Source organism: Pseudoalteromonas sp. MMG007 (assembly GCF_018100985.1).
Classification (GTDB): Bacteria; Pseudomonadota; Gammaproteobacteria; order Enterobacterales; family Alteromonadaceae; genus Pseudoalteromonas.
The window spans coordinates 288,357-345,367 of record NZ_JAGJEI010000001.1 but is presented as its reverse complement, the minus strand read 5'-3'; the positions used below and the strand labels follow the sequence as shown (position 1 = coordinate 345,367).

Annotated in this window: 62 protein-coding genes, 3 tRNA genes and 1 other RNA gene (2 of these 66 cut by a window edge); 29 read left to right on the top strand and 37 right to left on the bottom strand. The window is 39.6% G+C overall.

Annotation, left to right across the window (positions count from 1 at the left end):
• A protein-coding gene (locus tag J8L71_RS01650) for a pirin family protein (protein ID WP_210998977.1) crosses the window boundary here: on the bottom strand, positions 1-515 show its 5' portion. 328 nt of this gene lie to the left of the window's left edge; 515 of the gene's 843 nt are visible here — the first part of the coding sequence; it begins with the start codon at positions 513-515; the stop codon falls past the left edge of the window.
• Positions 516-843: 328 nt separating this feature from the next.
• On the opposite strand from J8L71_RS01650, the gene J8L71_RS01645 reads away from it, so the two are divergent.
• Positions 844-3,894: an EAL domain-containing protein gene (locus tag J8L71_RS01645; protein ID WP_348771782.1), complete on the top strand. Its 3,051-nt coding sequence runs from the start codon at positions 844-846 to the stop codon at positions 3,892-3,894.
• 72 nt (positions 3,895-3,966) lie between these two features.
• The gene (locus tag J8L71_RS01640) at positions 3,967-4,851 is read left to right on the top strand and encodes a LysR family transcriptional regulator (RefSeq protein ID WP_210998976.1); all 885 of its coding nucleotides are present in this window, start codon (positions 3,967-3,969) and stop codon (positions 4,849-4,851) included.
• Between the two features lie 24 nt (positions 4,852-4,875).
• On the opposite strand, the gene J8L71_RS01635 is transcribed toward J8L71_RS01640, so the two are convergent.
• A complete protein-coding gene (locus J8L71_RS01635; RefSeq protein WP_210998975.1) occupies positions 4,876-5,829 on the bottom strand; it encodes a YihY/virulence factor BrkB family protein in 954 nt (317 codons plus the stop codon).
• A gap of 139 nt (positions 5,830-5,968) precedes the next feature.
• Here J8L71_RS01635 and J8L71_RS01630 point away from each other — a divergent pair, with 139 nt between their 5' ends.
• Positions 5,969-7,051 (top strand): mechanosensitive ion channel domain-containing protein, encoded by a 1,083-nt coding sequence (locus tag J8L71_RS01630; protein WP_210998974.1) that lies wholly within the window; start codon positions 5,969-5,971, stop codon positions 7,049-7,051.
• 132 nt (positions 7,052-7,183) lie between these two features.
• Here the strand turns inward: J8L71_RS01630 and J8L71_RS01625 are convergent, their stop codons facing one another.
• The 6 genes from J8L71_RS01625 to rsmI form a co-directional block, all read right to left on the bottom strand.
• Positions 7,184-7,417 (bottom strand): hypothetical protein, encoded by a 234-nt coding sequence (locus J8L71_RS01625; protein ID WP_210998973.1) that lies wholly within the window; start codon positions 7,415-7,417, stop codon positions 7,184-7,186.
• Complete coding sequence (locus tag J8L71_RS01620; RefSeq protein ID WP_210998972.1) at positions 7,414-9,024, bottom strand: PepSY-associated TM helix domain-containing protein; 1,611 nt, start codon at positions 9,022-9,024, stop codon at positions 7,414-7,416. Before J8L71_RS01620 ends, J8L71_RS01625 begins: the two co-directional genes overlap by 4 nt.
• The gene (locus J8L71_RS01615; RefSeq protein ID WP_210998971.1) at positions 9,021-9,308 is read right to left on the bottom strand and encodes a hypothetical protein; all 288 of its coding nucleotides are present in this window, start codon (positions 9,306-9,308) and stop codon (positions 9,021-9,023) included. The genes J8L71_RS01620 and J8L71_RS01615 overlap by 4 nt, the downstream gene beginning before the upstream one ends.
• A 45-nt stretch (positions 9,309-9,353) precedes the next feature.
• A complete protein-coding gene (locus tag J8L71_RS01610; RefSeq protein WP_210998970.1) occupies positions 9,354-11,675 on the bottom strand; it encodes a TonB-dependent receptor in 2,322 nt (773 codons plus the stop codon).
• Between the two features lie 557 nt (positions 11,676-12,232).
• Positions 12,233-12,610: RNase P RNA component class A (gene rnpB, locus J8L71_RS01605), an RNA gene on the bottom strand.
• 41 nt (positions 12,611-12,651) lie between these two features.
• Positions 12,652-13,509: a 16S rRNA (cytidine(1402)-2'-O)-methyltransferase gene (gene rsmI / locus J8L71_RS01600; protein ID WP_210998969.1), complete on the bottom strand. Its 858-nt coding sequence runs from the start codon at positions 13,507-13,509 to the stop codon at positions 12,652-12,654.
• A 62-nt stretch (positions 13,510-13,571) separates the two neighbouring features.
• Here rsmI and J8L71_RS01595 point away from each other — a divergent pair, with 62 nt between their 5' ends.
• Genes J8L71_RS01595 through dolP form a run of 4 tightly spaced genes read left to right on the top strand, consistent with a single transcriptional unit; the run spans position 13,572 to position 17,041 of the window.
• Entirely contained in the window at positions 13,572-15,449 is a 1,878-nt protein-coding gene (locus J8L71_RS01595) for a penicillin-binding protein activator (protein WP_210998968.1), read from the top strand.
• An 18-nt stretch (positions 15,450-15,467) separates the two neighbouring features.
• A complete protein-coding gene (locus tag J8L71_RS01590; RefSeq protein WP_210998967.1) occupies positions 15,468-15,839 on the top strand; it encodes a YraN family protein in 372 nt (123 codons plus the stop codon).
• 49 nt (positions 15,840-15,888) lie between these two features.
• Positions 15,889-16,482, top strand: a complete 594-nt coding sequence (locus J8L71_RS01585) for an SIS domain-containing protein (RefSeq protein WP_058546996.1) — start codon at positions 15,889-15,891, stop codon at positions 16,480-16,482.
• Positions 16,475-17,041 carry a division/outer membrane stress-associated lipid-binding lipoprotein gene (gene dolP / locus J8L71_RS01580; RefSeq protein ID WP_210998966.1) on the top strand — a complete coding sequence of 189 codons (567 nt, stop codon included), beginning with the start codon at positions 16,475-16,477 and terminating at the stop codon, positions 17,039-17,041. Before J8L71_RS01585 ends, dolP begins: the two co-directional genes overlap by 8 nt.
• 57 nt (positions 17,042-17,098) lie before the next feature.
• On the opposite strand, the gene J8L71_RS01575 is transcribed toward dolP, so the two are convergent.
• The 8 genes from J8L71_RS01575 to zapE form a co-directional block, all read right to left on the bottom strand.
• Positions 17,099-17,536 carry a ClpXP protease specificity-enhancing factor gene (locus tag J8L71_RS01575; RefSeq protein ID WP_210998965.1) on the bottom strand — a complete coding sequence of 146 codons (438 nt, stop codon included), beginning with the start codon at positions 17,534-17,536 and terminating at the stop codon, positions 17,099-17,101.
• Positions 17,536-18,162: a stringent starvation protein SspA gene (gene sspA, locus J8L71_RS01570; RefSeq protein ID WP_058546994.1), complete on the bottom strand. Its 627-nt coding sequence runs from the start codon at positions 18,160-18,162 to the stop codon at positions 17,536-17,538. The genes J8L71_RS01575 and sspA overlap by 1 nt, the downstream gene beginning before the upstream one ends.
• 80 nt (positions 18,163-18,242) lie before the next feature.
• Positions 18,243-18,992 (bottom strand): cytochrome c1, encoded by a 750-nt coding sequence (locus J8L71_RS01565; RefSeq protein WP_210998964.1) that lies wholly within the window; start codon positions 18,990-18,992, stop codon positions 18,243-18,245.
• Complete coding sequence (locus J8L71_RS01560) at positions 18,989-20,254, bottom strand: cytochrome b N-terminal domain-containing protein (protein WP_210998963.1); 1,266 nt, start codon at positions 20,252-20,254, stop codon at positions 18,989-18,991. Before J8L71_RS01560 ends, J8L71_RS01565 begins: the two co-directional genes overlap by 4 nt.
• Positions 20,254-20,844 carry a ubiquinol-cytochrome c reductase iron-sulfur subunit gene (gene petA / locus J8L71_RS01555; protein WP_210998962.1) on the bottom strand — a complete coding sequence of 197 codons (591 nt, stop codon included), beginning with the start codon at positions 20,842-20,844 and terminating at the stop codon, positions 20,254-20,256. Before petA ends, J8L71_RS01560 begins: the two co-directional genes overlap by 1 nt.
• Positions 20,845-21,430: 586 nt before the next feature.
• Positions 21,431-21,823 (bottom strand): 30S ribosomal protein S9, encoded by a 393-nt coding sequence (rpsI, locus tag J8L71_RS01550; RefSeq protein ID WP_024600778.1) that lies wholly within the window; start codon positions 21,821-21,823, stop codon positions 21,431-21,433.
• 8 nt (positions 21,824-21,831) lie between these two features.
• Entirely contained in the window at positions 21,832-22,260 is a 429-nt protein-coding gene (gene rplM, locus J8L71_RS01545; protein WP_002957960.1) for a 50S ribosomal protein L13, read from the bottom strand.
• A gap of 251 nt (positions 22,261-22,511) precedes the next feature.
• The gene (gene zapE, locus J8L71_RS01540) at positions 22,512-23,600 is read right to left on the bottom strand and encodes a cell division protein ZapE (protein WP_210998961.1); all 1,089 of its coding nucleotides are present in this window, start codon (positions 23,598-23,600) and stop codon (positions 22,512-22,514) included.
• Between the two features lie 134 nt (positions 23,601-23,734).
• On the opposite strand from zapE, the gene J8L71_RS01535 reads away from it, so the two are divergent.
• From J8L71_RS01535 to J8L71_RS01525, 3 genes are all read left to right on the top strand, one after another.
• Positions 23,735-24,178, top strand: coding sequence for a YhcB family protein (locus J8L71_RS01535; protein WP_210998960.1), 444 nt, complete (start codon positions 23,735-23,737; stop codon positions 24,176-24,178).
• Between the two features lie 131 nt (positions 24,179-24,309).
• Positions 24,310-25,662: a Do family serine endopeptidase gene (locus tag J8L71_RS01530; RefSeq protein WP_210998959.1), complete on the top strand. Its 1,353-nt coding sequence runs from the start codon at positions 24,310-24,312 to the stop codon at positions 25,660-25,662.
• A gap of 100 nt (positions 25,663-25,762) precedes the next feature.
• Entirely contained in the window at positions 25,763-26,845 is a 1,083-nt protein-coding gene (locus J8L71_RS01525; RefSeq protein ID WP_210998958.1) for a trypsin-like peptidase domain-containing protein, read from the top strand.
• A gap of 87 nt (positions 26,846-26,932) precedes the next feature.
• On the opposite strand, the gene murA is transcribed toward J8L71_RS01525, so the two are convergent.
• The 7 genes from murA to J8L71_RS01490 are packed head-to-tail and all read right to left on the bottom strand — an operon-like array spanning position 26,933 to position 31,597.
• Complete coding sequence (murA, locus tag J8L71_RS01520; RefSeq protein WP_210998957.1) at positions 26,933-28,192, bottom strand: UDP-N-acetylglucosamine 1-carboxyvinyltransferase; 1,260 nt, start codon at positions 28,190-28,192, stop codon at positions 26,933-26,935.
• Between the two features lie 13 nt (positions 28,193-28,205).
• Positions 28,206-28,463, bottom strand: coding sequence for a BolA family protein (locus J8L71_RS01515; protein ID WP_058546985.1), 258 nt, complete (start codon positions 28,461-28,463; stop codon positions 28,206-28,208).
• 5 nt (positions 28,464-28,468) lie between these two features.
• Positions 28,469-28,762, bottom strand: coding sequence for an STAS domain-containing protein (locus tag J8L71_RS01510; protein ID WP_058546984.1), 294 nt, complete (start codon positions 28,760-28,762; stop codon positions 28,469-28,471).
• Positions 28,755-29,435, bottom strand: coding sequence for an ABC transporter substrate-binding protein (locus tag J8L71_RS01505; protein WP_210998956.1), 681 nt, complete (start codon positions 29,433-29,435; stop codon positions 28,755-28,757). The genes J8L71_RS01510 and J8L71_RS01505 overlap by 8 nt, the downstream gene beginning before the upstream one ends.
• A 5-nt stretch (positions 29,436-29,440) precedes the next feature.
• Positions 29,441-29,989, bottom strand: coding sequence for an outer membrane lipid asymmetry maintenance protein MlaD (gene mlaD / locus J8L71_RS01500; RefSeq protein ID WP_210998955.1), 549 nt, complete (start codon positions 29,987-29,989; stop codon positions 29,441-29,443).
• Positions 29,990-30,002: 13 nt separating this feature from the next.
• On the bottom strand, positions 30,003-30,782 hold the full coding sequence (gene mlaE, locus J8L71_RS01495) for a lipid asymmetry maintenance ABC transporter permease subunit MlaE (protein WP_058546981.1): 780 nt from the start codon (positions 30,780-30,782) through the stop codon (positions 30,003-30,005).
• The gene (locus tag J8L71_RS01490) at positions 30,782-31,597 is read right to left on the bottom strand and encodes an ATP-binding cassette domain-containing protein (protein WP_210999342.1); all 816 of its coding nucleotides are present in this window, start codon (positions 31,595-31,597) and stop codon (positions 30,782-30,784) included. Before J8L71_RS01490 ends, mlaE begins: the two co-directional genes overlap by 1 nt.
• Positions 31,598-31,851: 254 nt before the next feature.
• Between J8L71_RS01490 and J8L71_RS01485 the strand changes: the two genes are divergently transcribed.
• From J8L71_RS01485 to J8L71_RS01425, 13 genes are all read left to right on the top strand, one after another.
• Positions 31,852-32,820 (top strand): calcium/sodium antiporter, encoded by a 969-nt coding sequence (locus J8L71_RS01485; protein ID WP_210998954.1) that lies wholly within the window; start codon positions 31,852-31,854, stop codon positions 32,818-32,820.
• A gap of 2 nt (positions 32,821-32,822) precedes the next feature.
• Positions 32,823-33,794, top strand: coding sequence for a KpsF/GutQ family sugar-phosphate isomerase (locus tag J8L71_RS01480; RefSeq protein ID WP_210998953.1), 972 nt, complete (start codon positions 32,823-32,825; stop codon positions 33,792-33,794).
• A complete protein-coding gene (gene kdsC / locus J8L71_RS01475; RefSeq protein WP_210998952.1) occupies positions 33,795-34,346 on the top strand; it encodes a 3-deoxy-manno-octulosonate-8-phosphatase KdsC in 552 nt (183 codons plus the stop codon). It abuts the gene before it with no gap.
• Complete coding sequence (gene lptC / locus J8L71_RS01470; protein WP_210998951.1) at positions 34,343-34,897, top strand: LPS export ABC transporter periplasmic protein LptC; 555 nt, start codon at positions 34,343-34,345, stop codon at positions 34,895-34,897. The genes kdsC and lptC overlap by 4 nt, the downstream gene beginning before the upstream one ends.
• Positions 34,887-35,423: a lipopolysaccharide transport periplasmic protein LptA gene (lptA, locus tag J8L71_RS01465; RefSeq protein WP_210998950.1), complete on the top strand. Its 537-nt coding sequence runs from the start codon at positions 34,887-34,889 to the stop codon at positions 35,421-35,423. The genes lptC and lptA overlap by 11 nt, the downstream gene beginning before the upstream one ends.
• Positions 35,420-36,145, top strand: coding sequence for an LPS export ABC transporter ATP-binding protein (lptB, locus tag J8L71_RS01460; protein ID WP_210998949.1), 726 nt, complete (start codon positions 35,420-35,422; stop codon positions 36,143-36,145). Before lptA ends, lptB begins: the two co-directional genes overlap by 4 nt.
• A gap of 69 nt (positions 36,146-36,214) precedes the next feature.
• Positions 36,215-37,714, top strand: coding sequence for an RNA polymerase factor sigma-54 (locus tag J8L71_RS01455; RefSeq protein ID WP_210998948.1), 1,500 nt, complete (start codon positions 36,215-36,217; stop codon positions 37,712-37,714).
• 26 nt (positions 37,715-37,740) lie between these two features.
• Complete coding sequence (gene hpf, locus J8L71_RS01450) at positions 37,741-38,028, top strand: ribosome hibernation promoting factor (protein ID WP_058546974.1); 288 nt, start codon at positions 37,741-37,743, stop codon at positions 38,026-38,028.
• A gap of 4 nt (positions 38,029-38,032) precedes the next feature.
• Positions 38,033-38,485, top strand: coding sequence for a PTS IIA-like nitrogen regulatory protein PtsN (gene ptsN, locus J8L71_RS01445; protein WP_210999341.1), 453 nt, complete (start codon positions 38,033-38,035; stop codon positions 38,483-38,485).
• 16 nt (positions 38,486-38,501) lie between these two features.
• Positions 38,502-39,347, top strand: a complete 846-nt coding sequence (gene rapZ / locus J8L71_RS01440) for an RNase adapter RapZ (protein ID WP_210998947.1) — start codon at positions 38,502-38,504, stop codon at positions 39,345-39,347.
• A gap of 42 nt (positions 39,348-39,389) precedes the next feature.
• Positions 39,390-39,662, top strand: coding sequence for an HPr family phosphocarrier protein (locus J8L71_RS01435; RefSeq protein WP_058546972.1), 273 nt, complete (start codon positions 39,390-39,392; stop codon positions 39,660-39,662).
• 116 nt (positions 39,663-39,778) lie between these two features.
• Positions 39,779-41,137 (top strand): magnesium transporter, encoded by a 1,359-nt coding sequence (mgtE, locus tag J8L71_RS01430; protein WP_210998946.1) that lies wholly within the window; start codon positions 39,779-39,781, stop codon positions 41,135-41,137.
• 41 nt (positions 41,138-41,178) lie between these two features.
• The gene (locus J8L71_RS01425) at positions 41,179-41,715 is read left to right on the top strand and encodes a protein disulfide oxidoreductase (protein WP_210998945.1); all 537 of its coding nucleotides are present in this window, start codon (positions 41,179-41,181) and stop codon (positions 41,713-41,715) included.
• 68 nt (positions 41,716-41,783) lie between these two features.
• On the opposite strand, the gene J8L71_RS01420 is transcribed toward J8L71_RS01425, so the two are convergent.
• Positions 41,784-43,955 carry a YgiQ family radical SAM protein gene (locus J8L71_RS01420; protein WP_210998944.1) on the bottom strand — a complete coding sequence of 724 codons (2,172 nt, stop codon included), beginning with the start codon at positions 43,953-43,955 and terminating at the stop codon, positions 41,784-41,786.
• Between the two features lie 106 nt (positions 43,956-44,061).
• Positions 44,062-46,263 (bottom strand): EAL domain-containing protein, encoded by a 2,202-nt coding sequence (locus J8L71_RS01415; protein WP_210998943.1) that lies wholly within the window; start codon positions 46,261-46,263, stop codon positions 44,062-44,064.
• A gap of 108 nt (positions 46,264-46,371) precedes the next feature.
• On the opposite strand from J8L71_RS01415, the gene J8L71_RS01410 reads away from it, so the two are divergent.
• A complete protein-coding gene (locus tag J8L71_RS01410; RefSeq protein WP_210998942.1) occupies positions 46,372-46,953 on the top strand; it encodes an SRPBCC family protein in 582 nt (193 codons plus the stop codon).
• Entirely contained in the window at positions 46,922-47,809 is an 888-nt protein-coding gene (locus J8L71_RS01405; protein WP_210998941.1) for a TIGR03899 family protein, read from the top strand. The genes J8L71_RS01410 and J8L71_RS01405 overlap by 32 nt, the downstream gene beginning before the upstream one ends.
• 24 nt (positions 47,810-47,833) lie before the next feature.
• On the opposite strand, the gene J8L71_RS01400 is transcribed toward J8L71_RS01405, so the two are convergent.
• The 8 genes from J8L71_RS01400 to J8L71_RS01365 all read right to left on the bottom strand — a co-directional run bounded on the left by J8L71_RS01400 (position 47,834) and on the right by J8L71_RS01365 (position 53,358).
• Entirely contained in the window at positions 47,834-48,604 is a 771-nt protein-coding gene (locus J8L71_RS01400) for a TIGR04219 family outer membrane beta-barrel protein (protein WP_210998940.1), read from the bottom strand.
• A gap of 3 nt (positions 48,605-48,607) precedes the next feature.
• The gene (locus tag J8L71_RS01395) at positions 48,608-49,594 is read right to left on the bottom strand and encodes a DUF2333 family protein (protein ID WP_210998939.1); all 987 of its coding nucleotides are present in this window, start codon (positions 49,592-49,594) and stop codon (positions 48,608-48,610) included.
• An 8-nt stretch (positions 49,595-49,602) separates the two neighbouring features.
• Positions 49,603-50,112 carry a copper chaperone PCu(A)C gene (locus J8L71_RS01390; RefSeq protein WP_210999340.1) on the bottom strand — a complete coding sequence of 170 codons (510 nt, stop codon included), beginning with the start codon at positions 50,110-50,112 and terminating at the stop codon, positions 49,603-49,605.
• Positions 50,113-50,191: 79 nt separating this feature from the next.
• Entirely contained in the window at positions 50,192-50,518 is a 327-nt protein-coding gene (locus J8L71_RS01385) for a hypothetical protein (protein WP_210998938.1), read from the bottom strand.
• An 11-nt stretch (positions 50,519-50,529) separates the two neighbouring features.
• On the bottom strand, positions 50,530-50,736 hold the full coding sequence (locus tag J8L71_RS01380; RefSeq protein WP_210999339.1) for a PspC domain-containing protein: 207 nt from the start codon (positions 50,734-50,736) through the stop codon (positions 50,530-50,532).
• A gap of 10 nt (positions 50,737-50,746) precedes the next feature.
• Positions 50,747-51,427, bottom strand: a complete 681-nt coding sequence (locus J8L71_RS01375; RefSeq protein WP_210998937.1) for a PspA/IM30 family protein — start codon at positions 51,425-51,427, stop codon at positions 50,747-50,749.
• Positions 51,428-51,668: 241 nt separating this feature from the next.
• The gene (gene dusA / locus J8L71_RS01370; protein ID WP_247655180.1) at positions 51,669-52,601 is read right to left on the bottom strand and encodes a tRNA dihydrouridine(20/20a) synthase DusA; all 933 of its coding nucleotides are present in this window, start codon (positions 52,599-52,601) and stop codon (positions 51,669-51,671) included.
• 136 nt (positions 52,602-52,737) lie between these two features.
• The gene (locus tag J8L71_RS01365) at positions 52,738-53,358 is read right to left on the bottom strand and encodes a MarC family protein (protein WP_210998935.1); all 621 of its coding nucleotides are present in this window, start codon (positions 53,356-53,358) and stop codon (positions 52,738-52,740) included.
• 95 nt (positions 53,359-53,453) lie between these two features.
• Between J8L71_RS01365 and J8L71_RS01360 the strand changes: the two genes are divergently transcribed.
• The 3 genes from J8L71_RS01360 (at position 53,454) to J8L71_RS01350 (ending at position 54,858) form a co-directional block, all read left to right on the top strand.
• The gene (locus J8L71_RS01360; RefSeq protein ID WP_210999338.1) at positions 53,454-53,891 is read left to right on the top strand and encodes a transcriptional repressor; all 438 of its coding nucleotides are present in this window, start codon (positions 53,454-53,456) and stop codon (positions 53,889-53,891) included.
• A gap of 74 nt (positions 53,892-53,965) precedes the next feature.
• Positions 53,966-54,433, top strand: coding sequence for a chemotaxis protein CheX (locus tag J8L71_RS01355; RefSeq protein ID WP_210998934.1), 468 nt, complete (start codon positions 53,966-53,968; stop codon positions 54,431-54,433).
• The gene (locus J8L71_RS01350; RefSeq protein ID WP_210998933.1) at positions 54,430-54,858 is read left to right on the top strand and encodes a secondary thiamine-phosphate synthase enzyme YjbQ; all 429 of its coding nucleotides are present in this window, start codon (positions 54,430-54,432) and stop codon (positions 54,856-54,858) included. Before J8L71_RS01355 ends, J8L71_RS01350 begins: the two co-directional genes overlap by 4 nt.
• Before the next feature lie 231 nt (positions 54,859-55,089).
• On the opposite strand, the gene J8L71_RS01345 is transcribed toward J8L71_RS01350, so the two are convergent.
• The 4 genes from J8L71_RS01345 to orn all read right to left on the bottom strand — a co-directional run bounded on the left by J8L71_RS01345 (position 55,090) and on the right by orn (position 56,207).
• Positions 55,090-55,165 (bottom strand) — tRNA-Gly (locus tag J8L71_RS01345).
• A 120-nt stretch (positions 55,166-55,285) separates the two neighbouring features.
• Positions 55,286-55,361, bottom strand: a tRNA-Gly gene (locus J8L71_RS01340).
• Between the two features lie 119 nt (positions 55,362-55,480).
• A tRNA-Gly gene (locus J8L71_RS01335) sits at positions 55,481-55,556 on the bottom strand.
• Positions 55,557-55,661: 105 nt separating this feature from the next.
• Positions 55,662-56,207, bottom strand: coding sequence for an oligoribonuclease (orn, locus tag J8L71_RS01330; protein WP_210998932.1), 546 nt, complete (start codon positions 56,205-56,207; stop codon positions 55,662-55,664).
• 288 nt (positions 56,208-56,495) lie between these two features.
• On the opposite strand from orn, the gene rsgA reads away from it, so the two are divergent.
• Positions 56,496-57,011 carry the start of a small ribosomal subunit biogenesis GTPase RsgA gene (gene rsgA, locus J8L71_RS01325; RefSeq protein ID WP_058546956.1) on the top strand. 543 nt of this gene lie beyond the right edge of the window, so 516 of the gene's 1,059 nt are visible here — the first part of the coding sequence; the start codon lies at positions 56,496-56,498; its stop codon lies off the right edge, out of view.

Genomic DNA, 57,011 nt, shown 5'->3' with positions numbered 1-57,011 from the left:
GCCAAGCTTTGTAAACTGGCATTTAATGATTGATCTGAAAATTGCCAATTCCCTGCAAGTGCTTTTAGCGTGACACCTTGCTCATTTGTAAAACTTGGTACAGGATTTTTGGTGGTATCTTGATAACGTGGTTCACGCATTTTTTCATCGCTTGGCATGTTGATCCATATTTGGAATCCATGTAAGCCATCTATCTCATCAGCTAAAGGCATTTCACTGTGCATTACACCTTTGCCAGTACTCATCCACTGTGCATCTCCAGCTCTTATGGCTTCTTTATTTCCCATTTGATCTTGGTGTTCAAACCCACCTTTTAAAATATAGGTAAATGTTTCAATACCTCTGTGCGGGTGTGCAGGAAAGCCGCCAATATAATCGTTTTTGTCATCCGATTTTAGTTCGTCAATCATCAAAAAAGGATCTAAATATTTGCCATCAAATCCTGGTATTCGACGAATATTCACACCGTCACCATCTTGGGTTGCGTAAGCTGTTAAGACTTTAGATATTTTCATTTCAAGTTCACGATAAACAATATTAAGTGGTTTTTATTAAAGCATTCTATTAATAAAACAACTATGTCTTTAAATAGAGTTAAACATTCTATTTTTTAGAATAAATTCTTAATAACTTTCTTATTTATATATTCGGAACATTTAATTAAACGCTTAATAAATACATACTTATTTATTAAGTACTTAAACTTTAGTTTTATTTGATACAACCCTATATATTGTATGGTTATTTTCAGATTTTATGTCTACAATCATTTTTTAGGAAATTAAGATTTAGGGAAAAACTATTTTTACTTCATCGCTTAAAAGCCAGCTTTACAGACTATTGATCCTACTTAGCATTCCTGGTGCAGCTGTTACTGTATTTACGCTTTGGTTTGAGCGTGATGCTGCTATTGAAAAAAGTGAGGAAAGAATAGTTAGCATAGCTAAGCAATTAACTTTACATCAGAAAAATATGATTGATGATGTAAAACGTTTAACTATATTTTTGGCTGGCAAAACGCCAAGCAATGAAGAACTACCAACCACCTGCCCAGACTATTTTTTTGAAATTAAAGCCCTTTACAGCAATATTGCAAATATAGGTATTGTTAACGCCGATGGTGAGCTGCAATGCGTAACAAATGGCCGCAGTAATAACATTAATATTAGTGATAGAACGTATTTTCAAAATGCGATTAGTAATAGAGACTTTTCTGTTGGATATTTTCAATACGATAGAAGTATTCAAGCTCAAAGCGTGAATTTTGCATACCCGATAATTGATACTAATAATAAATTAAAAGGTACCTTAGTTACTGTAATTGCTTTGAACTGGTGGAATATTGCATTAAATGAAGCTGAATTTCCTAATAACGCTAAAGCTGTTATTGCCGACCCTAATGGCTTAATTATTGCCAATTACCCAAGTCGCCCGAGCAGACTAGGTAAAAAAATTACAGACACAGACTTGCTCCACAATAAAAGCTCTTTAAAAGTGTTTAAAAATGCGCAAGGGGAAAACCAAATATTTCATCGTTCTGTTATTTACGAAGACGCACATAATAACAATTTAGATATATATATAGCCGTATCAGTAGAAGATTTTATAAACGAAGTAAACGCCAATTTTATAAAAACGATTTTCGCTTTTTTAACCGCTATTGCTTTGCTCGTACTGCTTGCTAGGCGCCTTATTAAAATTAGTATATTTAATCCCATTGCCAACTTATCAAATGCCACTGATGAACTTGCAAATGGCACAATGCCTAAATATATAAAAAAACCAAACAGCCCTGAATTACATGCCCTTTATAGTCGTTTTGAGGTAATGGCCCAAACTCGCCTATCTGCAGAAGCCAAGTTAAAAAATAAGCACAATGAATTAATGAGTTTATTAAATGCTTTACCCGATACTTATATGCGTATAAATGAACTTGGCGATGTGTTGTATATAGGTGGGCATGTCAGTTCTCTGCTTAGTGTAAATACACAAGGTTCGCTAAAATTAACTGAAGTATTACCCAAAGAGAGCGCGCAGTTATTGCTTTCACATTTAAATGACTTAGATAACTCGCATGCAATTGAGTTTAAATTAAGAATTAATACCAATGAACACTTTTTTGAAGCCCGTATTAATGCGCTAGAAAGTAATAATGAATTTATTATCGTTTTGAGGGATATTAGTCAAAAAAGAATTAACGAAAAAGCGCTTCATTTAGCCTCTCTTGTGTATAGCAATAGTAGCGAAGGAATGGCTATCACTGATCCAAACGGTATTATTTATGATGTTAACCCTGCATTTTGCAAGACGACTCAATACAGTAAAGAAGAAGTCATAGGCAAAACTAGCCATATTTTATCATCTGGTGAGCACTCTAAAGACTTTTATCAACAAATGTGGGCAGAACTTAGAAGTACAGGCCGGTGGCAAGGCGAAATAATAAACCGTAAAAAGAACGGTGATATTTATACTGAATGGCTAAAAATAGATACTGTTTATGATGATAAAAACATACCCACTCGTCGGGTCGCTATTTTTACTGATCTAACAGATAAAAAACGAGCAGATGAAACTATATGGCGACAAACTCATTTTGATCACCTAACCGACCTGCCTAATCGTTTAGAACTCAAAGAGCGTTTAAACCAGCGCTTTAACGCTATTCAAAACGAAGATAATAACCTTGTTATTATGCTTCTCGACATAGATCGCTTTAAAGATATTAACGACACGCTGGGCCATCATTATGGTGATAACCTGCTTAAATTGGTTTCTCAACGTATTGTGCACTCAGCCAAAAATGCCGAGTTTGTCGCTCGTATTGGCGGTGATGAATTTGTGATTGTTTTTAATCACGTAAAAAGTAATCGCCATATAAACCAAATAGCAAGCAATATATTACAAAGCCTTTCATCTGGCCTTATGCTTGAAAACGAAGAAGTATTTATTAGTGCGAGTATGGGAATAGCCTGCGCACCTAGTGATGGGCAAAGCACTGAGCAGCTTTTAAAAGCCGCTGACCAAGCTATGTATAAAGCTAAAAGCAATGGCCGTAATGGCTTTGAGTTTTTCTCAGAAGACATGCGTATTCGTGCACAAGCCCGTATGCAATTATTAAAAGATTTACGAAGCGCAATAGACCTTCATCAGTTTGAGTTATTTTATCAACCTATCGTAGCCCTAAATGATTTACATATACACAAAGCCGAAGGACTAATACGTTGGCACCACCCTGTAAATGGTTTGGTCTCACCTGATTCTTTTATCCCATTAGCAGAGGAAACAAGGCAAATAAATGTATTAGGCCAATTTGTATTTTCTCAGGCTATTCAAACACTCACAGAAATAAAAACAGCAAGCGGTCAACCGTTCCAAATTAGCGTTAACGTATCTCCAATACAGCTCTCGACTGCCGATAGCGGAATCGATGACTGGTGCGATATGCTGGCCGCTGCAAAACTACCAGCATCGGCTATTGTTGCAGAAATTACCGAAGGCCTAATGGTAAACCCAGAAGCGCTTACGCAGAGCAGGTTAAAAACGTTGGTTCAATCGGGTATGGAACTCGCACTTGATGACTTTGGCACGGGGTATTCATCGCTTGCCTACCTTCAAGAAATGGATACTGATTATCTAAAAATAGATAAACGTTTTGTAGATGACATTAAAGCAGGCAGCCAAGAACTGGCTTTGTGTGAAGCTATTATAGTGATGGCACATCAGCTTGGGCTTAAAGTGATTGCAGAAGGAATTGAAACGCCATTACAAATGGAGCTTTTATTAAAAGCGGGCTGTGACTACGGTCAAGGCTACTTGTTTGCCAAACCAATGCCTAAAAAAGAATTTATGACACTGCTAATTAGCAATAAGGTGGTTATTTCTGACAATAAATAAGCTATTACGCAATAAAAATGTGCTGTGTGCGGTCAAGTTATTCAATCGATAGAGTCGTAATAGGATTTGAATATGGCAAAAGCAACACTAGAGCAATGGCGAATGTTTAAAGCCGTTGTTGAACATGGTGGATTTGCGGGAGCAAGCGTCGCTGTGCACAAGAGCCAATCCACGGTACATCACGCCGTTCAAAAGCTAGAAGCTGCATTGCAAATAAAGCTGCTTGAAGTAAAAGGTCGAAAAGCATTTTTAACCGACAGCGGAAGACTTATATTGCGTCGTGCTGAGTTTTTAATAGAAGAAGCGAGTAAAATAGAATCGGTTGCCAGCACGCTAAGCGAAGGCATAGAAAGCACATTAAAAATAGCCGTTGACGAGGTGTTCCCGAGCGCCACTTTATATCAAGCACTGGCTAAAACCAGCGAGCTATACCCTCTTTTAAAAATAGAGCTAGTGCAAAGTGTATTAACAGGCGCAAATGAGCTACTAAACGATGGTGTTGTTGACTTAGCGATTTCATCAATTCCTATATACGGCATTAGCTGTAGCATGTTGTGCGATGCAGAATTTATTGCTGTTGCCCATAAAGATCATCCACTGCATCAGCAAACAGAGCAGCTTAATTTTCGCGATTTAAAACTACATCGGCAGATAGTAGTACGCGATTCAGCAAATCATAGTAATCAAGATGAAGGCTGGTTAGGCGCGGATATGCGCTGGACTGTGAGCCACTTACAAAACTCTATTGATATGGTAAACCAGAATTTAGGCTATGCATGGCTGCCAAAAACTCAAATAGCAGATTTAATTGAAAGCCAAACCCTCATTACACTCGACTTAGAGCAAGGTACTACCCGTACTTTAAACCTATATTTAATGTGTAACGATACAGACAGGCTAGGCCCTGCCGCACAAGAGTTTAAACAACAGCTTGTCGCGCTTACTTACTATAATTAAATAGGCTTTAAACAACTAAAGCCATTATTCATTTTCTACATCGAGATGATCTGCAACGTAGGCACCTCGTTGGCCGCGCTTTTTGGCAGGCCCTATTGTACTGTCTTTAGCTGTTTGTTGCTCAGTAGCAGCGTTAATTACAGCGCCTAAAGTGATTATATACGCACTGATATATAGCCACATTAGCATGATCACCACACCACCAAGCGATCCATACGTTTCGTTATAGCTAGAAAAACGTGATACATAAAACGAAAAACCGATAGAGGCTAATATCCATAATATCGTAGCAATAGACGATCCCAGCGTGATCCATCTCCATTTAGCGGGTTTTCGGTGCGGTGCATAACGGTACAAAAGAACTAATGCAAAGTTAAAAGTAAACGCAAGTAATGGCCACGATATAAGCTTAATAAGTAAATCTATACTTTCTTTTAATCCCACTAAATTAAGTACAATAGGTAAAATACCAATAATAAGTAGTGCAAAAATGGCGACCACAATAGCGCCAACCGAAAATAAAAAACGCACTATTTGTGCCTGAAAAAAAGAGCGTTTTTCGTATTCTCTATAACTAATATTACACGCTGTGATAAGCGCCTGACTGCCCTTTGAGCTACTCCAAATAGTGAGAATTAAAGTCCCTATTGCACTTAAGCTCAGGCTTGCACTAGATGTTTGAGCAAGGCTTGAGACTTGAGAAAGGATAAGGTCGCTGGTGCTTTGCGGTAGTAAAGTAACAATTTTGCTTAAATGTTCACTAATATCGGTAGGCGATGAAAAATAAGCATAAACAGAGACAATCGCAGCAATAGCGGGAAAAATAGCTAATAATGCATAAAATGCGACGCCTGCAGCCACCAGCGATAAATTATCGTCGCTCATTTGTTTAAAAATACGCTTTGTTATATCCCACCAGCCTCGCATAGGAATATGAACTGGTTGCTCTGCCTGCTGTCCACGTTTTGCTTTGATCATACTAATATCCTTAATTTTTATAATAGATATACAGCAATATGTTTGCCAATACTCAAACATTTGCAAATACATGGTTTGGTTTTTAATTTGGTACTAAGCTTGCTAAATCAAGGGTAATTAAAATTCAAGGACGGTACGCATGCTTAGTCACTTTAACCTGCTAACAACCCTAAATAATGAAGCTGCAAGTAAGATATCAACCAACATAAATATATTTAGCTGGCAGTATTTTTACGATCAAAGCGTGCAATTGCTACATACTACAGCGCAAATATTACCCACCCTTTTATTGGGTTTTATATTACTCGCAGTAAGTTATTTTATAGCCTCTCCACTTTCTAAAATACTCATAAAACCCATTGATTACATGACCGATAGCAAATTAGTGCATTTAGTTGTTAGACGCGGCATAAGTATTTTAATTTTATTATTGGGTATGTATTTATTTTTACGACTTGCCGGGTTAACCGAATTTGCGGTAGCCATAATGAGCGGCACAGGTCTTATTGGCTTAATATTGGGCTTTGCTTTTAGAGATATTGCTGAAAATTTTATAGCGAGTTTATTATTAAGCGTACAACGCCCTTTTAAAATAGACGACGTAATTGAAGTTGATGGGCGTTTAGGGGTTGTTAAAAAAGTAACGGCAAGAGCTACAACGCTTGTTGATTACGATGGAAATCACATACAAATTCCTAATGCGACAGTTTACAAAAATATTATTAAAAACCTCACGGCTAACCCAAAAATGCGTGGCAAGGTCGAAATAGGCATTGGTTATGATAACGATATTCGCAGCGCACAAACTCTCGCACTAAAAATTATCAATCAGCAAGGTGCGGTACTTAGCGATCCCCCTGCTCAGGTACTTATTAAAAACTTAGGGTCCTCTACTATTAATTTCAACCTGTTTTTTTGGGTGAATAGTGAACAACACAGTCCATTAAAAGTGGCCTCTCAGCTAATGCGTGTGCTAGTAAATGAATTTACCACGCAAAATATCAGCATGCCTGATGATGCACGAGAGAGAATTTTATTAAATGACGATAAAGAGAGTACCGACGTTGATAAAAACGTTACTCACCCGTTACCCGCACAAGGTAATAAAAGCGAAACTTTAGAACAAAGTGAAACGCTTGATGATGTAAGCAGTGATACAAATGAAATACGTGAACAAGCAGAACAGTCACGCGATCCAGAGCAAGGTAAAAATATTATTTAATGTCTTTGGGCTAACGTTTAATTAACCCAAAGAGTTTCGGTTAGGCCAATTCGTATCGTCATGCCCTTTAATTGAGGAAAATAACGATTTAGCTTCCACATTATATATATTACGAATTGGCTTTATCTAATTTTAATTACTACTAACAGACTTGCCTAATGCAAAAGCCGTTACTAAACCCATTAATAGTGCAGCAGCAACGCCAATGAATACGCCCCCTATCGCACCATACACTGCAATAAAACACATCACCGCGATGATAAATACACATAGGCTTAAAAAGCGACTTACAGTGTTGGCCTTTCTTAGTAACAGGCTACTAATTAACAATAAAATACATGCAACAGCTAAGTAAAATGTAGTCATACAGGCTCCTGTTTAAGTACTGTTTGTTGTTTTAACTCAAAGCGATTTGCCACAACACGTTGACTGAGATATATAATTCCTGCTCCAAGAATTAAAAAGCTAATATCAACCACCGTCACTAATAAGTTATCAGCCATAAATGCATGACTTTCTGACAACAAAAGGTTTAAAGGTAAAACCGTAATACACGCTAGACCGGTTATAACTAAAGTCATCTGTAAGTAGCGATGATAATTTAGTGGAAAAATAGCGAGTAAACACCAAGCTAACCACGAATAAAAGAATAGAGGCCCAAAGTAGGCATTATGAAATTGCGCCGCAACAAAATGATTTAATAACACTTGAGCCGGGAACAAAATAGCGGTTGCAAGCACTAACCCGCCACAACTTCCAATAATAACCCGATTCCACGCTTGATAAGCGCTTTGTGATAAAGTGGGATTACTGCCACGGCTGCGCTTAGCTAACCACATCATCATGCCCGACAAAGGTAGTAATGCTGTTGTTAATCCAAGTAGAGACCAAATTATTTTCACGAATACACCAGCAAAATTGCCAAAGTGTAAAGGGAACAAAAGTGATAGCACTTTAATCGCAGGGCCAGGAATATCACCAAAACTGCTCATTGTTTTGCTAAACTCACCCGAGCCATGATATTGCAAAAGCTGAGAGGCCACCGCATCGCCACCAATTAAACGTAAATACACCTCTGCGTTTTGGTCATTGTGCGCCATGATAGTTAAATCAACCACCTTTGCTTTAGGGTAACGCGTTTTAGCGTCTACTAAAATAGAATTAATATCAGTCATTTGGTATTGCTCAGAAATAACCGGCTCGGGCATAGCTGTAAATTTTTGAACCAATTTATCTTGGTCGCCACCAAAACTTACAAACGCAGCAGCAGGCAATAGTATAACTGTCGCAAGACCCAAAAATGCGCCCGTAAAACCTATAACACCATGAAACAAACTACCCCAAATACCCATAATTTTATGGGCATCATTAACCACAACATCCAAGTCTTTATTGCGTCTAAACGTAAATAGTTCTTTTATTAATTGGCGATGTATAAAAAGCCCAGTAATAGTAGATACCAGTAATGTAAGACCTAAAAATCCTGTTAAAATCAAGCCAATAGGCCGGCCTAAGTGTAAATCAGCATGAAAATGCCCAATAAACGATGGCGCATCCGTTTTACGATTCTCATAAAAATAATCAGCGGCCCCATAATATTGGTTAACTAGCTTAAAATTACGCGGGTCAAACTGATAAACATACGCAGCCTCCTCATCATAGTTTTCATCACCTTCATGTGATTCAAATAAAATAGTCAATAAATGCGTGTTATGCCCTGAGGGTAAATACACATGTATATTTTTACCAAACGAAGGCGGTACTTGCTGATGATACTGATTAATAAGCGCTGTTACTTTTTCACTAGGCAGTGCACTTAACTGATGTAGCTCAGGGTTCGCCCAAATTTTTAACTCCGGGCGGCTAAGCACAGCAATTGCACCACTAAAACATACAATAAAAAGCAAAATCCCGGTAACAATCCCTACCCAGCTATGCAGTAAAAATAGCTTTTTTAACGAAATAGACTTCATCCCTGCGCTCCTGATAATGCAAAAAAGCTTAAACCCGCATGGCTTGCAATAATTGCCAGCATAAGCACAAAGGGTACCCATGCTTTTTCAGCCATGTAGGCATATATAAATAACCCCGCCCAAATAAGCGGAAATAACATAATGGGTATTAATATTTGCTGCTCCATCGCAAATGGCAAATAAGTAGTCATACCGGGGATCATAACCACTGCGGTTATTAACGCCAGCACACAAGCCGTTAAATGGCGCCGCTTAGTGGCTGAGAAAGTGCGTTTTATATTCATTACAACTCCTAAAATGACTACTTAATGAGCAGCCATTTTTTCATATTAAAACTTAGCTTCAAAGCGAACGCTTGCAGTACGTGGATCACCAAGTGTTTGATTACCAAAACCAGCCGGGGCTAACGCGATATACTCAGCATCTAATACATTATCTACTAACGCGTATACACCATAATTACCCCACTCGTAACCAACACGTGTATTAACTAACCAGTACGCGTCATTTCGAGGGTCATTACTCGTAGCAAGACGCTGCGAGCTGCCAGTGTAACTAGCATTTATATTTGCTATAAACCCAGCGTCATTTGCATAATCAAAACCAAACAAAGCGGTCCATTCTGGCGCGCCTGCAAACGAAAGGCCGCTATAGTCTTGCTCCTCACCATTAAAACTGGCGCTAAACTCATCAAACTCTGTTTTTGAATAACCAATACCACCGTACACATTTATTGTTGGTGATAAATCATAACTAATTTCAGTTTCAAACCCTTGAACATGCGACTCACCAACATTGCGCGTTTCACGGTCATACTGATTCCCTGATAAATAAACGGATACCTGCTGATCGGTCCAATCTAGATAAAATATATTTGTATTTACAACTAATGAATCATCAAGCCAAACAGAGCGTAATGCTAACTCATAGTTCCATGTATATTCAGGGTCAAACGTAAACGCAGTTGCTTGGGCAACATTGGTACCTACGCCACCTGAGCGATACCCTTTTTGAACAGTAAAGCTACTCGACACATCATCGTTAAAACGGTACGTTACACCCAACTTTGGCAACCAAGCAGAAAAAGACGCATCCTCAACGGGTTCATCGCCTGAAGCACCATCAGCCATAGCGTACAACTGTTGATTAATACCTGTAATTAACTGCGCTAGTACAGGATTTGTAGCAAAATCACTTGGATTAGGTAAAGCATTTTTGGTTTCATCGGTAATATAAACGTCAGCAATCGTCCCGTTTGATTGCTCTTCCTTATCGTAACGGACACCAGCAAAAACATCCCACGCATCGTTTATTTCATACGTAAAATCAGCAAATAATGCTTTTGTTTTTACTTTTTGTGTAAAGTCAGAAGACTGGCCAATAAAAACGGGATCAGCACCTACATAAAATTGCAGTACCTGATCAGCCAACGCACTCGGTAGCCCCAAACCACCAAACTCAGCAGGCGCAGTTAATAACGTACGCACACCAAGCTGTTCAAATGTAATACCTCGTTCACCCGTACTGCTATCAAACACATCTAAATCAGAGTAATAAGCACCTATTAAACCTGTTAACTTATCGCCTTCATAAGTAAAGCGAAGCTCTTGAGTCGTCGTTTCATCTGTACGTGTATCAGTTAATACCGATTGCGGTAGAAGTAAGCTTGCATCTCCGTCCCATTCATAACTGTATTGAGCATCTGAGTAAGTCGTAATTGAAGAGAAAGACCACTCATCTGAGATATCGTAATTAAGATTTAAAATATATAAATCAGTATCTGTTGTTTCAAATGTTGGCGAGTCTAAATATACGTAGCGGTCATCGTAAATGTTATTAATAGGAAACGCCGCATCACCACTTTGCTGCGCGACCCAAGGAACGCCTTTGTCGTTTTCACTGTGCATAAAGCTCAATTGTGCTTCAAATTCAGGCAATGCAGAAGGTGTGTAACGAAGCTTAGCGCGATAAAATTCATTATTATCATGGTCTGACTCTTTACCCGTACCAACATTGGTATTGTAGCCATCAAAGTCACGCTTTTCAGCGCTCACACGAAATGCAAGCTCATCCTCGATTAACTCACCACCAAAGGCAACTGCCGCTTCCTTTCTACCGTATTCCCCCATACCAACACGCGCTTTAAAATCATATTCTTGCACTGCATCACGGGTTTTCATTACCACGGCACCGGCCAGTGAGTTACGCCCTTGTAATGTAGATTGCGGGCCACGTAAAATTTCAACCTGACCAATATCCCACGTTGAAAATGCACCTTGTTGCATCATACGAAACGGTATAGGCGCACCATCAACATAAACACTAGCAAGACCACCAGAGCCGCCATCAGTAACGCCAAAAGCATCAATACCACGAATATTAAAACCCGAACCATCAGTGCCAGAAGTATTAGGCGTACGTGCTAATACATCAAAAAAGTCGTTTAAGTTTTCATTTTCAATAGTTTGGCTCGTTAAAACCGCCACACTTGCTGGCGTATCTTGTAAAGTACGGTCTATTTTTTGACCTTTCACCATTATTTTTTCTATTTTTTTAATGTCATCAGCATGCACCATGCTACTAAATGCCAAACCTGAAAAAGCGAACGAAATAGCACACGCTAATAACGATTTCGATGGATAAAAACCCATAAAACTAAACTCCACATTAATAATTATAAATGATAACTATTTTTATTATATTACCTTTTTTGTCGACAAGAAATATATAATTAACATAGGTAACCAAATAAAGAGTTCTCATTCATGTAAAGTAAATGCAAAAGTGAGACGTTAAAAAGCAGAATTTAGCTATAAAATTTAAAGAAAAATGAGAACAAAACAAGACTTTTCATAGTTTGCTTTTAAGTGAAATGCGTATATCGGAGCAGATAAATTTACGACGGAAAACATAACGAAAAATAGTAACGCTCTTTTCGTAGTATAAGGTATTCGGGGAGTTTAATATGCCTCATTAAGTTACCTATGTGCAAGTAACGCACTGAGTTTATTTAGCACGCTTTTAAATTTTGAAAAGGTGACCGACGGGGTCAAATCTTGACTTCATACATTCATAATTTACAGCCCGATTATTACTCTTTATTGAAATTCTACCGAGTACAATAAGCCGGTACTTAAAAACTAATAACTTCCCCCTAAAATTTAAACACAAAAAAACCCGCAGCGTTAACTGCGGGCTTTTTATTGAATGAGTGAGTCAGCCTATAAGCCGGGTTTTGTCCTTTCCGAAGAAAGTGATAATCATTCGTCTAGGCCATAAATCGCTCTATGGCTCAAGCAACCTACCCGGTTCCAACGTGGGCCACGCGTTCATTATTTAAAATGATAGAACCCTATTTGGTCTTGCTCCGAGTGGAGTTTACCTTGCAACCGACTATTACTAGCGGCCCGGTGCGCTCTTACCGCACCCTTTCACCCTTACCAACCGAGGTTGGCGGTCTCCTCTCTGCTGCACTTGTCGTGGGCTCACGCCCCCCAGCCGTTAGCTGGCACTCTGCCCTGTGGAGCCCGGACTTTCCTCCCCCTGATCATTTTCGTCACAGGCAGCGATCATCTTGGCTGACTCGGCGCGCAGTATACATGACGCAAACACCGAACGCAGTAATATTTACTCTTTTTCTTCAATAATTGTTTTGTATAGTGCATTTTTTTTCATTCCAAAGTACTCAGCCACTACACCACAGGCTTTTTTCATTGGCATTTCGCTCTCAAGCAGTGCCAGCATTTTGCGCGCTTCAGGCGGTATATCGTCTACTAACTTTGGTTTGCCCGGCAACATTAATACAATTTCGCCGCGTTGCTTAGTGGGATCATTTGTTAAAAACTGCTTTAACTCGCTTACGCTACCATTAAAAAAGGTTTCAAAGGTTTTGGTAAGCTCTTTAGCAAACACCACTTGCTGCTCATCACCAAGTGCTTGCGCCAAATCATCAAGGCTTGCCATAATACGGTGCGTACTTTCGTACATTATGCTGGTTATGCCCGAATTAACTGCCTCAATGAAAAAGTCTTGCCTTGCTTTACTTTTAGCAGGTGTAAACCCAATAAATTGAAAGCGATCAGTGGGTAAGCCAGAGCAACATACCGCAGTAATTGCAGCACATGCACCGGGAACAGGTGTTACATGAGCCCCTTGTTCGCGACATAAATTTACAACCGCATAACCTGGATCGCTAATAAGCGGTGTACCGGCGTCGGATACTAACGCAATATTTAAACCTTGATTAAGTTGATCAATAATTTGCTGTGCTTTTTGCTTTTCGTTGTGGTCGTGTAATGCGAACGTTTTTGCCTTAATTCCAAAGTGGCTAAGTAGCTTGCCGGTATGGCGAGTGTCTTCAGCAGCTATTAAGTCAACCTGCGATAATGTCGCGATGGCACGGTGACTTAAGTCGTCATAATTGCCAATTGGGGTGGCAACAATGTAAAGAGTGCCAATTTTCTGTGAATTCTCCTCATTTAACATTGAGGTCTCCTGCGTCAGTCAGTAATATAAGCAAATCGCGTTAACGTATTGGGAAATCATTTGTGCGACTTAAACTAGTTAGTCTATTAATTATATTGTCAGGGTTATCGGCGTGTAGCACAACCGAAAAACCAACTAAAAACAGCGATAACGTAAGTAACCGCGCTAATGCACTGCAAAATCAAGCAACCAGTGCGCAATCTATCTATCAATTAGCACAAAACCGCCAAGGTGCCGATAAAATACAATTACTTTACAGTGCCCGTGATGCGGCCATTAGTGAACAAAATTGGCCTTTATTAGAGCAAATTGGTAGTGACCTTGAATTAACAGCAAGCGTTGATCAAATTCAAAATCGCCTTTATATTGCTTTTGCACAAAAACAACAAAACAAAAATGATAAAGCACTCGTTATTTTGCAATCGTTAGATGGGCAACTTACACAACCTGAGCATTTTGCGTGGCATCAGTTTTTAACTGCCAGTATTTATACATCACAAAACTTTCCAAAACGAGCTGCCCCATACTTTTTTAGAGCCTCTGAAACGGCAACAAAAAACAACATCGAAATTCCTCAACTTAATCAAGATCTGTGGGATAACTTAACAAAGCTTTCTTCTTATGCGCTTGAGCGCTTTAATCGTGGCTCTGTTATTCAACAAGGCTGGATTAACTTAGCTTTATATCATCAGGTTTATGCTAACAGTACCGTAGAACTTGATCAGGCAATTAATAATTGGCGAAGGCGCTATGTTGGGCACCCAGCATTTACTGTTTTGCCAGAGCAAGATGAATCTCTTACACAGCTTGCACCGATTAATATTGAGCGCTTAGTGGTTTTATTTCCGCAATCAGGCCCTAACGAAAGATTAGGCGATGCATTAAAAGCAGGCGCGTTAGCTGCACTTGATACACAAAACATTAATGAAACGATTTTTATCGATGAAAATTTAAGTACACAAGAAATTGCCGCACAGCTTGAGCAAATAAAGCCAGACTTTGTCGTTGGCCCACTGCTAAAAGCCAACATAGACAAGCTGGCTAATGCAAAAACGCTAATAGATACACCCACTTTACATTTAAATACATTTGATGGTGAACGAATTTCGCTACAACATTATTACTTTGCTTTAAATCCAGAGCATGAAGTGCAGCAAGCTTTAGAGCACTTTTTAACTAAGGGCTATCAAAAACCAATGCTACTTGCGCCAAATAATGCAAATGGCCAACGCTTAGTCGACTACTTTAACTTGCAGTGGCAACGCTATAGCGAGACAAAGCCGCAAATTGGCTTTTATAATGACAAAAAAGATATGCCAAATACAATCACAAGCCTATTGGAAGTTGATAAGTCTAAACAGCGCATTACAGCTGTTAAAGCATTATTCAGACAAGAAGTAGAAAACGAAACTCGCTCTCGTAGCGATATAGACGTTATTTACATTTTAGGCGATGCAATAGAAACGCGCCTAATTAAGCCTTACCTAGATGTGAATGTAAGTACTTTTGCAGAGCGAATTCCATTATACGCCAGCTCAAAAAGTCACAGTAAACAAATTGACCGTACAGATAAAGGCGACTTAGATGGCCTATACTTTACCGAATTACCGTGGATGCTCGACTCGCAAATCAAGCAGCATAACCTTCGTGAGCAATATAATGCACTTTGGCCTGAGCAAGTAGATATAAGCCAACGCTTATTTGCTATGGCATACGATGCAGTATCAATATTGCACGATATTAGACAACTCAGTGTTATGCCAGGTAATCAATATAGCGGCTTAAGCGGTAAGTTGTCTGTTAATACCAGCGGCCATATTGAGCGCACACTAGACTGGGCGCAGTACATTAACCGTCGTATCAAAACTGTGCAGTTAAAAACGCAGCGCCCTGTGCCATTATTTATGCAATCGGCGAGTGAGATGCAAACTATCAATTAACGTTATTAAGGGGGCGGCATGTCGTGGTTTAAAGAGCTGTGGCAAAATAGTCGCGAAAAAGGCCAGTATTACGAGCTGCAAGCGCAAAAATACTTAGTTTCCCAGGGGTTAACCCCTATTGAGCGGAATTATTACTGCCCCTTTGGTGAACTAGATGTCATTATGAAAGAGGGTGATACGCTAGTATTTGTTGAAGTTAAATTTAGGAAAAACAATGCTCGTGGTGGTGCTAATTACGCTCTAAGCCCTCAAAAACAGGCACGATTAAAACGCAGTATTTATCATTACTTAGCCGCTAAAAATTTAACTAATCAAGCGTTAAGAATTGATTATGTAGCCATAACAGGTGAGTCATCCCCGAATATAAATTGGCTTAAAAACGTATTTTAAAGCTGGCTTAAATTGAATATAAAGATTAGGTATAAATTGTTGGTATTCTATGCAAGATACAATTAAAGAAATTTTTACGGAAAGTATCCAAGTACAAATAGCCGCAGGTGAAGTTTTACCTAGCGCACTCGAATCAGCTGCATTCACAATTGCACAAAGCTTGATCAACGGTAATAAACTCATTTGTTGTGGCACTGCAAATTGCCACATGCTTGCCCAACACATGGCTGGCGTATTAGTAAATCATTATGAAACAGAGCGCCCTTGCCTGCCCGCTATTGCCTTATCGCAAGAGAACATTAACTTAGGGCAAAGTACACAAGTAGACGATCATGATACGTTTGCACGTCAAGTACGTGCTTTTGCTCAGCAAGGTGATTTACTACTCGCTTTAGCTATTAACGGCAACGAAAAACATGTTATTTCTGCTGTTGAAGCCGCACTGACTAAAGATATGAAGGTCATAGTTATGGTTGGCGACGATGGCGGTGAACTTGTCGGTTTACTAGGCCCCAACGACGTAGAAATAAGAACACCTTCTAAGCGCCCTAGCCGCATTATTGAATCTCACCTAGTAAACTTACACTGTTTAAGTGAACTAGTTGATTTAACGCTTTTCCCTCAGGATGAAAATTATGTTTAAACGCTCTCTTATTGTCTTAGGTACAGTCGTATTACTGCAAGGTTGTGCAGCTGCTGTTGTTGCAGGTACAGCCAGTGCAGTAACTGCAGCGAATGATCGCCGTACTATAGGCTCGCAAATAGACGATAATAATATTGAAATAAAAGCCAGCATTGCACTTAGCGAAGTAGAACGAATCGAAAAATTTGCGAATGTAGACGCTGTAAGCGTCAATGGCATTGTTTTACTTGTAGGACAAGTACCAAACGAAGAAATAAAAAACGAAGCTCAGCGCACCATTGAGAACGTTTCAGGCATTCGTAAAATACACAATCAAATTCGTATTGGTTCAAACATTGGCATTACAACGCAAACACATGACTCTTGGCTTACATCTAAAGTTAAAGCTCAGCTGTTAACAGCTAAAGATATTAGCAGTAATAATATTAAAGTAGTGACTGAGAACGCTGAAGTATTTTTAATGGGCCTAGTGTCTGATGCAGAATCTACCCAGGCTGTAAATATTGCCCGTAATGTATCGGGTGTAGAGCGTGTAATTAAAGCGTTTGAATACTTGTAAACACAAAATACAGATATAAAAAAACCGCTTTAAAAGCGGTTTTTTTGTATTTACGTATTATTTTATAACACGTAAATGTGAGCCTTTTTTCTTCTGCGGCTTTTCTGCTGGAGCTTCATCGATGACTTCATCTGATGAATCAACACTTTCAAGCTCTGGTACAAATTCGTCTTCGTCCTCTAAAAACTCATCTGTAGTAAAGACTGTTCCTTCGCCATTTTCACGCGCATATATTGCAAGCACAGCACCTATTGGTACGTAAACCTGCATTGGCTGACCACCAAAGCGCGCATCGAAGCTAAGTTGGGTTTTGTCTAACGAAAACTGAGTAACTGCAGAAGGACTTATGTTTAAAACAATTTGTCCATCCTGTACAAATTGCGTTGGCACTTGTACTGCAGGGTAATCAGCGTCTACCACTAAATGTGGCGTACAGTCGTTATCGACAATCCAATCAAAAAAAGCACGTAATAAATAAGGACGATTAGGCGTCATTATAAACGGATCTCACGCTCAGCTTCAGTTAAAGAGGCTTGGAATGACTCACGTTCAAATAAACGGATCATGTATTCTTTAAGCTCTTTAGAACCCGCACCATTTAGCTCAATACCAAACTCAGGTAAACGCCATAATAGTGGAGCTAAGTAACAATCGACTAAGCTAAACTCTTCACTCATAAAGTAAGGTGCTTCGCTAAAAATAGGTGCGATTGCAAGCAATGCTTCTGTTAACTCTTTACGAGCTTGCGCAGCATCTGAAGCATTATTGCTGATTTTGTCAGCTAAGCTGTACCAATCAGTATCAATACGATGCATCATTAAACGGCTACGACCACGCATTACCGGGTAAACAGGCATTAGTGGAGGATGAGGAAAACGCTCATCAAGGTATTCCATGATGATGTTTGCCTGATATAAACCAAGCTCACGGTCAATCAGTGTTGGTACTGTACCGTAAGGGTTAATTTCGTGAAGTGCCTCTGGCAGGTTATCCTTTTCAGCCAAATGAATATCTACACTTACACCCTTTTCCGCAAGTACAATACGTACTTGGTGGCTATACATACAGTTAGCACCAGAAAAAAGGGTCATTACAGGGCGCTTATTGGCAGCTACGGCCATGCCTATACCTCCATTAAATAACTAAAACAGCAATAGGGGCTTAAGCCCCTATTGCAAAATTACCTTGTAAAACGCTCAAATTAATGAACATCTCTCCAGTATTCTTTCTTAAGCATAAATGCCAAGATAAATAGGATGATTAAAAATCCAATTACCTTAATACCTAACGCTTCTGACTCAAGACGTGTAGGCTCACCTACATACTCGAGGAAGTTCGTTAAATCACGAGCCGCTTGGTCGTATTCATCAACACTTAATTCGCCAGTACCATCAGTTTCAAGACGAACAATTTTAGTCACAGTCTGACCATGTTCTTCAACTTCTTCAGTGATAGCTGTTGGTAAACCTTGAAGTTCTTGTAGAACATGCGGCATACCAACCGATGGGAATAATGTATTGTTTACGCCAAATGGGCGAGACTCATCTTTGTAAAATGATTTTAAATAGGTGTAAATCCAATCACTGCCACGCACACGCGCAACATTTGTTAGATCCGGCGGAGCCGCACCAAACCATTTTGCAGCATCTTCTTTAGCAATCGCATTTTTGATATGGCTACCGACTTTAGAACCATCAAAAATCAATTGTTCTTGACCAACTTCAGTTGGGATACCAATATCACGGAAAGTACGTTCATAACGTTGATACTGCATTTGGTGACAACCAAGACAGTAATTCATGAACAACTTTGCGCCGCGCTGTAAAGAAGGCTGATCAGATATATCGTTATTCGCTTCCATTAAAGGAACCGACGCACTTGCTGCCATAACCACGTTAGGCAACAAGTTTACTGATAAAGCAAATAAACCGATAATTAGCTTTTTCATCATTTCGTTAACCTCTCAGGCAATGGCTTAGTTTTTTCATTCTTACTGTATACAAATAACAGTACGAAGAACATAAAGTAAGTCACAGTACAGATTTGAGAAATTATCGTTTTCATGTCAGTTTGTGGAGTTGCACCCACCCAACCTAAAAGAACGAAGGTTACAACAAAACCTGCAATGTTCCATTTGTGGAAACCACAACGGTAACGAACCGATTTAACACGACCACGGTCAATCCATGGTAATAATGCTAATACCACAATTGATGCACCCATTGCTGCAACACCGATAAGCTTATCAGGGATTGCACGTAAGATTGCATAGAATGGCGTAAAGTACCAAACTGGGAAAATATGCTCTGGTGTTTTAAGTGGATTCGCCGCTTCGAAGTTTGGCGCTTCTAGGAAGAAACCATTCATCGCAGGCATAAAGAATACAACCCAACAGAACAAGATTAAGAAACCAACCACACCCACAATATCTTTTACTGTGTAGTACGGGTGGAACGGTATCGCATCAACAATGTCTTTTTTGTTAGTGTAATACTCATGGAATTTAAATTTAGGCTTATCTTCTTCTGCAACAGAGCCTTTCTTACGTTTAATTTCAATGCCTTCAGGGTTGTTAGAACCCACTTCGTGCAAAGCAACAATATGTAAAAATACTAAGATTACAATAACCAATGGTAATGCAATAACATGTAATGCAAAGAAGCGGTTAAGCGTTGCACCTGATATTACGTAGTCACCACGGATCCAAAGTGTTAAGTCATCACCAATAACCGGAATAGCCCCGAATAATGAAATGATTACCTGTGCACCCCAAAATGACATTTGACCCCATGGTAATAAATAACCCATGAATGCTTCAGCCATTAGCGCTAAGAAAATAAACATACCAAACAACCAAAGTAACTCTCGTGGTTTTTGATAAGAACCGTAGATCATGCCACGGAACATGTGCATATATACAACGATAAAGAACGCTGAAGCACCTGTTGAGTGCAAGTAACGTAATAACCAGCCGTACTCTACATCACGCATGATGTACTCTACTGAAGCGAATGCGCCTTCAGAAGACGGAACAAAGTTCATCGTTAACCAAATACCCGTTAGGATTTGGTTTACTAGTACTAACATGGCTAAAGAGCCAAAAAAGTACCAGAAGTTAAAGTTTTTAGGTGCTGGATACTGTGCAATGTGCATGTTCCAAACACGTGTCATTGGGATACGATCGTCGATCCAACTAACAATTTTACCAAACATTAGGCTACCCCTTTTTCTTCGCCCACTAAAATAGTGGTCTCATCAAGAAAAGTATAAGGTGGTATTTCTAAGTTCAATGGTGCAGGAACCGATTGAAATACTCGGCCAGCCATATCAAATTTAGAACCGTGACATGGACAGTAAAAACCATCATCAGTCCCTTCAACTTTTTCACCAAAGTTACCTTGGAAAAAGCCTGGAGAACAACCTAAATGCGTACAAATACCAACAGCGACAAAAATCTCTGGGCGTAATGAACGGTAATCATTTGTTGATGATTCTAATTGTTGTGGCTCTTGCGATTGCGGATCACGAAGTTGACCTTCATGTTCTTTCATCTGCTCAAGCATTTTAGGGGTCCGTGATACAACCCATACAGGTTTACCACGCCACTCGACACGTATTAATTGTCCCGGCTCAAGTTTGCTGATATCTACTTCTACAGGCGCACCCGCAGATTTAGCTCGCTCACTTGGGTTCCAAGACGCAATAAAAGGAACAGCAGCCCCAGCCGCACCAACACCACCTACAACAGAGGTAGCTATGGTTAAAAAGCGACGTCGGCCATTGTCTACAGGCGCATTGCTCATCCACTTATCTCCACTATGATTCTCAACACTTGCTATATTGAGAACATCAGTTACAGCAGGTTAATTATTCGAAATTTTTAAAATAGAAGCGATCATAATTAAAACCCTTGATTAAAACAAGGTTATTCACAGCCCCATACTCGAATAAACCTGACTTGATCAAACATTTGATTAAGTTAGCTCGAGAATAAAGCCGAACGACTATAATAGCGCTTCTGTAAAAACAATATACTGACCAAGATCAACACCACTAAGAGGAAACAGTAAAAACTGCACATAGTGTGGTTAAACTCACTCATTTTACTTGCCAGCCAATTGTAGCAAAAAATTCCACCAATTAACTGATGGATTTAAACTAATTACGATAATTATTTAACTTTTTTGCAGCTATCTGGGTATTTTTTAACTTTCGTACATTTAATACGCGCGTTTACATAAATATGATCAGTGTTTAGGTCGCGAAAAATCTGGATTTAAGAGGTAAGTATTTAAAATTTAGTTGTTAATTTGCAAGTAACAATTACTAGTTTTTAATAACAAAAAACCCAGCATAAGCTGGGTTTTTGAATTCTTGATAACGTATAGATTAACGTTTTGAGAACTGTGGACGCTTACGCGCTTTCTTAAGACCCACTTTCTTACGTTCAACTTTACGTGCATCACGTGTAACAAAACCTGCTTTACGAAGTTGTGGACGTAATGACTCGTCAAACTCCATAAGTGCACGAGTGATACCGTGACGGATAGCACCAGCTTGACCAGTTGTACCACCACCGGCAACGGTGATGTGAAGGTCAAATTTTTCAGTCATATCTACAAGCTCAAGAGCTTGACGAACAACCATGCGTGCTGTTTCGCGACCAAAGTACTCTTCTAAAGAGCGCTTGTTGATTACGATGTTACCAGTGCCTGGGCGTAAGAATACGCGAGCACTTGAACTTTTACGACGACCTGTACCGTAGTATTGATTTGCCATGATAGTGCTCCTTAAATGTCTAGAACCTGAGGCTGTTGTGCAGCATGATTGTGCTCAGTACCTGCGTAAACTTTAAGCTTACGGTACATAGCGCGGCCTAAAGGACCACGTGGCAACATGCCTTTTACAGCTTTCTCGATGATCATTTCAGGCTTTGCAGCTTGAAGTTTATCAAAAGTAGTAGACTTAAGACCACCTGGGAAACCAGAGTGAGCGTAGTACACTTTATCTTTGAATTTGTTACCAGTTACAGTAACTTTTTCAGCGTTGATAACGATGATGTAATCACCAGTATCTACGTGAGGAGTGTATTCAGCTTTATGCTTACCGCGTAGGCGATGAGCGATTTCAGTAGCGATGCGACCTAAAGTTTTACCTTCAGCGTCAACTACGTACCAGTCACGTTTTACTGTTTCTGGTTTAGCAACAAACGTTTTCATTTATAAAAATCCAATGTTTTTCAATTAAAACCACAGGTAGTTAATGTTAACTACCGCTCTAAGTATGCTACAACCCCTTCGAGTTTTAGACTTTTGCGCCGCTCACAAGTGGCTAAACTATATGAGGACATAGAACGCAACGTGGCAGACGCGGGAGTATACCAGCACTTAAATCACATTGCTACTGGGCGCTTGTTTTTTCCGCAAGAAATTTAATAAAATTAAACACTCTAAAATATATAGCTTAATTTCTAAGTTAAATGCTCTTTTGCTAAATACTCTAAAGACTGCATTTCTTGGAGGCGGCTTATACAGCGTTTAAATTCAAAGTTTAGATTGCCCTGCGTATAAAGCTCGGTGATCGGTTTTTCAGCAGATATAATTAATGTGACATGGCGCTCATAAAATTCATCAACTAACGCAATAAAACGTCTTGCTGCATCATCATTAGTTTGCCCAAGCTGTTTCACATTAGAAATAATTACAGTGTTAAATAAACGGCTAATTTCCATATAATCTACTTGACTACGTGCAGTTTCACATAACTCACTAAATTCAAACATAACTACGCATTTAGCAACTTTGCGAGTGTTAATTAAACGCCCTTCAATTTCGATTGGCTCATCATGTTTTCCAGCCTCTGGCGATAGCTTGTCGAAATATTCAAATAAGTTTTTATCTGCTTGCGCATCTAATGGGCTATGAAATATTTCAGCTTGCTCAAGGGTACGCAACCTATAATCAATCCCTGAGTCTACATTGACTATTTCAGTGTTTGCTTTTACCAGCTCGATAGCCGGTACAAAACGTGCGCGCTGTAAGCCATTTCGATATAAGTCATCAGGAATAATGTTTGAGGTAGCGACAAGGACTATACCGCGCGCAAACAACGCCTCCATTAGCCCACCAAGCAGCATTGCATCAGTAATATCTTGAACAAAAAACTCATCAAAGCAGATTATGTCGGTCTCGGCTTTAAAAATATCAGCAATTTTTTCAAGCGGATTGGCTGTGTTATTTAATTTTTTAAGCTCATCGTGGACACGATGCATAAAACGATGAAAATGCACTCGCATTTTACGATTACCAGGCAATGCCTCATAAAAGGTATCAACTAAATAGGTTTTACCACGCCCTACACCTCCCCAAAAATATAAACCTTTTATAGGCGCAGGTTCATCTTTACTAAATAACTTCGCAAAAAAGCCCGACTTTTTAGGTTTTGCTTGAGTTAGGTCATCGTATAAACGCTGCAAATGACGTACTGCATTTTCTTGTGCTGAGTCATGTACAAAGTCATCACGCTTGAGGTCTTGCTGGTATGTTTGCCAAGGAGTCATATCTATTTACATTTAAAACGCAGTTTAATTTGTAAAGCATATTAACACGCATCATCAGTCGGGGTATATTACACTTAGTATGATTTGTAATTGAATCAGGCATTCATTAGTTATTTTCCCAAAGGGGTAGAATTATGGGCACAGTTATGTGGGTAGGTTTAGTTGTTATTACTGCTGTAGTGGCTTTTTTTATCGGTGCATTTGTTACTAAAAAACAATTTAAGCAAGATGAATTAAAAGAACAAGCCGAGCAAGCTGAAAACGCGCTTGAGCAATATCGTCAAGATGTGGCCGATCATTTAGCGAGCACAGGCAAGCTCGTCAATAAAATGAAAGACAACTACGATCAGCTTCTTAGCCACGTTGAAGAAACCAACCAACTATTATTAGAAGATAGAGATAAAACCCCTGCGGAACCGTTTTTTTCTAAAGAAACAACAGAGCAATTACAGGCGTCTTTAAAAGAGCGTCAGTGCGATCGCTCAAATGCACAAGCACAACCGGCCGATTATGTATCGGGTGAGTCGGGGTTATTTGCTGGGCAAAATAAAGTTTCAGAACATTCTAAAGCATCTTGATGAACTTTTTTTTGACCCCATAGTCTTTAGATATAACAGCTTTGTTGTTTTATCTTACTGACAAACTTGAAAAGGCTGCTTATGCAGCCTTTTTTAATTTTTGTTTTTCCTAAGTGGAGTAAACCCTGACTATGAAAATGAAATTATCACTTATCAGCGCAGCTATTCTTTCTACTAGCTTGTTACTAAGCCCGGTCGCCTCGTATGCAAAATTACCGGTAGCAGTTAATGGTCAACAATTACCAACACTCGCCCCTATGCTTGAGCAAATTACCCCTGGGGTAGTTAGTATTCAAGTTTCTGGTTCAAAAGAAGTACGCCGCCGTGCCGATCCACTTGAATTCTTTTTTGGCACTCCTCAACCTCGTAGCCAAAAACGTCAATTTAGCGGTTTAGGCTCTGGCGTTATTATTGATGCAGATGAAGGTTATGTAGTAACAAATAATCATGTTGTTCAAGATGCTGAAAAAATGGTTGTTACCCTCGAAGATGGCCGTGAATATGAAGCAACCAAAATTGGCAGTGATAAAGAGTCTGACATTGCGTTGTTACAAATTGACGCAGATGACTTAGTAGAAGTTAAGCTTGCCAACTCTGATAGTTTGCGAGTAGGTGATTTCGCCGTTGCGATTGGTAATCCATTTGGGCTAAGCCACACAGTAACGTCAGGTATTGTAAGCGCACTTGGGCGCAGTGGTTTAAACATTGAGGGTTATGAAGACTTTATCCAAACAGATGCAGCAATTAATCAAGGTAACTCTGGTGGTGCATTAGTTAATTTAAATGGTGAGTTGATTGGTATTAATACTGCAATTTTAGGGGCATCAGGCGGTAATGTGGGTATTGGCTTTGCTATCCCATCAAACATGATGAAGAACTTAGTTGATCAAATAATTGAACACGGTGAAGTCCGCCGAGGCTCTTTAGGTATTTCTGGCCGCCCACTAGATGCAGGGCTAGCTAAAGCGCAGCAACTTGACGTGAAGCAAGGTGCTTACGTCATGCAAGTAATGGATGATACCGCAGCAAGCAAGGCAGGTATTAAAGCTGGCGACGTAATTACCAGTATTAATGGCAGCGATATAAGTGGTTTCCATGAACTACGTAGCAAAATAGCAACCTTAGGTGAAGGTCGTGAAGTTAAACTAGGCATTTACCGCGACGGTAAAGTTAAAACAGTTGAAGTAACACTTGATGGTGCGTCAGGGGTTACCGCGACAGGCGAAGAGCTTCATCCTGCTTTTCAAGGTGCAGAACTTGAAAACGTGCAAAAAAATAGTAATAAGGGTGTTGAAGTTACCTCTGTAGACCCTCGCTCGCCTTCGGCTCGTGTAGGCTTAGAAGAAGGCGATGTGATCATGCAGGTAAACCGTCAACGTGTAGAAACAATTCGTGATATGAATAAAATCATCGAAAATACGCAAGGCAATATCGTACTTGGCGTAAAACGCGGCCGAGAGTCAATCTTTATACTCATTCAATAATTAATCGCAGTATAAATGTAATAAAAATAACAGTGGCACTTGCCGCTGTTATTTTTTTTATGCCATCATAAAGAGATTGCTCATAAATAATAAGAAACTCGTGCTGAAACTACTAAAATTTGTTCTCCCCCCATTGTTCGCAGGCTTAGGTATTGCCTTTCTAGTGGTTTTCTTTAGCCCAAATATGAGAGCAGCCCTATTGCCTAATGTACCAATCCCAAGCGCAATGAGCTCAAGCCATTTAAGCTTTTCTGATGCAGTAAAACGAGCTGCGCCATCTGTAGTGACTATTTTTTCAGAAAGCATCTCAAAAGAGCCTCGCTATAAACGACAAAATACCGTACAAGAGTTAGGTTCTGGCGTTATTATGGCTCAGGACGGCTATATATTAACTAATTACCACGTTATTAATAATGCAGACCAGATCATGGTTATTCTTACCGATGGTCGACGCTTTTTTGACGTGCAGTTAATCGGTTTCGATACTATTACTGATTTAGCACTACTAAAAATAAACGCCGATCACTTACCTGTAATTCCCGTTGATGATGACTATTCATCAAGTGTTGGCGATGTCGTGCTTGCAATTGGTAACCCACTTAATTTAGGCCAAACCATTACGCAAGGAATTATCAGTGCGACAGGTAAACAAAAAATTACCGACAGCCCTTATAACAACCTACTGCAAATGGATGCAGCTATAAATGTTGGTAACTCAGGTGGGGCGTTGGTGAACTCAAATGGTGACTTAGTGGGAATCACTTCGGCGCAGTTTAAAACCCGCGAGAATCTTAATATTCAAGGCATATTTTTTGCGGTCCCTTACTCACTAGCTAAAGAGGTGATGGGTAAATTAATACGCCATGGCCGCGTTGTGCGTGGCTATTTAGGCTTTGAAGGCACTGCGGTAGATAGTACAGGAAAAGAAGTAAATGATAGCCTGACTAAAGTTGTCGGAATGCGTATTACTAACTTAGACCCATTAGGCCCGGCTTGGCAAGCTGGTATTGAAGAGCAAGATATTGTTATTAAAATTGCCGGATTATCTGTAGCAAACCCTCAAAAGGTGCTCGAAAAAATAGGTAATACAGAACCCGGTAAAGAAATTGAATTTGAGCTTTATCGTAACGGTAAAATAGAAAAGATTATGGTTACAGTGGCAGAGCTAGAAACTAAACTATAATTGCTCCGTAGCATTAAAAAGGTCGGATAGCGTACGCATATCCGACCTTTTTTAGTTTTATGTAAAAACTAACGCAACGCGCTAATGTTAACTACTTCTGCGCTTAATACTAGCGCCCAACGCACTTAGCTTATCTTCAATACGCTGATAACCTCTATCAACGTGGTAAATACGATCCACAACCGTTTCACCTTGAGCAACTATACCCGTTAAAATTAGGCTCGCTGAGGCGCGTAAATCAGTTGCCATTACTTGCGCACCCGTTAAGCTTTCAGTATCGCCACAAATAGCGGTATGCCCTTCTAAGCGAATATTAGCACCCATACGTTGTAGTTCAGGTACGTGCATAAAACGGTTTTCAAAAATAGTTTCCGTGATAGTTGCACTACCATTAGCCACTACGTTTAAAGCAGTAAACTGTGCTTGCATATCAGTAGGAAAACCCGGGTGCGGCATTGTTTTAATATTTACAGCTTTAAGCTCTCGATTACGCATATCTAAATATATGCTACCTTCTTTTACTTCAACGAGTGCATTAGCAGCACGCAGTTTTTCAATAACAGGCTCAAGCGAATGGAAGTCTGTATTTTTACAAAGCACTTCACCGCCAGCCATTGCTGCTGCAACTAAAAACGTTCCGGTTTCAATACGATCAGGTAAAATACTGTGCTCACAACCAGCTAATCGCTCAACACCTTCAACTTCAATGCGGCTAGTACCAGCACCACTGATTTTAGCGCCCATTGCGATTAAGCAATTTGCTAAATCAGTAATTTCAGGCTCACGAGCAGCATTGTCTAAAATTGTTTTACCATCAGCTAATGCAGCCGCCATTAATAGGTTTTCGGTAGCGCCTACACTCACCATTTCCATAAAAATTTCGGCGCCTTTTAAGCGGCCATCAACCTTGGCATTAATGTAACCATTCTCAACGTTGATTATAGCGCCCATGCGCTCTAAACCCTGAATATGAATATCTACTGGGCGAGCACCAATAGCACAGCCGCCAGGTAAAGACACTTGCGCCTCACCAAAGCGAGCAACTAAAGGACCGAGCGTTAAAACAGATGCACGCATTTGTTTTACTAACTCATATGGAGCCAGAGTTTTATTAACGCTAGAACCATCGATTATTAGTGTATCGCCCTGCCAATTAACCTCTGCACCCAATGTTTGTAATAATGCTTCTGTTGTTACTATGTCACGAAGGCGAGGCACATTAGTAAATGTACTTACACCGTCAGCAAGTAATGAAGCAAATAAAATAGGCAATGCAGCGTTTTTAGCGCCAGAAATAGTAACTTCACCCGCAAGTGAAGTGCCACCTTGAATTACAAATTGATCCATTAGGAGGCCTTAACTATTGAGGTAAAATAAATTTTTGTTCACGTTTCCACTCGGTAGGAGTAAAAGCACGAATTGATACAGCGTGAATTGTGCCATCAGAAATAGTATTCATTAATGGGCCATAAACTAGCTGTTGCTTTTTAACTCGGCTTAAACCGTCAAAGCATTCACCTACGGCAATCACTTCATAATGGCTACCATTGGCTTTTACATGTACTTCAGATAATTGAAGTTCGTCGCGTAATAATGTTTCGACTTGGCTAGTTTCCATAACTCTCACTCAAATAGGGTTGTAACTTGACCCAATTGCATTAAATTTTGCAATTGCTCAGGTGGGTTTTGCAATTCAAGGCGGATACCTTGTTGCTTAAATTCTGCAAAAGAGTGAATTAACCAAGCTAAGCCCGCTGTGTCAACCCTAGATACCTCACTAAGGTCAAAATAAGTGGTTTTATGCTTAGTTAATAACTTATCGTTCAGAAGCTGTTCATTGCCAATTGAATTTCGAGTAAGTTCTCCACTTACCCGAAAGTGCTGTTCATCAACTTGGCTTATTGCCAATTTAGTCATTTGAATTGTTGCCTCTAAACTGAACTGGCAGTTGGCTCTTTTGCTCTAAAAGGTTGCTTACACTGTCGATACCTTGCTGGCGTAAAATACCTTGTAACTCGCTTTGTTTAGCATCTAGTAAGCTTATACCTTCAGCAATCATGTCGTATGCACGCCACTCACCGCTGCGATCTTCGCGTACTTTAAAATCAATTTTAATATCCGGTTTACCGTCTTCGGTGATCTTGGTTTTTACAACAACCACGTCTTTGCCTTTAAATGGCTGCTCTGCACCAAATTCTACATGCTGATCGGTATATTGAGTAAATACACCAGCGTAAGTTGCCACAAGGTATTCTCTAAATACGCCAATAAAACGCTGGATTTCTTTGATCGCTTTGGCTTTTTCAGCTTCATCTTTAATTGCACGTACTTTAGATACTTCGCTGCCTAAGACACGAAGTGCTGCGTATTTGTAGTCAATGTAAGGCATAAGCTCTTCTTCAACAATAACGCGAAGATGCTCTTTGTTTTTACTGATCAGTGCGTGATCTTTTTTTATCCTATCAAAGGTGTACTCCGACACTTGGCGGACCATTTTATTAGGATCATCTAGTTTAACTTCTGCGGCATTAACGCTTTGGATTAATGCCACCGCACCGATGGCTACAACTGCTAAAAACTTTTTCAACATAATAATTACTCACTACCTTGGTTGAATAAAAACTGCCCAATTAACTCTTCAAGCACGATGGCAGACTTTGTATCTGTGATTGTATCTTTATCACCTAATGCTTTGCTTTCTACACCAAATAAATCATCAATGGCTTCATCTTGCTTATTCTCAGTGACCGTTTCGCCTAAACAACGCTGCTCTGCTGAAGTTGGGGCAATAACGGGATGAATACCCAAGTACTGTTCACCTAAAATACCCGACGTTAAAATTGAGATAGAGCTAGTGTCTGAAAAACGACATAAGTACTGCGCATCTATTGTCATATTTACGACAGGTAAGAACTCTTGCGGGTGAACATAAATAGACTCAACACGACCAATCACTACACCACCCACTTTTACAGGAGCACGAGCTTTAAGTGAGCCTATGTTTTCAAATTTAGCATTTAGCGTATATGTTTCGCCTGAGCCACTAATACCCGAGTTGGCTACTTTCAATGCCAGCATCGCAAACGCCAAAATGCCAAGCGCTACAAAAAAACCAACTAAAATCTCTAATTTCCGTGAATTCATTATCTACACCCTATTAGCTGGTAAACATTACCGCTGTCAAAATAAAGTCAAAACCTAAAACTGCCAATGAAGAATGAACAACCGTTTCGGTGGTTGCCTTACTAATACCTTCAGAGGTTGGCACACAGTCATACCCTTTATAAAGGGCAATCCAAGTTACTACAATTGCAAACACAAAGCTTTTAATTAAGCCATTTAATATGTCTTGCTGAAACGATACTTGCGACTGCATGATTGACCAAAAACTACCTGTATCAACACCTAACCAATCAACGCCCACCAAGTGAGCACCAATGATTGCTACCGCTGAAAATATAAGTGCAAGTAAAGGCATACTAATAAAACCAGCCCAAAAACGCGGTGCTATTATGCGTTTTAAAGGGTCAATTGCCATCATTTCAAGTGATGACAATTGCTCTGTTGCTTTCATTAAGCCAATTTCTGCAGTAAGCGCACTTCCTGCTCGCCCTGCAAATAATAGCGCAGTAACAACTGGCCCAAGCTCTCGTAATAAACTCAATGCCACTAAGGGACCAAGACTATCTTCCGCGCCATAGCCAACTAAAACCGTATACCCTTGTAGCGCTAAAACCATACCTATAAATAAGCCAGATACCATTATGATAAGTAATGACTGCGAGCCCACCATGTAAAGTTGACGTACAAGTAGAGGGGTACCTTTTTTAAAATTAGGAACGTGTGCAAGCGCACTAAACAGCATATGTGCTGAACGGCCAAGCGCAGCAAAACGCCCTAGCGTTTTTCGCCCTAGCCTTTGAAATAGATCCAACATTATGCTTTTTCTCCAAGTAACTCATCGGCATATGTTTGCGCAGGAAAATGAAATGGTACAGGTCCATCCGACAAACCATTTAAAAACTGCTGCACTAATGGAGATTCATGATTGCGCATCTCATCGGGAGTCCCTGAGCCTATTACACCTTGATCTGCAATAATGATAACGTGATCGGCAATACTCATAACCTCTGTCACATCGTGAGTTACAATTAAAGAAGATAGACCAAGCACTTCATTTAAAGACTTTATTAGCTTAACCAATACCCCCATCGAAATAGGGTCCTGTCCAGCAAATGGTTCATCATACATAATGAGTTCGGGGTCTAAAGCAATAGAGCGTGCTAATGCAGCACGCCTTGCCATACCACCTGATAACTCAGAGGGCATTAAATCTTTAGCACCACGCAAACCAACTGCTTGAAGCTTCATTAAGACTATTAATCGAATGATATCTTCACTTAAATTAGTATGCTCCCTAATTGGGAATGCAATATTGTCAAATACTGACATGTCGGTAAATAAAGCACCGCTTTGAAAAAGCATGCTCATTTTAGTTCGTGCCGCATACAGTTCTTTACGCGACATACTTGGAATGCTGCCACCTTCAAATAAAATATCACCAGAATAAGGCTTAAGCTGACCGCCGATTAAACGCAGCATGGTGGTTTTGCCAATTCCGCTTGGCCCCATAATGGCAGTGATTTTACCTTTAGGTACGCTGAAACTCATATTTTTGTATATGGTTCTATCGCCACGCGAAAAGCTCACATCCTTGACTTCTACTATTGATTGCGACAAGTCGCTCTCCATAACAATGTTCACTAGTGCTCCTATTTTAAGGGTTTTTTATCAAAGATGGAAAAAACAATTCGTAAGATTTTGTAATACACCTGTAAAAAGTGGCCTAAGGCTGAGGGAATTTCCCTTAACGCATGCTTAAGTTTCTAAATATAAACTAAAAGCACTGGGCACATTAAAGTAGACCAGACTCTTTTATTTATACTTTCATGTTGGCTTTTGTTACTATTCGCGCCATCTGTATTTTGAATAACTGGCTTATCACAATGGTTACCTCGTTTGTTATTTTGATTCTTGGTTTTGCGGCTCTAGTTTGGAGTGCAGACAGGTTTGTTTATGGGGCTGCAGCCCTTGCTAAAAACTTTGGTGTCCCTACACTGATTGTAGGTTTAACCGTTGTAGCTATGGGGTCTTCAGCGCCCGAAATGATGGTTTCGGCCTCTGCTGCATTAGCTAATAAAACCGATACAGCTGTTGGTAATGCTGTGGGTTCAAACATTACAAACATTTTACTCGTGTTAGGTATTACCGCCCTTTTTCGCCCTCTTGCGGTATCTTCAAGTACGTTAAAACGTGAAATGCCATTGGTGATGCTCGTTTCATTAGCTACTTGGTATATTTTCTCCGATAACTACTTTTCACTAGGTGAAGGCATTGCACTTTTAATTGGCTTTATCGTTTTTATTGGCGGGCTAATTATTGTTTCTATGCGCGCAAAAAATGAAGATGATCCGTTTGTATCAGAAGCATGCGATGAAGTACCTAATGACGTTCCAACAAAAAAAGCTGTATTTTGGCTAGTTATTGGCATGATTTTACTTCCTGTAAGTTCACATTTTTTAGTGGGCTCAGCGGTTGATATTGCAAAATACTTTGGCTTGAGCGATTTAGTCATCGGCTTAACGATTATTGCTATAGGTACGAGTTTACCTGAGCTTGCAGCCTCTATTGCAGGTGTATTAAAAAATGAAGACGACCTCGCTCTTGGTAATATTGTGGGCTCAAACATATTTAATATTTTAGCTGTATTACCACTAGCCGGTATTATTAACCCTTCAGCAATTGATCCGTCTTTAGTGAGTCGAGATGTATTAATAATGATAGGTGCAACACTTGCTCTTATTATTATGTCGTTGAACTTTAGAGGTTCTCAGCGTATCAATAGAGTAGAAGGCGGCTTATTGCTATTCGCATTTTTAGGCTACCAAGGTTATATTTTTAGTCAAATAGGGTAAACATGGCGCAGTTAAACTTTATTGAACAAGGCCTTCGCGTTCTTGATATTGAACGCCAAGCATTGAGTGATATTTCTCAATATATTGATGAAAACTTCCATCAAGCATGCCAATTAATGTACGACTGTCAGGGCCGCGTTATTGTTATTGGCATGGGTAAATCTGGCCATGTTGGCAATAAAATAGCGGCGACTCTGGCAAGTACGGGTAGTCCTGCCTTTTTTGTTCACCCTGGTGAAGCAAGTCATGGCGACCTAGGCATGATCACAAAAAATGACGTGGTTATGCTTATTTCAAACTCAGGGGAAACCAGCGAAGTTTTAAATATCATCCCAGTCTTAAAACGACTGGGTGCAAAAATGATAGCCATGACGGGTAATATGCAATCAAGCATGGCAACTCTTGCTAATGTACATGTTTGCATAAAAGTAGAAAAAGAGGCTTGTTCATTAGGTCTTGCACCAACAGCAAGCACCACAGCCACTTTAGCTATGGGAGATGCTATGGCTGTGGCACTCCTAGAGGCTAGAGGTTTTACCGCAGATGACTTTGCACTATCGCACCCAGGAGGCAGCCTAGGTAAGCGTTTACTATTAACGCTAAAAGACGTAATGCACAGTGGTACAAACACACCTATTATTAATATTTCACAAACCATAAAAGATGCATTAATTGAAATGTCAGCCAAAGGCTTAGGCATGACTGCGATTGTTAATGACAATAAAGAACTTGCGGGATTATTTACCGATGGCGATTTACGCCGTATTTTAGAGCAACGTATTGATATTCATACCACTTTGATTAGTGTGGTAATGACTACGTCATGTACAACGGCTACCCAAGATATACTTGCAGCTGAAGCGCTCAATATAATGGAAAACAAACGTATCAATGGGTTGATTGTGGTTAACGAACAAAATCAGCCAATTGGCGCACTTAACATGCAAGACCTATTAAAAGCAGGAGTGTTATAAATGCAATTTGAAGATCTCTATCAACCGCTAAGTGCAGACGCAAAAGCGCGTGCAAAAAAAGTAAAACTACTTATATGCGATATTGATGGTGTTTTTTCTGATGGGCGAATCTACCTTGGTAACCAAGGCGAAGAGCTAAAAGCGTTTAACACCAAAGATGGCTTTGGCATAAAGGCATTAATAAATAGTGGCTTTGAAGTAGCCGTTATTACTGGGCGTCATTCTCAAATAGTGCAAACCCGTATGAGCAGCTTAACAGTGCAACATATTTATCAAGGCCAAGAAGACAAACTCATTGCTTACCAAGAGCTAAAAAACAAGCTTAACCTTAGCGACGAGCACATTGCCTATATTGGCGATGATGGCCCCGATATGCCTGTAATGGAACAAGTCGGCTTTGCCGTTGCTGTAAACGATGCCCACCCACTTATTAAACGTTTATCGCATTATGTTACACAAATGCCTGGAGGCTTTGGAGCCGTAAGAGAACTTACCGATTTACTCATGCTTGAAAATGGTAAGGCGCTTACCACACAAGGCACTAGTTCATGAATGCGGCGCGTATAATACTTAGCATTTTATTCATTAGCTGTATGGTTTGGCTTTGGTACCCTTATTTTACCCAAACAAATACAGCACCTCAGGAAGAAGCTGAAGTGATTGCTGAGCCTGATTATATAGCTATTGAACTTAAACAAACAGCTTACGATGAACAGGGTAAAATTAGCCACAAAGTAACAGCGGCTAAAATGGAATTATACCAGCAACTAGGTTTTACATTTTTTGAAAAGCCTATATTTACCCTATATAACGAAAAACAAACGTGGCAAATAAAGGCTGACGAAGCAACATTATACGAAGACAAACAGTTAATTTTAGAAGGTAATGTAGTTGCCATAAATTTAACCGACAACGCTATGATAGACAAAATCAACGCTGACAATATTCAAGTTGATATAAACCTATTAACAATGCGTTCAGAACAACCTGTTGTCATTACGGGGCCAAATTTAAAAATCACCGGTAAAGGCCTTGAAGCCGACTTAAAAACTGAAGTGATTAAACTAATTAACCATACGCGAACCATATATTATGACCAATAAAATGTCTAAAATACTTATAATTCCAGCCCTTCTACTTGCTTTTAATGGCTATACGGCAGAGCGAGAAGCTCCTGCTGCCGATCAAATTTCAATTAGCGCCGACAAACAAGAAGGTCAGCTAAAAGCCAATGTCGGGATTTTTGAAAAGAACGTTGAAATTATTCACGGTAATCGTCGTATTACAGCTGACCGCTTAGAAGTACATAAGCGCGATGATTTAGGTGATAACAAACAGTTACTAATAGCAACAGGTAGCCCAGCTTATTTCGAAGAAAAACAAGCTGACGGCACGGTAATGAGCGCCAGTGCAAACGAAGTGCGTTACGATGTAGCAAAACGATTTTTAACGCTTGTTGGTGATGCTGAAGTTGCGCAAGCAGGTCAAAAAATCAATGCAAAAAGCATTACGTACGACATGCAACAGCAATTAATTAGCGCCGAAAAAGATGAAAACTCAACCGACCGCGTGCACACTATTTTAGTGCCTGTTAAGCCAAAAAAAGAAAGTGATAAAGGTCAGCCATGAGCACATTAAAAGCAGAGCTATTAGCAAAAAGCTATAAAGGTCGCGAAGTTGTAAAAAACGTTGGCCTTGAAGTCAAAGCCGGCAGTATTGTAGGGTTACTCGGACCAAATGGTGCAGGCAAAACGACTACTTTTTATATGATAGTAGGCCTTGTACCAAGCGATAAAGGCAAAATTTCTATCGATGAGAACGATATTACTCTTTTACCCATGCATAGTCGTGCTAGATTAGGCATAGGTTACTTGCCACAAGAATCGTCAATTTTTAGAAAGCTTAGCGTTTATCAAAACCTAATGGCTATTTTAGAAACGCGTAAAGAGCTTAATAAAAAAGCGAGAGAAGATACGCTTAACAACTTGTTAGATGAATTTAGTATCCAACATATTCGAGACAGCCAAGGTATGGCTTTATCGGGTGGTGAGCGCCGTCGCGTAGAAATAGCGCGCGCATTAGCCGCTAATCCTAAATTTATTTTATTGGATGAGCCTTTTGCAGGTGTTGACCCTATATCGGTATTAGATATAAAGAAAATAATAGAACACCTTAAAAATCGCGGCATTGGTGTATTAATTACCGACCATAATGTTAGAGAAACCCTTGATGTTTGTGAAAAAGCCTACATTGTTTCTCATGGAGAGTTAATTGCTTCTGGTACACCAGAGCACGTATTAAACGATAAAACGGTACGCGATGTTTATTTAGGCGAGCAATTTAGGCTGTAACATTTACGCCATGTCTTTAAGCATCTGCTAGTATTAATTATAACAACATAAAAGGATTGTTAGAGATACATGAGGCAATCATTACAGCTGCGCATGGGCCAGCAACTTACAATGACTCCACAGCTGCAACAAGCAATTCGTTTGTTGCAACTCAGTACATTGGATCTCCAGCAAGAAATACAAGAAGCGCTTGATAGTAATCCGCTTCTCGAAGTAGATGAACAAGATTACACGGAAGAATCGGCTGGTAAAAACGAGCAAAAAGCAGATAACGACGAAGTAACCGTAAGCGCTAGTGCTGACGAAAAACCGAGCGAGTACGAGCAAGATAGTGGTGAAGCACTTACTAAAGATACAGTAAGTGACGAAATGGCTATGGATGTAAGCTGGGATGAGTACATGAGCGCAGCACCTGCTTCATCATCAGGCCCAATGCCAGAAGATGAATCTATTTACCAAGGTGCTTCAACCGAAACACTTCACGAATACCTAATGTGGCAATTACAGCTCACGCCATTTAGTCCCACGGATGAAGCTATCGCAATAGCGATAGTTGAAGCAGTCGATGACTCTGGTATTTTAACACTTAGTTGTGAAGAAATTTTAGAAAGCTTTAATCAAGAGAATGACGACGAAGGTGAAGTTGAACTTGATGAAATAGAGGCCGTTTTAAAACGTATACAGTTATTTGACCCTGTGGGTATAGCAGCTCGTAGCTTACAAGAGTGTTTGTGTATTCAGCTAAATCAGTTTGATAAAAATGCGCCTTTTATCAATGAAACAAAGATGATTTTAACCGAGCATATTGATCTATTAGCAGCTCGCGACTATCGTACATTAATGAAGAAAACTAAGCTCAAAGAAGACGAGCTTAAAGAAGTAATGACGTTAATTCACACTCTAAACCCTAAACCCGCAGATACTATAGTAAGGGAAGAGTCAGAGTATGTAATTCCCGATGTGTCGGTGAAAAAAATAAAAGGCCGCTGGGTCGTTGAGCTAAACCCAGATAGCATGCCTAAAATACGTGTTAATAGCCAATATGCAGCTATGTCGCGTACAGTTAAATCTAGTGGTGATAGTCAATTTATTCGCTCTCATTTACAAGAAGCTAAATGGTTTATAAAAAGCCTAGAGAGCAGAAACGACACATTGCTTAAAGTAACTAATTGTATTGTTAAGCAGCAACAGGGCTTTTTTGAGCATGGTCCAGAGGCCATGAAGCCTATGGTTTTAAACGATGTTGCTGAAATGGTAGAAATGCACGAATCGACTATTTCGCGCGTAACTACTCAAAAGTACATGCACACGCCACGTGGTATATTTGAGCTTAAATACTTTTTCTCAAGCCATGTAAGCACCGAAAATGGTGGTGAGTGTTCGTCTACAGCAATACGTGCTTTGATTAAAAAATTGATTGCCGCAGAAAACTCAGCAAAACCATTGAGTGATAGTAAAATTGCGGATATATTGGCTGAGCAAGGAATTAAAGTAGCTAGACGCACAATCGCAAAATACCGCGAATCTCTGGCTATTCCACCGTCTAATCAACGAAAGAGTTTGATATAAGACGCAAAACAAAGAGGAAAACGCTTATGCAACTAAACTTAACTGGTCGTCATGTAGATGTTACTGATTCATTGAGAGACTACGTAAATAATAAATTTGCAAAGCTAGAAAGGCATTCTGATCATATAAACAATGTTCATGTCATTCTCGATGTAGAAAAACTCAACCAAAAAGCTGAAGCTACTATCCATGTAAGTGGTGCAGAATTATTTGCATCTACTGAACATCAAGATATGTATGCTGCCATTGACTCGTTGATTGATAAGCTCGATCGTCAAGTTATTAAACACAAAGAGAAGCTTGCTCGACACTAATATGATGAAATTAAGCTCACTTATATGCCAGGACTGCAGCAAAGCTGCGGTCCTTTTTAATAGCAAAAAAAGAATTTTAGAGTTTATTAGTGAGCTTGCTCATGAAAAGCTTCCTTACCTTTCCCAACAAGATATCTTATCTGCTTTAATGAATAGAGAGAAACTTGGCAGCACGGGGATAGGCCGTGGTATAGCAATCCCTCATGGAAGAATGAGTGGTGCAGAAGAGCCATTAGCATTAGTACTTGTAAGTGAAAAAGCAATAAATTTTGACGCGATTGATAACCGCCCAGTTGATATATTTGTTGCACTCATCGTACCAGATGGCGATAACCAGCAGCACCTAAAGACTCTTGCAACTATAGCTGATAGACTAAATGACAAAGAGTTTTGTAAGCAGCTACGCTGTGCAAAATCTGATGCTGAGCTTTACCAAGTCATTGTTAACCAATCGTAGTTTAAAAGGGTGATAAATGGAGTTAATTATCATAAGTGGCCGCTCCGGTTCTGGAAAGTCGGTTGCTTTACGCGTTGTAGAAGATTTAGGTTATTATTGCGTAGATAATATACCAGTAAACCTACTCCCCTCTTTAGTGCGAAGTGTGTCGGACACCTACGATAAAATAGCTGTTAGTATCGATGTGCGTAACATCCCAAAAGAACAAGATGAATTTAATGATATCTTTGAATACCTTCCAGGTTTTGCAAATCCCACTTTATTTTATCTAGATAGTGACGATCAAACCCTGATCAAACGCTTTTCTGAAACACGCCGGTTACACCCGCTTTCTATTGACTCGTTACCACTTGATTTAGCTATACAAAAAGAAAAAGAATTGCTAGATGTATTGGTAACCCGTGCTGACTTTATGCTCGATACAAGCGACTTGAGTGTTCACCAATTAGCGGAGTCTATCCGTGAGAAAATTCTCGGTAAAAAAGATAAGCAACTTATTGTAACCTTTGAGTCATTTGGTTTTAAACACGGTATCCCTAAAGAGGCTGACTATGTATTTGACGCTCGTTTTTTGCCAAATCCGCATTGGGAGCCAGAGCTTAAGCCTTTAAATGGCTTAGACCAACCGGTTAAAGATTATTTAGCGAGCCACAGCATAGTACAAAAATTCACTTGGCAAATTCAAACATTTGTACAAACATGGCTACCACACCTAGAGCGTAATAATCGTAGTTACTTAACAATTGCCATTGGCTGTACTGGCGGGCAACACCGTTCGGTGTATTTAGCTCAAACAATTGGTGAGAGCTTTGCGATGACGCACCCTAATGTAAAAATTAGACACCGTGAACAAGAAAAATAATACAGCCGAATAATCACCTGTTCAGCTTACATAGAGTAGATTATGCATTGTGAAGACACTTTTTTAATAAAAAACAAACTTGGCTTACACGCTAGAGCTGCGACAGTGCTTGCACAGTTAGCCGTGCAGTTTGATGCCACCATTACACTGTTTCAAGATGATAAAGAAGCAGCTGGCGATAGCGTACTTGCATTAATGCTACTAGAAAGCAGCCAAGGTAAAGAAGTTAAAGTAGTGTGTGAAGGCCCTGATTCTGAGCAAGCCTTACATGCTGTTGGGCAGTTAATTGCACAACGGTTTAATGAACAAGAATAATTAAGCTTAACTTTTAGTAATAAAAAATTTTACCCGGTTAAGCTTATAAATAAGGTTAGTGCGCCTGTACACTTACCGCCTCCCCTAAGTAATATAAAAATTTGTAAAGGACGCCAATGCCTGAAGCTTTTGAACAAGATTACCCACTTCAACAATTAAAACAGGTGACCAAGTCACTTAATAGTGGTCAATTTGTTCAAGTTAGGCGCATGCTTGCAAAAACAGCTCCTTGTGACACTGCACTATTATTAGAATCATCACCTCATAAAATCCGTCGTTTACTTTGGCAATTAGTTGACCCTGATGTGCAAGGTGATGTTCTTGAAGAACTCTCTGAAGATGTACGTTTAGGCATTATTGCTCAAATGGAGCCTAAGCACATAGCCGCCGCCACTGAAGACATGGGGCATGATGATTTAGGTGAAGTGCTACGAAGCCTGCCCGACACCGTTTATAAAGACGTTGTTAGCGCAATGGATATTCAAGACAGGGAACGAGCAACTCAAGCCCTATCATATCAAGAGCGCTCCGCTGGCGCGTTGATGAACACCGATACGGTAACCATTCGCCCTGATGTTACTCTTGATGTAGTGCTCCGTTATATAAGACTCAGAGGCGAGCTCCCTGAAGGCACTGATGACTTATATGTAGTCGATAAACATAACTGTTTTTTAGGTGCATTATCACTCAGTACCTTACTAACTAACCCACCAGAAAAAATCGTTCTTGATTTAATGGACGAAGATTGTGAATCAATTCCAATCTCTATGGATGAAAGTGAAGTTGCACAGCTTTTTGAGCGTCATAACTGGATATCTGCACCGGTAGTTGATGATAACGCACACCTGTTAGGCCGTGTCACCATTGATGACATTGTTGATGTAATACGCGAAGACGCTGAGCATAGCCTTTTGAGCTTAGCGGGTCTTGATGACGAAGAAGATACCTTTGCACCCGTTTTAAAAAGCTCAAAAAAACGCTCAGTTTGGTTAGGTGTAAACTTATTGACCGCTCTTGCAGCAGCCTTTGTAGCAAGCTTTTTTGAAGGTACTTTAGATGTATTGCCTATTTTGGCGGTGCTAAACGGTATTGTGCCTTCTATGGGGGGCGTTGCTGGCAGCCAATCTTTAACACTTGTTATTCGTGGTATTGCTGTAGGTCATATAAATCAAACAAACCAACGCTTCTTAATGATGAAGGAGCTTGCCATTGGCGCGTTAAACGGTATTTTGTGGTCTCTTTTAATTGCTGGTGTTATAGCACTTTGGCAGTGGGATTTTATGCTTGGTGGCGTACTCGCTTTCGCTATGTTTATGAACTTAGTCGTCGCGGGCGTGGCGGGTGCAAGTATTCCTATTATATTGAAAAAGATGAATATTGACCCCGCATTGGCAGGCAGTGTTGTGCTTACTACCGTAACTGATATTGTTGGTATTTTTGCCTTTTTAGGCACAGCGACTTGGTTGCTGATATAAGTTAAAACCGTTTGATAAAAGTGATTTGAATAAGCACTCTCATGGCAGCTAATAACAAACCTAAAAAATCCCTCAAACATAAAGGGCTTTCAGCACTGAAAAGTGTGTTGGTATATGGTTTTATATTTATCATAATTTATACGACTATCAATTGGTGGCGACAACCTGTGATGCCAGCTAACCCGCAATTGCAGTTAATAGACTATCAAGATAAGTCCATAAACCTAGGTAAAATTAGCCAAAGTAAACCAACGCTTATTTATTTTTGGGGTACTTGGTGCCCTATTTGTAGTATTACCTCTGAAGCTATAAACGAGCTTGCAAAAGACACTCATTACTCGATAGTGACCATTGCAATAAAGTCGGGATCGGATCAAGATCTTCATCGCTATCTCATTGAAAACAACTACACCTTTACAACAATAAATGATCGAAATGGTGAGATATTTGCCGATTGGCAAGGACAAGTAACGCCTTCCTACATAATCTTAAAAGATAGTAAAATGACGCAAGGGCTTACAGGCATTCAGCCTTTATGGTCGCTTAAATTACGCTTATGGTTATCTGAAGCTTTTTAGCAAAAAACTCTTTATTGCCCATACTAATGTGACAATAAAGAGCTTTTAAATTTAGGCTTGCGTGGCTATTACCTTACTCGCTGACGATTACCACCCACTTTTGGTTTTGTATTCGCCTTTTTAAATTGGCTAAAACCGGTATGGCGCGTTAAAGCTGGGCGACCTTTAGCGCCTTTACCTGCTTTTTCATCTCGCCCTTCTTCTGGTACTAAGCAATTAGGGCCTTTACCTATTAAATTAGCTTTACCCATTTTACGCAGTGCTTCACGGATCATAGGCCAACCAGATGCATCATGATAGCGCAAAATCGCTTTATGCAATCGACGTTGGCGAGCCCCTTTAGGAACAGGCACCACCTCAGCGTTATTTTTGATGTTGCGAAGCGAGTTCATTTCAGTATGGTAAATAGTCGTCGCATTAGCCATTGGCGAAGGGTAAAAGTTTTGCACTTGGTCTAGCTTAAAGTCATTCGTTTTAAGCCACAAAGCCATATTTACCATGTCTTCGTCTTTTGTCCCTGGGTGAGCAGATATAAAGTACGGTATTAAATACTGTTTTTTACCAGCTTCTTTTGAGTACTTATCAAATAAATCTTTAAATTGATCGTATGCGCCCATGCCCGGCTTCATCATTTTAGACAAAGGACCGTCTTCAGTGTGCTCTGGTGCAATTTTTAAATAGCCGCCAACATGATGTGTTACTAATTCTTTAACGTATCGAGGATCGCGCACAGCTAAGTCGTAACGTACACCCGAGGCAATTAATATTTTTTTAATACCTTTCACTTCACGGGCTTTTTTATACAAATCGATTGTTGGTGTGTGGTCGGTATCCATGTGTTTACAAATATCGGGATAAACACACGATAAACGACGGCACGTACTCTCTGCTTTTTTACTCGTGCATCGTAGTTTATACATGTTAGCAGTAGGGCCACCTAAATCAGAAATAACCCCAGTAAAGCCTGGCACTTTATCTCTAATTTGTTCAATTTCTTCAATTATTGATTCTTGCGAGCGACTTTGAATAATTCGTCCTTCGTGCTCTGTAATTGAACAGAACGAACAACCACCAAAGCAGCCACGCATAATATTAACCGACGTTTTAATCATGTCGTAAGCTGGTATTTTAGCATCACCATAACTTGGGTGCGGAATACGCTGGTACGGCAAGCCAAATACATCATCCATTTCATGTGTTTCAAGCGGATAAGCAGGCGGATTTACCCAAATAGAGCGATCTCCATGGCGCTGAAAAAGCGCACGGGCACAACCAGGGTTTGTTTCTTGATGTAAAATACGTGATGCATGAGCGTATAGAGGTTTATTAACACTTACTTGCTCAAATGCAGGGAGTTTTACGTATGTTTTTTCCCACGGTTTAGGACGAGCAGGTTGAATAGTTATAGGCTTTGCAGCTTCAGCTTTTAAATCAATACCTGCTTGTTTAAATTCTGACTTACTACAGCCAACATCATCAGCACCGTATGGATTAGGAATCGGATCTATTTTACCTATTTTATCAATCGCGGTTGAATCACTACCACGCCAACCAGGTAAAGGCTCTTTACGAATAACAGCAGTACCACGGATATCTTGAATTGTATCCATTGTTTCACCTGCTGCAATTCTATGTGCAACTTCAACTAATGGACGTTCAGCATTTCCATAAATAAGTATGTCAGCTTTGGAATCAAATAAAATACTACGGCGTACTTTTTCTTGCCAATAGTCGTAATGAGCAATACGGCGTAAGCTTGCTTCAATACCACCAATAACAATAGGCACACCTTTGTAAGCCTCTCGTAAGCGCTGTGAGTAAATCATTACAGCTCGGTCTGGGCGTTTCCCACCTACATTTCCAGGGGTGTAAGCATCATCATGGCGCATGCGTTTTTCAGCCGTATAACGGTTGATCATCGAGTCCATATTACCGGCAGTTACACCAAAAAATAAATTAGGTTTACCAAGCCCCATAAAGGCATCTTTAGAATTCCAGTCTGGTTGAGCAATAATACCGACTCTAAAGCCTTGTGCTTCAAGGACTCGGCCTATTACAGCCATACCAAAACTAGGGTGATCGACATATGCATCGCCACTGATGATTATTACGTCACAGCTGTCCCAGCCAAGTGCATCCATTTCTTCGCGTGATGTTGGTAAAAATGGTGCGGTGCCATAACACTCAGCCCAGTATTTTGGGTAAGAGAATAAGGCGCGCTTAGCTTTGAGTGTGCTCATAAATGTGGCCGTAGAATAACAAAAGGCGCGAATTATACATCATAGCATTGTGTATTTATACAACATTAAAAGTATCCACGCCTTTAATTATAAATCATTAATTCATTTAAGTTTTATTATCTCGTTTGTTTATAAATTCAATTAGTTCGTGCTCTGGCATGGGTTTAGCGTACATAAACCCTTGAACCTCATCACAACCTAGATCCTTTAAAAATTGGGCCTGTTGCTGTGTTTCAACGCCTTCAGCAATGGTTTTTAAACCTAACTTAGCACCCAGAGAAATAACTAACGATGCTATAGCACCAGTGTCTTTATCAGGTAAGTCTTTAATAAATGCTCTATCTATTTTAAGTCTATCCAATGGTAAACTTTGTATATAGCTTAATGATGAAAAACCAGTACCAAAATCATCAATGGCCACTTCTATCCCCAGCTCTTTAAGCTCTCTTAATGTATTTACAACCGTATCAAGTTCGTCCATTACGACGCTTTCCGTCACTTCTAACTCAATATTTTTAGGTTTAACATCGTACTTTTCTAGGGTTGCTTTTACATTTTGAGCGTAACCTTTAACTTTAAATTGAGGTACAGATACGTTAACTGCAATGCCAATTTCTTCACCCATTTTTTCTAGGCGTTTTTGCTGTTGGCAAGCCTGCTCAAGCACCCACTGACCTATATCTACAATTAGTCCAGCATCCTCAGCTAACGGTACAAATACAACGGGTGATATGTAAGTCCCATTCTCGCTTGGCCACCTTAGCAAAGCCTCACACCCTATTAATGACAAGTCATCTAGTGATAATTGTGGCTGATACCATACCTCTAATTTGTTACGTGAAAAATCATGTCTTAATTGTCTTATAATACCTAAACGCCAAGCCATTTTATCTTGCATCTCAATGGTGTAGTACACACCCTCCTTGTGCTTTAATTTTTTAGCTTGGTTTAAGGCAATATACGCCACTTTAAGAGTATCAATGCCAGTACTTTGAAAGTCTTGTTGTTCACAAAGTGCTATTCTAAAATCAATTGGTAATACATTATCTTCCGCGTGAAATGGTTTACTCAAATATTCATTTAGCGCTTTTAAATCAAATTCATCTCGCCTAACAAGAAACCCAAAAACATCAGCACCAATACGCGATAACTCTTTAGCCGTCGGGTAAGTTTCTTTTAGACGCTGAACAATCCCTATTAAAAGCTTATTGCCAACTTCTTGTCCAAGCCCATTATTGATATCTGCAAAATTTACAACATCAATTAATACAAAAACATAGTCATTTACATGAGGGTTTTGAAAGTGTGCTACGCGTTCTATAAAATTTGTTCTATTAGAAATTCCAGTAAGTACATCTTTATAAGCCGCATCCCTTAGCTTTACAAAAAGCCTTACATTATCAAGTGCGACACTTACATTGGTTAGAAATATTTCGGCAAACTGAAGCTGTTCATCAGTGGGGATGTTGTCACATTCAATATATAAAGCGGCTTTTCTGTGTTTGCTTTTTAATAAAAAAGTCGCTGTGGAGTCAGTATAATGATGCTCAGATAGATTAAAACACTGCTCGACTTGGGAAAAAATGTCATGATTGATTGTAGAGAGCTTTTCACCAAAGCAGCTATGGTATGCGCCATTACCCCCTAAGACCTGAATAAAATCATCACCATCTAGCTTGCTACACACTAACCCTTGCGCTTCACATTGCAAAATAATGCCCATGTGATCAACAATCTCTTTGCAAAGTTGCTTTATATCCGTCAGCCCTAAAATAGATTTAGACGCAGAAACAATTGTATTCATTGCATAGCTTTGATACTCAAGCTTGCACACCTGCTCGTACGAACGAACAGCCGTGATCAAGGCCGTTACTAATTTTGAACGTGTAAGCTCAGTTTTAGTTTTGTAGTCATTTATATCATACTCACGTATTACTTTTTCTTCAGGTATATTGCCAGCCTGCCCTGTTCTTAAAATGATTCTGACATGTTGATTATTAAGTTCTTCACGTACTTTTTTTACTACCTGTAAACCTGCGTCGTCAGTTTCCATGATAACGTCTAAAAGTATTAAGCAAATGCTATCGTTATTGGCCAATACTTCCATGGCCTCAGCGCCAGAGTAAGCGTCATGAAACCTTAAGCCTGCTCCACCGTATTCAAAGCCTGATAAAGCAAGTTTTGTTACTGAATGAATTTCTGGCTCGTCATCAACAATTAAAATGTCCCAAAACTTAGACTCCTCAGCGACTTCTTCATCTTCATAGTCTTGATCTAAAAATAAAAAGTCATTTTGTTCTGACGACATCTGAACTCCTACGTAATAACAAAAAATTATTTTGGTTTCTATCCTAATTCATACTATAGTCGATTAATAAAAAGTTGTTGTATTTCAACTCAAAAAACTCATTAAGGTGTGCTTATTAAACCATTAAAAATGCTTATACAGAGCGTACTATTGTTGTCGTTAGTATTGGTACTTATTGGCCTTATACTTCCACAGCACTATAGCGTGAGCAAAACAGTAAAGATAAATGCAGCTCAGGAAGTAGTAAAACCACTGTTCACCGATTTTAGCCAATGGTACAAATGGTCTCCTTGGGAGAAAGTAGACTCAAGTATTGAGTTTAATATAGGCGAGCCATCCTCTGGTGTTGGTGCCCATCAGTCATGGCAAGGTAAATGGGGCTATGGCGAAATGACCATTACCGCTGTAAGCGATAATAAGATAGATTTTAATATTTTATTAAATGCTGAGCACATAATCACAGGTACTTTTACATTTATCGAACAAAATAATACCGTTACTTTAACCTGCATCATTGAGGGCCAAACCACAGCGCCTTTGATATCTGGCTACACTGCAATTTTAAGTGAGTATGTACTGAAAAACACAGTATCTCTAGGATTAAATAACCTACAAACCATTGCTCAGCTTAGTAATCCAAAAAGAGTAGAAAAAAGCCATGACAGTCAAAACAGCCCAAGCGAGAATTAATCTAGCCAATATCATTGAATCCTTGCTTGGTTACCCAATAACTAAAGTTGGTTCAAATGGCGTACTTTCTTCAAGTAATGAAAATTATGGCCCTAAAGGGGATGTAAAGCCGCTTTATCATATCAACAGTGACAACTCGATTTTAGCGCGGGCGCAAAAACGTAAAGATTTACTATTAATAAAGCAGCAGCAAAATATAGAAGCGATTTTAGCTAAGGCGATGGGGTTTTGCCCTGATGTAGCCAGTAATAAGCAACCTGATGCCGATTGGATTGAGCATTTTATAGCGCTTTGCGAAGACACTTCAAATCAATCAATGCAAACGCTTTGGGCAAAAATTCTAACGGGTGAAACTTTAAACCCTGGCACATTTTCAATAAAAAGCTTACAAACCTTAAAGCACATGACCCAACGTGAAGCTGATGCCTTACAAAAGTGTGTATCGCTTTGTGCATACAATGAAAAAGACGATAGCCACTTCATTCTACTGGGTTTTTATAAAAAACCATCACTATTCGATTTACTGCGTAAAGGCAATAAAGTATCGCTAAACTTAGGGAAAACAGGCATTAGTTTCCCTGAGATATTAACACTTATGGATCTTAATTTACTCTATAGAAAAGAAATTGAATCGGCGGTTTTAAAATCAGGACAAGAACTAACATTCTCATTTTTATCACAAAAAGTGACATTAAAAGCAAAAAGTAGTGACTTGGTTTTGAGCTATTATAAATTTACTCAAACAGGCGATGAGCTATCAAAGTTAATTAATTACCCAGTTAATAAAGTGTATAAGCAACTGATTAACACTGCACTTGAAGGAGAGTTTGATTTAACGTGGCATGTTAATAAATAACACACCACGCTGTAAGCTCACTAATTAAAAGTGAACCTGAATACCCGCAAATGGGCCTGATGCATCAATATCAGTTGTAATATCATCAACATCATCAAGTTCTAATATCATAGAACGGTAACCTGCTTTAATCGCTACATCTACTGCTAGGTTATCAATAAGCTCATACGCTACACCTACTTGATAATCTTGTACTTTACTATCGTCGATAGCCAAAAAGCTACCTTCAAAAAATACACTTAAGCCCGTAAATGGTAAGCCTGCTTCAGCACGGCCGTAAGCAAGTGGAACAAAGCCCGAAAAATCTTTAGTTTCTGTAAAATTAGTACCACCTTCTTGAGTAGTACCATTTACCACAATATCACCGTCAAACTGCTTAGCATTTAAACCTAAATCGATTGATACTAAATCGTTATCAAAAATCTCGTAATAAAGAATGTAGTCAATGTGTGTTAAGTCACTAACGGTATTGACCGTAGTACCAACGACATAATCAGAACCATTAAAGCTAAAGGTATCTGACAAAACAGCTGAGCCGTTAAGCTCAAGTTCTGTATACTTTAGCTTAATATTTGGAACTAGTGGCACTGGGTGCTCAAGAGCTGCGTAGTAACTTACAAATGTTTCATCTTCAAAGTTAAAATCTTGAGATGCATTATTTTTGTAAGAAAACTGTCCGTCGTTATCCGTTTTCCAACCATCTACACCTACGTATAGACCTAATAAAGTGTCAGCTTGCGCTGCAGGTGCTAAACATGCCATTGAAAGGGCTGCTGCTAAACAATACTTTTTCATTTTTTATCCTTGAGCTAGTAGTTCGCTAAGTTCGATTAAAGCCGCATTGGCTCTAGAAATATAATTTGCCATAACTAAAGAGTGGTTAGCTACGTAGCCAAAACCATTCCCGTTTAAAATTATTGGGCTCCACACGGTTTCTTGAGTTGCCTCAAGCTCACGTATAATTTGCTGTAAGCTAACACGTGCATTTTTCTTTTCAAGCACATCAGCAAAGTCGTACTCTACCGCCTGTAAAAAGTGTAAAAGTGCCCATGTAGCACCACGTGACTCGTAAAATACATCATCTATTTTCCACCACGATGTTCTTACTTGTTGCTGAAGAGGGCTATAAGTTGCCTGCTTATTTGAAGAGTTACCGGCTAAATCTGTATTTACTTTATCTTGCCCTACACTTGCACTCAAACGCTGGCTTAAACTACCTAAACGCTTTTCAGCTTCTTTCAACCAACTACGTAGGTTGTCTGCGCGCGCATAAAACTGGCTATCACGCTCATGCTGATTCGCAATTTGTGCACGATAAACTCGTAAGTAATCAATTCCTTTTTGGTATTCACCTTCAGCACTTGGCCACGCCCATGCTTCAGAGCTAATATTAAATTGCGGCTGCGCCTTTTTAAGTGCTTCGTGCTCGGTTGATTGCGACTGCGAACGGCTAAAATCTTTACGCATAGAAAGCGCTAAATCTCGCACCATTTCAAGTGCACCATATTCCCACGCTGGCATATCATCCATTATTACACTTGGCGGCATTACATCATTTGATAGATAGCCACCTGGCTTTTCAAGTAATGTGCTCGCTACTGTTATTAACGTTGTTGTGGTGGTGTAGCCAGTTACCATTGTTTCATTTTTAAGGGCTGCTTGCTCTTTAGCATTGCTCACCACATCAAAACGTGCAGGCTCGGTACTCCAATAAACTGCAATGGCGTAAAATATAATAAGCAGTACAACAAGTGCACCTACTATTTTTCCTTTATGTTGCGACATTTATCCTCCTAGTGATGAGCGTGATGTTTAGATGGTTTTGTCGGCGCGGCTTGCGCCTCAAGAGATACCACTTGAGCATTAGTAAACAAGCGGTTACCGTCATTAAAATATAGCGTGAGTTTACGTTCTTGCCCTACTTTTAATGGCTCTTTTGGATCAAACACCATTAAATGATAACCCCCAGGCTGAAAGCTTACGCTCTCGTGGGCTTTAATTGTCACCGATTTAACCTGTTGCATCTTCATCATGCCGTTAACATGTGAATGTTTGTGTATTTCTACTCGTCCTAAACCATCAAGTGTTGCTTTGGTTAATGTTGCCGGCGTACCACTGTGGTTAATTATTGTTAGGTAGCCCACGCTTGAGTTACTTGCAGGTAAAAACGTCCTTACTTGTGCATTAGTGACTTCAAGTTTGGCCACGTCAGCGTCATGATCATGCCCTGCGTGCGCCGCCAATGATGACGAAAAAAAACTAAATACTAATGCAGAAGCCATCAAAAAACACAGTCTCGCCATCATTCTAATCCTTGTGAAAACATTAAATTACACGCTAAATTTAACATAGTTAACTTGTAATAGTCAGTTAAATTAAGGATTAAGAGGCCACTTTTTTGTTATCAATAACAAGCCAACACAGAACTGCAACAAATAATAACGGCCACGCAATCATTAATGATCCAAATAAAAGTGCTAAAACGGTTCCTACTAATGCCACTATTCCCGCCCCCACTAAGCCCATTGTTACTAGGGCAACTACAGCTACAACAGTAATGATTGCAGCTAAAGCGCCCACCAACTCAAGCCCAGCCCAACTAATATCGGCAATCCATAACGGCAATTGCCAAGAATCAACATGTATAAACGCTATAAAATCGGTAAACAATAATAAATAGATAAGTACACATATCGCTATGGCTTTCATGGTCTTACCCCTTAATATGCTTTATCTTCAAGGCAACAATGCGCAATAAAGTATCCCAGCGCTACTGCAAACGGAAAGCTCAAAAACAATAAAATTGCTACTAAACGAGTTGCCCATACCGGAAAATCTAACCTATGTGCTAAACCGCTACACACACCAGATAATTTTTTATTTAACGTATCTTTATACCAACCACGTTGGCGATTAAAACTATTCATCATATTCCCCTTAAGCCGTGTGTTTTAAGTCATTTTTTTTACTTGCTTTAAGCTGAGCTAATTCAGCGTCAATTTTCTCGTTTTTAGCAAGTGCTTCTATTTGCGTGGCTGTTGTACTTGCTGTATCGGATAGCTCATATGCTTCAACTTGTGCTTCAATACTCTCTACTCGTTGCTCTACTTGCTCAAACCTAGATAGTGCGTTAGCTACTTTTTCGCTTTGCAAAGTAGTACTTATTTTTTCTCTAGCAATGGCAACATCGTGGCGCTTAATTAATTGCGCTTGCTTAGTTTTAGCTTGCGCCATTTTTTGTTGAAGTCGTTCGCAATCAGCTGTAATTTTTATAATCGACTTTTTTAATGCTTCAAGTGCAGCTTGCTTACTAGCAATAACATCTATTACACGCTGTTTTTCGATGAGAGCCGACTTTGCAAGATCGTCACGATCCTTCTCAATAGCTAACTCTGCTTTAGTTTGCCAATTATTGAGTTCAGTATTTTTATTTTCGATTTGACGTTTAAGTATTTTTTCCTCACAAAGTAAAGAAGCAGCTGTGCTTCGGCACTCATTAAGCGCATCTTGCATCTCTGTAAGCATTAGATTTAATAGTTTTTCTGGGTCTTGTGCTTTATCAAGCATGGCAACAATATTTGATTGAATTACATCATTTACGCGGTTAAATATGCTCATTGTATTCTCCTGTTGATTTTTAATTAATTACAGCAAGAGGATTCCAATAGTTGTGCCAACTTCACAAAACTTTATACAAAACGTTAAATTTCAATTAGTTAAATATTAAAGTTTAAATTATTTAGTGACTTCGAGCTGAACAACTTAAAGTGTAATTAGCCAATAAATTAGTGTTTTGACTAATATTTAGGATCAAAAAAGCCACTCGAAAGTGGCTTAATAAGTAAGGTGTGGCTTAGGTTTACTCTGGCACAAAACTCAGCGCTTTATCCATTACCGATAAATCAGCTTGTTTGCCGTGACCATTTTCAGAAAGGTGACGTCTAAAACCTCGCGCGCCTGGTTGCCCCTGAAAAATCCCCAACATATGACGAGCGACATGCCAAAAGTTAGCACCTTTAGACATTTCCCCTTCAATGTAGTCATACATAGAGCGAACTACATCATGACGTGATTGCGTGTTGGCAACCTCGCCGTAAATTTTTTCATCCACTTCATTAAGCATAAATGGATTGCTATACGCTTCGCGACCGATCATTACGCCATCTATATGCTGTAAATGCTCAAGGCTCTGCTCAATTGTTTTTACGCCACCATTAATGCTTAAATCAAGCTGTGGATAGTCTTTTTTCAATTGATAAACACGCGGGTAATCAAGAGGTGGAACTTCACGATTTTCTTTAGGGCTTAAGCCATTAAGCCATGCTTTACGAGCATGAATAATAAAATCATCACAACCTACTTTATGAGAAGCTTCAATTAATGCACATAAAAACTCATACGAGTCTTGCTCATCAATACCAATACGCGTTTTAACCGTAACAGGAATATTTACTTCACTTTTCATTGCAGCAACACACTCTGCAACAAGTTCAGGCTCTGCCATTAAACATGCACCAAAACGACCGTTTTGAACTCTGTCTGATGGGCAACCTACGTTTAAATTTATTTCGTCATAACCACGTTCACCGGCAAGCTTTGCACATTGAGCAAGAGCTTTAGGATCGGAGCCTCCTAACTGCAGCGCAACAGGGCCTTCGTGCTTATTAAAATGCAGGTAATCACCACGGCCAAACAAAATAGCTCCTGTAGTAATCATTTCTGTATATAAAACCGTGTGCTTAGTCATTTTACGATGAAAAGTACGACAATGGCGATCAGTCCAATCAAGCATTGGGGCTACAGAAAAGCGTCTGTTCAAAGTTCGTTTATCCAAAGTATATTCATCCAAAGTAAAACCCTAAAGGGCGTAAAAAGCGAGGCTATATAAAGGCGCTGCATTTTACACAAAAGCCTAATAAGCATCAATGCTAAGAGAAGACCTGTAAGCCAAAGTAGTGCGCTATGCCATTTAAAATATTGGTAACGGCAACAGAGCTTAAAATAAGCCCCATAATTCTACTTATTATACTTGCACCACTGTCACCAATTAATTTATGTACATGTGTGGCAAGCAGTAACAAAACCAGTACAACCGCTAAAACAGCAAGCATCATCGAAGACGTTAGCAACTGCTCAACCCAGGTATATTCTTCATTACGAGTCATTAAAACGGCGCCTAACATGGCTCCTGGGCTTGCAATAGAAGGGATCGCAAGTGGAAATATGGCTGTTTCCATACTATCACGTACACTCTTTATCTCGGTTTCAGGCTTACTTTCACCAAATATCATCGATAGAGCAAAAATAAGCAGCACAATGCCTCCTGCGATCTGAAAAGCAGAAAGTGGAATTTCTATTGCATTTAATAACTGCTCACCAGCTAATACGAAAAACATTAATACTAATGCCGATACACCTACCGCTTTAAATATTACTTTTCGCTTAAACTTATCGTCTTCCCCCCGGGTAACTGCGATAAATACAGGTACAGTGCCTATGGGGTCGATTACAGCAAAAAAGAAAATAAATATCGCTAATAATTCATGCATTACTAGATTTCCTAGATAAAAAGCGTTCAATAAAAACACTGCAAGTACAACACAGTATGTTAGTATATCACGGTAGCGTAAGGATAAGAGTAATGATGAATATAGAATCACTTGTAAGTAAAGCAAAGCAAGTTTGTGATAACCGTGGTGCGCGTTTTACGCCAATCCGCGAAAAAGTATTTCGCCTGTTAGCCAGCGCCCAAGGTGGTGTAGGTGCATATGATTTACTAGAGCAATTAAAAATAACAGAAACAGGTGCTAAGCCTGCAACTATTTACCGTGCTTTAGACTTTTTGGCTGAACTTGGTTTCATTCATAAAATAGAAAGCACAAATGCATTTATGTTGTGCCATCATTTTGATCATATTCACCCTGTACAATTATTAATCTGCGATACTTGTGGCTTTGTTAAAGAGCTTCACTCTGGTGTTATTTCACATGAGCTTAGCAACCTAGCCGCTGAAAGTGGCTTTGTTGTATCTGGCCAAACTATAGAAGCCCACGGTAAATGTGAGTCTTGCAGAGCATCGTAACTCCCAAAGTAATCCTTAGTGGCTATACTCATATTATATAGTCACTTTAAAGCCCCAAATTAAGAGTAACCACTATGAATGTAGAGTTCATCAATCCTTTTTTATCATCTTTAATCAATGTGTTAAGCACTATGGCTCAAACTCAATTGAAGCCTGGCAGACCTCGAATTAAAACCGATGAGATAGCGTGTGGCGACGTCTCTGGCCTTATTGGCATGGTAGGCCCACAAACTCGTGGTTCATTTTCAATCACGTTTGATGAGGAGCTTGCATTAACCATTATGGAACGTATGCTTGGTGAACGCCCAGACATAATAGATGAAGAAGTTACCGATATGGTGGGTGAAATAACCAATATGGTAACCGGTGGCGCTAAAAACTTATTAGGCGAAAAAGGCTTCGACTTTGATATGGCAACCCCTGTTGTTGTATCCGGCAAAGGCCATACTATTACTCATAAAAGCCAAGGCAAAAAAATTATTATGCCATTTAGCAGTGATGCTGGTAACGCCAATATTGAAGTTAGCTTCGACAAACTATGAGCTGGCAACAAAAGCTAATCATATTAAAGCCTCGCTCTAGAGGTTTTCATTTAATTGACGATGAAATACTCGCCCAATTAAATGAGCTTGCTAATTATAAAGTAGGTTTGCTGCATTTATTTATTCAACACACTTCAGCTAGCCTTACCATAAACGAAAATGCCGATCCTACTGTACGTATGGATATGGAAAGTCATTTCAATAAATTTGTACCTGAGCGTCAACCATACTACCGCCACGATTACGAAGGCGACGACGATATGCCTGCCCACATAAAAACCAGCACACTTGGCTGTGAGTTAAGCATTCCTATTTCCAATGGATATTTAGCATTAGGCACTTGGCAGGGTATTTATTTAGGCGAGCACCGCGATGCTGGTGGCGCAAGGCGTATTATAGCAACCATTCAGGGGGAGTTGTTTTAGTAAACGTTTTACCGCTTAAAAGCATTACCCACTACTTCACTCCTGCTATACAATCTCAAAGTTAATCCCTTTTTTTGTAGGCGCAGAGCTTGCTCGCGCGAGAAGCGGTAGCTTCTAACAACCAAAACTTCAATACCGAATTACATTTAGAATGAGTTAATAAGAGAGATTTTAAATTATTTTTTATTTATGATTTTTAATACAAAAAACTTTGAAAGGATGTAAAAATATTGGAGCGGTACACGAGGCTCGAACTCGTGACCTCGACCTTGGCAAGGTCGCGCTCTACCAACTGAGCTAGTACCGCATTTTGACTTCTTTAGTAATTTTACGTTGGTGCGCGACGGGTCGCGTTCAACATTCTAGCAACTGAGCTAGTACCGCATTACACTTTTATTCAACACTGCAATTTCTTTTGGTTAGAAATTGGAGCGGTACACGAGGCTCGAACTCGTGACCTCGACCTTGGCAAGGTCGCGCTCTACCAACTGAGCTAGTACCGCATTTTGACTTCTTTAGTTATTTTACGTTGGTGCGCGACGGGTCGCGTTCAACATTCTAGCAACTGAGCTAGTACCGCATTACATTTTTATTCACACTGCAATTTCTTTTGGTTAGAAATTGGAGCGGTACACGAGGCTCGAACTCGTGACCTCGACCTTGGCAAGGTCGCGCTCTACCAACTGAGCTAGTACCGCATTTACTGATGGTAATTTAACCACTTAAACACACCAACCCCGCGTGGGTTATCGTCTTAAGCGGGGCAGGATTCTACAATAATACGGGGTGTTTGCAAGTGTTTTTTACAAATTAAAGAATTTTTCTCTATAGACCTTTAATTCCATAATCGAATCTTTAATGTCATCAAGTGCAAGGTGTGACCCTTTTTTATTCACCTGAGCTAAAACTTCAGGCTTCCAACGACGGGCTAATTCTTTAATGGTACTTACATCTAAGTTGCGGTAATGAAAAAAGTCCTCAAGCTCGCGCATGTACTTATTCATAAAGCGTCTGTCTTGGCCTATCGAGTTACCGCACATTGGCGATGCCCCCGCTGGCACCCACTGCTTTAAGAAGTCTAGTGTTTGCTCTACAGCGTACGCTTCATCAAAAGTACTCGCTTTACAGCGCGCTGTTAATCCTGAGTTACCATGTTGTGTAGTACACCACTCATCCATACCATTAAGTAATTCATCGCTTTGATGAATTGCAATAGTTGGCCCTTCGGCTAATATATTCAAGTCGGCGTCAGTGACAACAGTCGCAATTTCAAGTATTTTGTCGCTCGCAGGTTCAAGTCCGGTCATTTCCAGATCGAGCCAAATTAAATTTGATTTATTAATAGTCATAATTACCTTAAACGGTGCTTTTCTTTAGATCCAACGCATTTCGATATATCATATTAGCATCAACCGTCGAGCTAAAGCTTTTTTTATACCAATTCGGTTAATTAAGTAATCTATTTTGAGGTAGTAAAACATTGTCGATAGCAAGGCAAAAACTTCGTTATTTAGTTGTTCTAAATAAGAAATTTTTGACATAGCTAACGTCAGGTTTGGCCACTCAAAATGATTAAGTATTATTGCGAATTGGAATTATGATCAAAACCGACATTTAAACAAGGTTATAGGCCAAAAGTGGCAAAACAGAAAAAATTAAGTAAAGGCCAATCGCGTCAGATCAAGGCCAATCATCAAAAGCGTATTAACAGCGCAGGCTCAAAACCGGCTAAAAAAGGTGCCCAAGAGTGGCAAACCGATAATTTAGGCCAAGTAGAGAGCGCAATTGTGATCAGTCGCTTTGGTCAACACGCCGATGTAGAAACACAAAATGGCGACGTATTGCGCTGTAATATTCGTCGTACGGTATCTAATTTAGTGTGTGGCGATGAAGTTTTATTTCGCCGTGCAAAAGTAAGCGAAGGCGATTTGGCTGGTGTTATAGAAGCAACGCAAGAGCGTCGCTCACAGCTTACTCGCCCAGATTTTTACGATGGTGTTAAAGTAATTGCGGCAAATATAGATCAAATATTAATGGTGTCGGCAGTATTGCCGGAGTTTACACCAAGTATTATTGACCGTTATTTAATAGCCTGTGAAGACATGGGCATTGAGCCCATTTTAGTACTTAATAAAATCGATTTAATCGACGAA

Bases quoted from the DNA above. Each gene is read 5' to 3' on its own strand.
- J8L71_RS01640 (WP_210998976.1), top strand. From the start codon at position 3,967: ATGGCAAAAGCAACACTAGAGCAATGGCGAATGTTTAAAGCCGTTGTT.
- J8L71_RS01635 (WP_210998975.1), bottom strand. From the start codon at position 5,829: ATGATCAAAGCAAAACGTGGACAGCAGGCAGAGCAACCAGTTCATATT.
- J8L71_RS01630 (WP_210998974.1), top strand. From the start codon at position 5,969: ATGCTTAGTCACTTTAACCTGCTAACAACCCTAAATAATGAAGCTGCA.
- J8L71_RS01625 (WP_210998973.1), bottom strand. From the start codon at position 7,417: ATGACTACATTTTACTTAGCTGTTGCATGTATTTTATTGTTAATTAGT.
- J8L71_RS01620 (WP_210998972.1), bottom strand. From the start codon at position 9,024: ATGAAGTCTATTTCGTTAAAAAAGCTATTTTTACTGCATAGCTGGGTA.
- J8L71_RS01615 (WP_210998971.1), bottom strand. From the start codon at position 9,308: ATGAATATAAAACGCACTTTCTCAGCCACTAAGCGGCGCCATTTAACG.
- J8L71_RS01610 (WP_210998970.1), bottom strand. From the start codon at position 11,675: ATGGGTTTTTATCCATCGAAATCGTTATTAGCGTGTGCTATTTCGTTC.
- rsmI (WP_210998969.1), bottom strand. From the start codon at position 13,509: ATGTTAAATGAGGAGAATTCACAGAAAATTGGCACTCTTTACATTGTT.
- J8L71_RS01590 (WP_210998967.1), top strand. From the start codon at position 15,468: ATGTCGTGGTTTAAAGAGCTGTGGCAAAATAGTCGCGAAAAAGGCCAG.
- J8L71_RS01585 (WP_058546996.1), top strand. From the start codon at position 15,889: ATGCAAGATACAATTAAAGAAATTTTTACGGAAAGTATCCAAGTACAA.
- dolP (WP_210998966.1), top strand. From the start codon at position 16,475: ATGTTTAAACGCTCTCTTATTGTCTTAGGTACAGTCGTATTACTGCAA.
- J8L71_RS01575 (WP_210998965.1), bottom strand. From the start codon at position 17,536: ATGACGCCTAATCGTCCTTATTTATTACGTGCTTTTTTTGATTGGATT.
- sspA (WP_058546994.1), bottom strand. From the start codon at position 18,162: ATGGCCGTAGCTGCCAATAAGCGCCCTGTAATGACCCTTTTTTCTGGT.
- J8L71_RS01565 (WP_210998964.1), bottom strand. From the start codon at position 18,992: ATGATGAAAAAGCTAATTATCGGTTTATTTGCTTTATCAGTAAACTTG.
- J8L71_RS01560 (WP_210998963.1), bottom strand. From the start codon at position 20,254: ATGTTTGGTAAAATTGTTAGTTGGATCGACGATCGTATCCCAATGACA.
- petA (WP_210998962.1), bottom strand. From the start codon at position 20,844: ATGAGCAATGCGCCTGTAGACAATGGCCGACGTCGCTTTTTAACCATA.
- rplM (WP_002957960.1), bottom strand. From the start codon at position 22,260: ATGAAAACGTTTGTTGCTAAACCAGAAACAGTAAAACGTGACTGGTAC.
- zapE (WP_210998961.1), bottom strand. From the start codon at position 23,600: ATGACTCCTTGGCAAACATACCAGCAAGACCTCAAGCGTGATGACTTT.
- J8L71_RS01535 (WP_210998960.1), top strand. From the start codon at position 23,735: ATGGGCACAGTTATGTGGGTAGGTTTAGTTGTTATTACTGCTGTAGTG.
- J8L71_RS01530 (WP_210998959.1), top strand. From the start codon at position 24,310: ATGAAAATGAAATTATCACTTATCAGCGCAGCTATTCTTTCTACTAGC.
- murA (WP_210998957.1), bottom strand. From the start codon at position 28,192: ATGGATCAATTTGTAATTCAAGGTGGCACTTCACTTGCGGGTGAAGTT.
- J8L71_RS01515 (WP_058546985.1), bottom strand. From the start codon at position 28,463: ATGGAAACTAGCCAAGTCGAAACATTATTACGCGACGAACTTCAATTA.
- J8L71_RS01510 (WP_058546984.1), bottom strand. From the start codon at position 28,762: ATGACTAAATTGGCAATAAGCCAAGTTGATGAACAGCACTTTCGGGTA.
- J8L71_RS01505 (WP_210998956.1), bottom strand. From the start codon at position 29,435: ATGTTGAAAAAGTTTTTAGCAGTTGTAGCCATCGGTGCGGTGGCATTA.
- mlaD (WP_210998955.1), bottom strand. From the start codon at position 29,989: ATGAATTCACGGAAATTAGAGATTTTAGTTGGTTTTTTTGTAGCGCTT.
- mlaE (WP_058546981.1), bottom strand. From the start codon at position 30,782: ATGTTGGATCTATTTCAAAGGCTAGGGCGAAAAACGCTAGGGCGTTTT.
- J8L71_RS01490 (WP_210999342.1), bottom strand. From the start codon at position 31,597: ATGGAGAGCGACTTGTCGCAATCAATAGTAGAAGTCAAGGATGTGAGC.
- J8L71_RS01485 (WP_210998954.1), top strand. From the start codon at position 31,852: ATGGTTACCTCGTTTGTTATTTTGATTCTTGGTTTTGCGGCTCTAGTT.
- J8L71_RS01480 (WP_210998953.1), top strand. From the start codon at position 32,823: ATGGCGCAGTTAAACTTTATTGAACAAGGCCTTCGCGTTCTTGATATT.
- kdsC (WP_210998952.1), top strand. From the start codon at position 33,795: ATGCAATTTGAAGATCTCTATCAACCGCTAAGTGCAGACGCAAAAGCG.
- lptC (WP_210998951.1), top strand. From the start codon at position 34,343: ATGAATGCGGCGCGTATAATACTTAGCATTTTATTCATTAGCTGTATG.
- lptA (WP_210998950.1), top strand. From the start codon at position 34,887: ATGACCAATAAAATGTCTAAAATACTTATAATTCCAGCCCTTCTACTT.
- lptB (WP_210998949.1), top strand. From the start codon at position 35,420: ATGAGCACATTAAAAGCAGAGCTATTAGCAAAAAGCTATAAAGGTCGC.
- J8L71_RS01455 (WP_210998948.1), top strand. From the start codon at position 36,215: ATGAGGCAATCATTACAGCTGCGCATGGGCCAGCAACTTACAATGACT.
- hpf (WP_058546974.1), top strand. From the start codon at position 37,741: ATGCAACTAAACTTAACTGGTCGTCATGTAGATGTTACTGATTCATTG.
- ptsN (WP_210999341.1), top strand. From the start codon at position 38,033: ATGAAATTAAGCTCACTTATATGCCAGGACTGCAGCAAAGCTGCGGTC.
- rapZ (WP_210998947.1), top strand. From the start codon at position 38,502: ATGGAGTTAATTATCATAAGTGGCCGCTCCGGTTCTGGAAAGTCGGTT.
- J8L71_RS01435 (WP_058546972.1), top strand. From the start codon at position 39,390: ATGCATTGTGAAGACACTTTTTTAATAAAAAACAAACTTGGCTTACAC.
- mgtE (WP_210998946.1), top strand. From the start codon at position 39,779: ATGCCTGAAGCTTTTGAACAAGATTACCCACTTCAACAATTAAAACAG.
- J8L71_RS01425 (WP_210998945.1), top strand. From the start codon at position 41,179: ATGGCAGCTAATAACAAACCTAAAAAATCCCTCAAACATAAAGGGCTT.
- J8L71_RS01420 (WP_210998944.1), bottom strand. From the start codon at position 43,955: ATGAGCACACTCAAAGCTAAGCGCGCCTTATTCTCTTACCCAAAATAC.
- J8L71_RS01415 (WP_210998943.1), bottom strand. From the start codon at position 46,263: ATGTCGTCAGAACAAAATGACTTTTTATTTTTAGATCAAGACTATGAA.
- J8L71_RS01405 (WP_210998941.1), top strand. From the start codon at position 46,922: ATGACAGTCAAAACAGCCCAAGCGAGAATTAATCTAGCCAATATCATT.
- J8L71_RS01400 (WP_210998940.1), bottom strand. From the start codon at position 48,604: ATGAAAAAGTATTGTTTAGCAGCAGCCCTTTCAATGGCATGTTTAGCA.
- J8L71_RS01395 (WP_210998939.1), bottom strand. From the start codon at position 49,594: ATGTCGCAACATAAAGGAAAAATAGTAGGTGCACTTGTTGTACTGCTT.
- J8L71_RS01390 (WP_210999340.1), bottom strand. From the start codon at position 50,112: ATGGCGAGACTGTGTTTTTTGATGGCTTCTGCATTAGTATTTAGTTTT.
- J8L71_RS01385 (WP_210998938.1), bottom strand. From the start codon at position 50,518: ATGAAAGCCATAGCGATATGTGTACTTATCTATTTATTATTGTTTACC.
- J8L71_RS01380 (WP_210999339.1), bottom strand. From the start codon at position 50,736: ATGAATAGTTTTAATCGCCAACGTGGTTGGTATAAAGATACGTTAAAT.
- J8L71_RS01375 (WP_210998937.1), bottom strand. From the start codon at position 51,427: ATGAGCATATTTAACCGCGTAAATGATGTAATTCAATCAAATATTGTT.
- dusA (WP_247655180.1), bottom strand. From the start codon at position 52,601: ATGCTTGATTGGACTGATCGCCATTGTCGTACTTTTCATCGTAAAATG.
- J8L71_RS01365 (WP_210998935.1), bottom strand. From the start codon at position 53,358: ATGCATGAATTATTAGCGATATTTATTTTCTTTTTTGCTGTAATCGAC.
- J8L71_RS01360 (WP_210999338.1), top strand. From the start codon at position 53,454: ATGAATATAGAATCACTTGTAAGTAAAGCAAAGCAAGTTTGTGATAAC.
- J8L71_RS01355 (WP_210998934.1), top strand. From the start codon at position 53,966: ATGAATGTAGAGTTCATCAATCCTTTTTTATCATCTTTAATCAATGTG.
- J8L71_RS01350 (WP_210998933.1), top strand. From the start codon at position 54,430: ATGAGCTGGCAACAAAAGCTAATCATATTAAAGCCTCGCTCTAGAGGT.
- orn (WP_210998932.1), bottom strand. From the start codon at position 56,207: ATGACTATTAATAAATCAAATTTAATTTGGCTCGATCTGGAAATGACC.